Consider the following 56655-nt stretch of genomic DNA (forward strand, 5'->3'; position numbering starts at 1 on the left):
AAGCACCGATTGCGGAAGAACGACAAGTTGTAGAGGAAACACCGGTCTCAGAAGAGCAACCAATTGTACAAAAAGAAGAACCAAAACGTCAGAAAAAGCGCCATGTCCCATTTAATGTTGTTATGTTGAAACAAGACAGAACGCGATTAATGGAAAGACATGCGGCTAGAGTAAATGCAATGCAACCTTCTATGAGTGAACGAGTAGAGAATAAGCCTGTCCAACAAGTAGAAGAAACACAAGTGCCACAAGTGGAAGAAAAGCCAATGCAGCAAGTAGTAGTGGAACCACAAGTGGAAGAAAGACCGATGCAACAAGTGGCAGTAGAACCACAAGTGGAAGAGAAACCAAAGTAGTGGTGGAATCACAAGTGGAAGAGAAACCAATGCAGCAAGTAGTGGTAGAATCACGAGTGGAAGAGAAACCAATGCAGCAAGTAGTGGTAGAATTAGTGGTAGAATCACGAGTGGAAGAGAAACCAATGCAGCAAGTAGTGGTAGAATCACGAGTGGAAGAGAAACCAATGCAGCAAGTAGTGGTACAAGTGGAAGAGAAACCAATGCAGCAAGTAGTGGTGGAATCACAAGTGGAAGAACGTCCAGTGCAGCAAGTGGTGGTAGAGCAAGTACAAGAGAAAGCATATGTTGTAAATCAAAGAGAGAACGATATGCGAAATGTATTGCAAACACCACCGACATATGCAATTCCGCCATTAACACTGTTGTCAATTCCGCAGCAGGCAGCTTTAGATAATACGGAATGGTTGGATGAACAGAAAGAATTATTAGATACAACATTTAATAATTTCCACGTTGGTGCACATGTTATTAACGTATCGCAAGGTCCAGCGGTAACTCGTTTTGAAGTACAGCCAGACCCAGGTGTGAAAGTAAATAAAATTACAAACTTAAGTGATGATATTAAACTGAGTTTAGCAGCGAAAGATATTCGTATTGAAGCACCGATTCCAGGGAAGAGTGCGATTGGAATCGAAGTTCCAAATAAAGAAAGTAAGCCAGTATTCCTTCGTGAAATTTTAAGAAGTCCTGTGTTTACAAAGAGCGAATCACCGCTTACAGTTGCGCTAGGACTTGATATTTCAGGCGATCCAATTGTAACGGATATTCGAAAAATGCCACATGGACTTATTGCGGGTGCAACGGGTTCTGGTAAAAGTGTGTGCATTAACGCAATTTTAACGAGCATTTTATATAAAGCGAAACCGCATGAAGTGAAGTTAATGTTAATCGATCCGAAGATGGTTGAGCTTGCACCATACAATTCTGTTCCGCATCTTGTAGCACCTGTTATTACGGATGTAAAAGCAGCGACAGCTGCATTAAAGTGGGCGGTTGAAGAAATGGAGCGTCGTTATGAATTGTTTGCGCACGCTGGTGCTCGTGATTTAACTCGTTATAATACGATTGTAAGTGGGCGAGAAATTCCAGGAGAGACATTACCTTATATCGTTATTGTCATTGACGAGTTAGCCGATTTAATGATGGTAGCACCTGGTGATGTTGAGGAAGCGATTTGTCGTATTGCGCAAAAAGCACGTGCTTGTGGTATTCATTTATTAGTAGCAACGCAGCGTCCGTCTGTAGATGTTATTACAGGTTTAATTAAGTCAAACATTCCAACGCGTATTGCGTTTACTGTATCATCTCAAGTTGATTCGCGTACGATTATTGATATTGGGGGCGCGGAGAAATTACTTGGCCGTGGTGATATGCTATTTTTAGGAAACGGTACGTCTAAACCAGTTCGTGTACAAGGTGTATATGTATCGGATGATGAGATTGAGAAAACAGTTGATCATGTGAGAAAGCAAATGAAGCCGAATTACTTATTTAAGCAAGAGGATTTATTAGCGAAAACAGAACAAGCTGAGTCGGAAGACGAATTGTTCTTTGATGCATGTCAATTTGTTGTAGAACAAGGGGGAGCGTCCACATCTTCTGTACAGCGAAAATTCCGCATCGGTTATAATCGCGCGGCACGTCTCATTGAAGAGATGGAATCGCAAGGGATTATTTCTGAAGGAAGAGGAACGAAACCGAGAGATGTCCTTATTTCTGAGGATGAATTCGCTGCTATGCAGGAAACAAATGTATAGTAAACGGTTTTGCTGTATACTAATAGAAAATGTTGGATAGTAAAGTAGGGAGTAAAGCGACATGAAAGAAATTGAATTAAAATTAAAAGGTGAAATAAATAGACTAACAAATAGAACATTTAAATTTGACGAACGTGTTGGAGAAGGTTGGTTCTCTGCCGTTTACTTTTTAAAGACTAGAGAAATCATTGAAGAATTTCGCCCGAAAAGTGTTGTGACGATGCAATTTTTCCAAAAGGAAAATGCAGTTCTTTGCGGAACAGATGAAGTGATTGCGTTGCTACAAACATTCGCCAAAAATCCTGAGGAACTTGAAATTAACTCTTTAAAAGATGGCGATAATATTAGTCCGTTTGAAACAGTGTTAACAATTCATGGTCCTTATGAAAATTTCGGATTTTTAGAAGGTGTCATTGATGGGATTTTAGCCCGTCGTACATCAGTTGCGACAAACGTATATAACGTTGTCCAAGCTGCGCGTAGCGTAGATAAAGAAAAACCAGTTATTTTCATGGGAGATCGTGACGATCATTATACGCAACAAGCTGGTGACGGTTATGCAGCATACATCGGAGGTATGAGCGCACAAGCGACGCATGCGATGAATGAATGGTGGGGTAGAAGTGGTATGGGGACAATGCCTCACGCATTAATTCAAATGTTTAATGGTGATGTTGTGGAAGCGGCAAAAGCATATCATAAGAAATTCCCAGAAGATGAATTAGTTGTATTAATTGATTACAATAATGATGTCATTACAGATGCACTTCGCGTAGCGCGTGAATTTGGATCAACATTAAAAGGTGTACGTGTAGATACGTCGCGCACGATGATTGATCAATACTTCATTCGCCACCCAGAAGTACTTGGAACATTCGATCCACGTGGTGTAAACCCATCGCTTGTATTCGCACTTCGTAAAGCACTTGATGAAGAAGGATTCCAGCATGTAGACATCGTTGTAACTGGTGGATTTGATGAGAAGCGTATTCGTGAATTTGAAGCTCAAAACGTACCTGTTGATATATACGGAGTAGGAAGTAGCTTATTAAAAATGAATATTGGCTTTACTGGTGATAACGTAGAATTAAATGGAAAACCAGAAGCGAAAGCTGGTCGTAAATATCGTCCAAACCCACGTCTAGAGCGTGTTCAATTAGAAAAAAGAGAAGATATGTAAAAGAGAGAAAAACTGATAGGTGATTGACCCTATCAGTTTTTCTGTTATCATAGTATAGCGGCTTCTTTTTTGCTATAATGGATTTGTTATGGACATAAAAAAGAAGTACGTACGAGTTTATCCTGATAAGTGAAGGGAAAGAATAACTTCACTACATCAAAAATGTATGATGATTACCAAAATAAGAAAAGATTCATATACTGTCTTATAGATAGGCCGTTGTATTAGTTCGAAATGTTGGAGGTTCTTTAAGATGACAGTTTACCATTTTGTAGGAATTAAAGGAACAGGAATGAGTTCATTAGCTCAAATTCTTCATGACATGAAGCATACTGTTCAAGGGTCTGATTATGAAAAGCGTTTCTTTACACAAACAGCGTTGGAAAAGCGTAATATCTCGATCCTTCCTTTTGATAAAAATAATGTAAAAGAAGGACAAGTGATTATTGCAGGAAATGCATTTCCTGATACGCATGAAGAAATTGTAGCAGCAAAAGAATTAAACATCCCAGTACATCGTTACCATCACTTCTTAGGTGATCTTATGAACCAATACACAAGTGTTGCTGTAACTGGTGCGCATGGAAAAACATCAACAACTGGTTTGTTAGCCCATGTAATGCAAGGTGCACACCCTACATCTTACCTCATTGGAGATGGAACAGGGCATGGGGTAGAAAATAGTAAGTATTTTGTATTTGAAGCTTGTGAGTATCGTCGTCATTTCTTGTCTTACAATCCAGACTATGCAATTATGACAAACATTGATTTTGATCATCCAGATTATTTCTCAGATATCAATGATGTATTCAATGCATTCCAAGAGATGGCATTGCAAGTGAAAAAAGGTATTATTGCATGTGGAGATGATGAAGAACTTCAAAAAATTCAAGCGAAAGTACCTGTTATTTTCTATGGATTTGGAGAAGATAATGATTTCCAAGCACGTAACATTCAAAAGAGAACAGATGGTACTATTTTCGATGTATTCGTTCGTAATACGTACTATGACACGTTCAAAATTACAGGATACGGCAACCACAGCGTATTAAATGCATTAGCAGTAATCGCGCTTTGCCATTATGAAAACGTTGATGTAGAAGCAGTTAAGCATCAGTTAACAACTTTTGAAGGCGTAAAACGTCGCTTTAATGAAAAGCCAATGGGAGAGCAAGTTATTATCGATGACTACGCACACCATCCGACAGAAATTAATGCAACGATTGAAGCAGCTCGTCAAAAACATCCAGAGCGTGAAGTTGTCGCTGTATTCCAGCCGCATACATTCTCACGTACAGAAAAGTTCTTAGATGAGTTCGCTGAAAGCTTAAGCAAAGCTGACCAAGTATACTTATGTGATATTTTCGGATCAGCGCGCGAAAACAAAGGTGAATTAACAATCGAAGATCTGCAAAAGCGTATTGACGGTGCAGAACTAATTACAGATACAACAACGGATGTATTAAAGAAACATAAAAACGGCGTTCTAATTTTCATGGGCGCAGGAGACATCCAAAAATTCGAAGCAGCTTACGTAAAAGAAGTTCAAGTTGCAGAGAAGTAATAGAAAAGACGCATAGCTGTGGCTGTGCGTCTTTTTTTGTTGTGTTCGATATATTTTAAAAAGCGTTAATCTGTTGATATTGTTTATTCTTTTTGTATAGTTGTTTTAATAAAAAGATATATAGTGAACTAAAAAGTACATATCCGATTAAATAATAGAATGAAAACATATCGAATTGTTTTGTTATCATAATTCGAATCGCGAAGAATGCAAACGGAAGTGCAATTAAAACGCTAGTACTAAAGGAAATCATTGTTTTTAAAAATTTTAATTGCTTTGTATTCCAATGGTTTTCTCTACAGATGAACCAAATATTGCTTACGATAAAGGCTAATAAAAATGGTAAATTAGCTGAAATATTTATAAAGCCAAGTGCGATAGGTACTGATAAAGCAACGAGTGGAGCGATAGATAGGCCGGAATAATATTTAATAAATGTATTTGTAGATTGCTGTGCATCTTGAATAACGTCTGTATATTCTCCGGCAATTTCCTGTGCTAATTCTTTTGGAGGAAGAAATTCTTCAATCACTTGTGAAGGGATGCTTGCTAATGGTATCCCTTCATTTTCTTTACTTAATGCATTTTCATATAAATCGGATTTGATTTCTAGCACATGTTGTTCTCTTGCTGAGGTAGGTAAGTTCATTAAACCTTTGTCGAAATCCTGTAAGAAAGAAGCAATGAGTTCATTTGAAAAGAATTGTTCCTTGTTCATTTTTTATCCTCTCCTTTAGCTAGTAACATTAGAGCATGATACACTGCATCATAATCATGTAAGCGACTATGTAAAATTTCTCTCCCTTCGTCTGTAATGCGATAGTATTTTCTTTTTGGGCCATCACCGGACTCTTCCCAATAGGAAACAGCCCAATTGTTTTTCGTGATTCGATTTAATATAGGGTAAATCGAACCGTTCGGGATATGAAACACAGGTATATCTTGTAATGCACTTGTAATTTCGTATCCGTACATAGGTTGTTTACTTATTAAAGACAAAATAGCGAGATCAAAAACACCTTTACGTAATTGAATTATAAAATTATCATTTTTTTCCATACTTTAACTATATATGATTCATATCTAGGTATCAATCATATATAGTGGTTGTTCATATATAAAATTCAAAAGAAAGTGTGAATATTTAACAATTTACATCCGCAAGTGTTAGAATAATAAGAAAACTAAAAGGGAGCTAAAAAACATGTTCACACTTCGAGTAGACGATGAAATCGAATTACAGTTATTAGAGAAGCATCATAAAGAGGAACTATATCAATTAATAGACCAAAACCGTAATCATTTACGAAGATGGCTTCCTTGGGTAGATGGGGTAAAATCTGCTGGTGCGTATGATGAGATTTGTCCGATGTGGTTAAAGAAGTTTGCAGAGGGAGACGGTTTTGAAAGTGGCATACGTTATAAAGGAAAGCTCGTTGGGATGGTAGGCATTCATCCGGTAAGTTGGGGGAAGAAAGCGGCCAGTCTCGGATATTACCTGGCAGAAGATGCTGGCGGGAAAGGTATTATGACGCGTAGCGTGAAGGCTGTACTTCACTATGCATTTGAGAATTTAAAATTAAATAAAGTGGAAATTAGATGCGGTGTTGAAAATGTGAAAAGCCGCGCTATTCCAGAGCGTTTAGGTTTTAAGTTAGATGGTATTTTAAGAGATGATGAATGGCTATATGATCATTTTCACGATATCGCTGTATATAGTTTACTAGCTTCAGAGTGGAAGGAGATTCGATGAACGAGAAGATACGCATTATTCCGTATGAAAGTACGTTTCAAGATGAAGTAGTAGATCTTATCGTTCATATTCAGCAAAAAGAGTATAATGTCCCCATTACGAAAGAAGAGCAGCCAGACCTGCTTGAAATAGAAACATTTTATCAAAGGAATCATGGAAACTTTTGGGTAGCAACTTATGATGATAAAGTAGTTGGAACAGTAGCTTTATTAGATATTGAGAATCAGCAAGTAGCGTTAAGAAAAATGTTTGTAAAAAAAGAATTTCGCGGAAAAGAGTGGGGCGCATCATATAAGTTGCTTCAAACAGCAATTTCGTGGGCTGAGAATAAAAAACTGAAAGATATTTACTTAGGAACGACAGTGAAATTTTTAGCAGCGCATCGCTTTTATGAAAAGAATGGTTTTCAAAGTGTGGATATAGAAGATTTGCCAAAAAGTTTTCCAGTGTTACAGGTGGATAAGAAATTCTATAGATATATTGTTTAAGAAGGTCATGTAGAAATGGCCTTTTTTTATTAAATAAAATGGGAAAAGTGGTATAATTTAGGTTAGGGGGTGCGTGTATGAACATTCCGATTCAAAGAAGTAAATCGGTAGTAATTTTCGTTTGTCTCACGTTAGTTTTTATGTTCGTATATCCACTTGTCATGATTATCTCAAATAAAGAGCAGTGGATGTCAGCGTTAATTGGAATGGGTTTATGTTTCCTTGTAAATGTACCACTCGTTTGGGAAGTATTTATTAAAAAGCATAAAGTAGAAAATGGGGTATTAAAGTACGGTATTTTAAATGACGATATCGTATTGAAAGAGATACGAATCATTCGTCAAGTTGGGAAATCCCTTGAAATTACGACGAATGCATATAAAGTACATATAATTGCGATGCCACAAAATATGGAGCAGTTTTTGGAGCTTGTAGAAAAAGAGAACCCACATGTGAAAATAGAAATGGTAGGTAAAAAATGAAATATGTAAAACCTTTATTCTGTTTAGAAATTTTGTTTGTGCTTGTTGGTTGCACTAGAGTATATATGAAATGGGATCTGCCTCTATATGTACCGATATTAATAGGTACTATCGCAGTGGCGCTGTTATATTATTTTCATTTTCAGCAAACAAAAAACGAAAAAAGTAGCTCTATGTAATTAGGAGGATTAGAAATGAAAAAAGTCCTTATGTTATTTTTACTTCTGCTAACCGCATCCGTTCTTTTAATAGGGTGTGGTGCGAAGAAGGAAAAGGCTGATATGAACTTAGAAAAGGCACAAAAGGTTGAGATTGAATCACTTACGGATTCAAGTGATAAAAAAGTAATTACTGATAAGAAAGAAATTGAAAAGCTGTTTGAAGTCATGAAAATGGATAAGTGGGAAATGCAGTCGGCTCCTTTAGATACTCCGCAAGGGAAAACATTTAAAATGTACCAAGAGGATACAAAAAAATTATCGGAGTCGAGTAATGATAAAAAAGAGTTACATGAAATTGGTACGATGACAGTATATAAAGATGTCCCTTATGTCGAAGTTGAAATGAAAAATAAGAAAATGAGTTTTAAAGTGCCAGAAGATGTGGCGAAAGATTTATTAAATTATTAATAAAAAAACGCTCGGAGAACATTCCGAGCGTTTTTATTATTATTTTAAGTTCTCTGGGTTTAAAGCTTCTAGTTCAGATACAACGAAGCGTCCGTCTTTACGGATTAGTACGTCGTCGAAGTAAATTTCGCCGCCGCCGTATTCAGGGCGTTGGATGCATACTAAATCCCAGTGAATGTTCGAGTTGTTGCCGTTCCATGCATCTTCGTAAGCTTGTCCAGGTGTAAAGTGGAAGCTGCCATCGATTTTTTCATCGAATAGGATGTCTCCCATTGGATGTAAGATGTATGGGTTTACGCCGATTGCGAACTCACCAACGTAGCGTGCACCTTCGTCTGTATCGAAGATTTTGTTAATGCGCTCTGTATCGTTTGCAGTTGCTTCAACGATTTGGCCATTCTCAAACTTAAGTTGTACATTCTCAAATGTATAACCGTTGTAAGGAGATGGTGTGTTGTAAGAAACTGTACCGTTAACAGAATCGCGAACTGGTGCAGAGTATACTTCACCGTCTGGAATATTTAAATGACCTGAGCATTTAATAGCTGGAATGTCTTTAATAGAGAATGTTAAGTCAGTTCCAGGGCCAGTTAGGCGAACTTTATCTGTTTTATTCATTAATGTAACAAGGCTATCCATTGCCTTATCCATTTTACCGTAGTCTAAGTTACAAACTTCGAAGTAGAAGTCTTCGAAAGCTTCTGTGCTCATTTTAGCAAGCTGCGCCATAGAAGCATTTGGGTAGCGAAGAACAACCCAGCGTGTTTTCGGAACACGAATGTCTCTATGAACTTTCTTACCAACTGTTTGACCGTGAATTTGCATTCTTTCACTTGGTACGTCAGCTTGTTCGTTAATGTTATCGCCAGAGCGAAGACCGATATAAGCGTCCATATCTTTCATTACGCTTGCTTCATATGCAGCGATTTGTTCAAAATGTTCTTCAGTAGCACCCATTAATAAAGAGCGATCTACTTGATGATCTTTTAAAGAAACGAATGGGAAACCACCAGCTGCATATGCTTCTTTTACAAGTGCAGTTACAAGTTCTTTTTGTAAGCCAAAGTTTTCAATTAATACTTTTTCGCCTTTTTGTAAGCGAATAGAGTAGTTAATTAAATTGTATGCTAACTTTTCAATGCGTGGATCTTTCATATGTAAAGCCTCCCTACTAATTATGTATCCTCTCCTATTGTAACCTACTTAGTGGAATTTGTTGAATCATTTATGTTAAAGTTAACGAATAAGTATGAAAATTCTAATGAAAAGATAAGGATTAGAACGAAACGGAAAATGATTGTATAATAGGAGAAAGTATGAAAAAGATAAAGGAAGTGATGAAATGCAAGTTCTTTTATATGTAAGTGCGGCTATTATCGCGGTTGCTTTCGCTGTATTAGTAGTGTATGTATGCAGAACGTTGTTATCGGTTCAAAAGACGTTAGAAAACGTTGCGAGCACGTTAGAAGGTTTAGAAAAGCAAATGCAAGGGATTAGCGTAGAGACGGAGCAATTATTACATAAAACAAATGCGTTAGCTGATGACATTCAACAGAAGTCACAATCATTAAATAAAGTAGTATCAGGTGTAGATGGAATTGGAACGACAATCCATTCTTTAAATACGAAACTTCGTAATGTATCAGAGTCTGTTACAGACGAAATTGAGAACAATGCAGATAAAGTAGCGCAAGTTGTACAGTGGAGTAGCGCAGCAATTGAAGTATACAATCATTATCGTGCGACAAGACAAGAGAAAAAGGTTGAAAAAGAAGAGCGTAAATTAGAAAGACTTGAGAAAAAAGCTGAAAAGAAAGAGAAACGCTCTAGACTTCGTATGAGAGGTGAATCGTGATGAATATGACAAAAGTTGAAACAATTGAAGAGCTTGAAGTATTAGTAGAAAAAAACGAGCCTTATGTTCTTTTTAAACATAGTACGACATGCCCAATTAGTCATGGTGCATATACCGAATTTCAAGCGTATTGTAGTGAAGAAAGAGCAGTACCAGCGTATTACTTATACGTACAAGATGCGAGAGATGTTTCGAATCGTGTTGCAGAGCAGTACAGCATTAAACATGAATCTCCGCAAGTGTTATACATAAAAGATGGGATGGTAGTATGGAATACGTCTCATTGGAACATTAAAAAAGACGCTTTAGAAGAGAATATTAAGTAAAAAGAAGCAAGCTAAAGGTGCTTGCTTCTTTTTTTTGTTTTTGTTGAAATATATTTAATGGTACACTGTTAATAGTTCAAATTAAATAACTAGATTGTTGAAAGTAGGTTTTAAGTAATGAAGAAAATGGCATTATCCTTCGCGGTCGTAAGTTTATTACTAGGAGCTTGTAGTAATGATACGATTAGTAAGAAGGATGAAGTTATACAAAAGGATACGAAAGAAAAAAGCATGATTCCGAGAACTGCTGTTTCTAAAGATTATTATAGAACTGTAATTCCTTTAAAAGAACAAAAGGTTATAAATACAGCTAATATAAAAACAAATTCTAAATTAGATTTAGCAGAGTATGAGAATGGTTTAATGAATATTGCAAAAGAGCAATTTGATACAGAAAATCATGTACTACAATTAAATCAGTATATCCCTGAGAAATTAGTTGATGAACTAGTCGCGAAAGTAGAAGCGCCAGTTTTGACAAATATTATAGAACAAGACTATTTCGGGAAGCAGAATTCAAATGAATTAAGTTTATCTGGTGTTGTGATCGGATTGGCAATGTCGTCAACTGTATCGAATGAAGAAGCAATGTCTAAAGGTGCTGAAGTTGCCAAGCAACTTACTGAAGCTATTAATAAAAATGACAAGTATAATAAATCTCCAATTACGTTTGCTATCTTTAAGCAAGAAAGTACAAGTTCTTTAAAAAACGGTACGTATATTGCTAGTGCTACCGTTCAAAAGAATGATACGAACCTTGGAAATTGGAATACGATTGATGAACAAGCGTTTTCATATCCTTCTGATGAATTTACAAAAACATATGGAGAAGATAATACAAAAATAAATGCATTTGCGGATTCAATAAAAAAGTTTTCTCCAGCAGATTATATCCCAGTCAATGCTAAAGTTTCTTACAAGAAAAATCAGATGGATACATTAAATATGAATATCGTTATTAAATATAACGGTAAAACAGAATTAATGGCTCTTACCCAAATGGCTGCTCAAAGTATGCTAGAAAAATTACCTAAAGATGCAAAAGTTCAATTGCAGATCAAGTCCGAGAGTAAAATCGAGGCAATTATTATAAAAGAGAAAAACAGCGATAAACCGTTTGTTTCCTTCTTGTAAAAAAGACAGTGTTTAAACTGTCTTTTTTTATTGTAAGTGAAAAGGTCCGATGGGAAGGAACGACGCGTAATACGCTTCATGTTTCCGCTGTGCCGATTTTAAAGAAAGAAGCATATATTTACCTGTCGTTGTCGATATAACGCATTCTACAGGGTGATGTGACCTTCTATTGCCAGCCCAGATCCAGCGCGCATCAAATGAATATCATTGTTGGTTTCTGTCGGTAAGTCGATATATATAAATCGCCGATATAAATTTCATTTACTAACGTACGGCTTAATATACAGTTTGTACTCATGGGATATCTATTTTTTTACAAAAAATGCCCTTTTTTTCATAAAAAATACGAAAATACGAGAAAAGAAGCGAATTTTTTCGAAACTTTTGCGGGAAAATATTGTATGAGCCTGCGTTTTTATCGTATCATTAGTAAAAGGAAGAACTCGGGACGATTGGTGGCATCTGCAAATAGAGTTGATGTCTTTTTTTCATTCAAGTAACCGATACATAAAAATAGATAACAAAAATAGAAGGAGTGTGCGATGAGATGAACGTAACAATTTATGATGTAGCGCGTGAAGCAAACGTTTCAATGGCTACCGTATCTCGTGTAGTGAACGGTAATCCAAATGTAAAGCCTACAACAAGAAAGAAAGTATTAGAAGCAATTGATCGTTTAGGGTACCGCCCAAATGCGGTAGCACGTGGACTAGCAAGTAAGAAGACAACTACAGTAGGTGTTATTATTCCTGATATCTCAAATACGTTTTATGCAGAACTTGCTCGTGGAATTGAAGATATCGCAACAATGTACAAATATAACATCATTTTAAGTAACTCTGACCAAAACAAAGAGAAAGAGTTCCATTTATTAAATACGATGCTTGGAAAACAAGTGGACGGAATTGTTTTCATGGGTGAAGATATTACAGACATTCACATTGAAGAATTCAAAAAGTCTCCAGTACCAATCGTATTAGCAGCGTCATTTGATGAGCAAAATGAAACGCCATCAGTAAATATTGATTATACGCAAGCAGCTTACGACGCAATGAAGCACTTTATTGAGCAAGGGCATACGCGTATCGGTTTCGTCTCTGGTCCTTTCATTAATAAAGCGGGAAGCGCGAAGAAGTTACAAGGTTATAAAAAAGCTTTAGAAGAAGCAGGTATTTCATATGATGAAAATCTTATAATCGATGGAGATTACACATATGATTCAGGTATCGAAGCATTCGAAAAGCTTTGGAGCAGTGATGAAAAGCCAACAGCAATCTTCGTATCTTCTGACGAAATGGCACTAGGTGTAATCCATGCAGCACAAGACGCTGGATTAAACGTACCAACTGATGTAGAAGTACTTGGTTTTGATAATACACGCCTTGCATTAATGGTTCGTCCGCAACTTTCAACAGTTGTACAACCAATGTATGATATCGGTGCAGTAGCAATGCGTCTATTAACAAAGTATATGAACAAAGAAAAAGTGGAAGATCACACTGTTATCTTACCTCACCGTATCCAATTTAGAGATTCAACGAAATAAGTATAAAAAAGCTCACAGCAATTGCTGTGAGCTTTTATTCGTATTCAGGGTAGTAGGTTTTAATTATTGTATCTACCGTTTCATTTTTCTTAACGTGTAAAAATCTTGCGTATAACTCTGTTCCTGTTTCAAATGAAGTATCATTTAATTCAAATACATGTAGCACTTTTCGAAACTTCCATGTGACTTGTTCACCGTACACATTATCGTACGATTCTTCAGAGTGTATAGCTATCTTTTTGCCTAATTCGTGAGCTTCCTCTAGGTCGTTTGCTTTAACGAGGATAATACTTTCTTCAAAAAGTGTATTGTGACTTTCTTCATAATGTTCATCCACTTTAGTAGGGTCAGGCTCACCAGAATGAACAGATTCAAATAATAATTTTACAGCGTACATATTATGCTGCATGTTTCACCTTATAAATAATACTTGCGACAAGCGAAGCAGGTATTGTAAATACGTTGCTTTGATAATGATAGTGTATTTGGGATTCTTCATAAGACATGTTGTCATATAGTTCGTTTTGTGACACGTTCATTTTTTTCTGTTTTTTCTTTAATATCTTAATATAGTTATACTGTATTGGAACGAGAATGATGAAATAGGCTAATACGATTAGTGAAATCCAAACCATTATGAACACTCCCTTGTAAAGGATATTTATATATAGTAATTATATCGATTTATATGAAAAATATCCATTTTTCTGGTGGTCAATTTTCTTTCCAAAATGCAAAAAGTTCTTCAGGACTTCGTAAATTATGTTCCAGGCATGTTTGTGTGCAGTGCGTTTAAAACTTTGTATTAATTGTTCTAACCTAGAAGGATTATATTGTTTTACATTGCCAGCAATAATAATTTCATCTTTGTCTAAGTTAAGTGATAATTTTAGTAAAGTTATATTTGTTTCTAATTGTACAACTTAGGCATAAAAAAACTTTTTGTCTAAGTCGATTGTAATATAATCGAATCGCTCTACCTGTTTAAAATATCCTACAATATCATCTTCCAATTGAAATCCTCCCGAGTATATGGCCTATTGGTGACTTCGCTACAAAATGGTATTGTTCCTTGTTATATGTCACATAAGTGCAAATTTAACTATTATAGGGCAATGTCATGTATAATAGAAAGAAAAGGCTTGTGAGGGGGGAGAAGAGATGATCGTTCTTTGGATAATTACGCTTTGTATGACTGCTATTTTTGCATATATGACGTTAAAACAAAATGGCTTAAAGCGATTTGTTCCAGGAAGTATTCTTGCAGGAATTGCCCTTATCACGTATGTAATTTCTATTTTTATTGAAAGTGTATCAGTGGACATGAGCACAAGTTTAATGTTCATGGGTATTACACTATTTGCAGGTAGTATTATGGTACTTATGGTTGCAGGTATTATTTTATTTATTCATATGAATTCGGAAACGTTATAGCATATAGAAAAGGCATGTCCTGAGGGGCATGCCTTTTTATCCGTTCAATTATGCTCTATCTTTAGAAGAATTTTGTTGTTTTAATAAGTCGCGAATTTCGCTAAGAAGAACTTCTTCTTTTGTTGGTTCTGGAATTTCTTCTGTCTTTTCTTCTTCTTCTCTTTTAGATGTTAGTTTGTTGAACACTTTAACGAACATAAAGATAGAAGCTGCAATAATTAAGAAATCAAAAATAGTTTGGATGAAGTTACCATACATAACAGCAGATTTACCATATCCAAAATGTAAATCTGTAAAGTTAACGCCACCTAATACCATACCAAGTAATGGTGTGATAATATCTTTTACTAAAGAACTAACGATTTTACCAAATGCAGCACCGATTACAACCCCGACAGCTAAATCGATTACATTCCCTTTGAATGCGAATTTTTTAAACTCGTTCCACATGTGTTAATCCCATCCTTTCCACGATTCAATATGAAATTTATAATTCCTATCAACATATTCTATAGAAATTTGTGAGAGAAATAAAGGGGAAATGGGAATGAAAGTAAATTCTGAAAAATGTATCCGTTTTAATTTTTGTTTACATTCTCTAGTAGAGATTGCAGCAGTTGCTGCGTTTTTAATCCTTCTAATCCATCTACAACAGGCTTTGTATCTCCTTGTACACATTCAATAAAATGATGAACAGCATCTTCAAAACCACGTTGTTTTAACGTCGTATCCCATGATGGTGAACCAATCTGAGAAACTGCATTTTCCTGCTCAACTTCAAATGTGTTCATATTTTTTACGCGAATGATTTTACCTGTCGTTACAAGTTCAATTTGTTCTAAATTTGTACCGGCGTGGCGATGCATTGCGGTAGAAAGTAACAGTCCACTTGGCGTTGTATATGTGTGATGTCCGTAAAGAAGTTCATTCTTTTCATTTATTTGCATCATATTATGAACGACGTTAAGATCATCATTAGCTAACCAGCGAGCAGTATCTACAATATGTAAGTAATCATCTAACATAGTAAAGTCGTACGTATATGGCCCCACTTTATTTGTGCGGTGTTTTTCAATTCGAACCCATGAAATATTATGAGCTTGCTCTTTTGCAGCAACATACATAGGAACGAATCGGCGATTAAATCCGACCATTAACTTTCTGTTATGCTTTTCGCTCAACTCGACTAGTTGCTCAGCTTGTTCCACTGTAGCTGCTAGCGGCTTATCAACATAAACGTCAATTCCTTTTTTCAGAAGTTCAGAAACGATTTCATAATGTGTAGCAGTTGAACTATGGACGAAGATTGCATCACATTCTGAAGCTAACGTTTCAATAGAATGAAAGTCTTGAATGCGGTATTGTTGGCAAACTTGTTTCCTTTTCTCCGCGTTAGGTGTAAACGCCCCTACAAAATTCCAATCTGTTTCTTTTGTAAGTGTTGGAAGATAGGCCTTTTGCGCAATACTTCCAAGTCCAATCATCCCAATTTTAGGTTTATTCATGTTTATTCCCACCCTATTAATATTGATGTAACAGGCTAAATGTAGCATAGGGTGGGGGAGGAAGGCAAAAAATAGCTTTTTACTTATTCCCTTCTAACAAAATCTTCTCTATCTCTTCAAAGTTATGAGCACGAGCATGCTCTAGCGGGGTAACACCATCGTTGTCTGGAATATTTACATCAGCACCGTGTAGCGCTGTCTCCATGTTTGTCATCTCCTTTTTAACTTCTTGTTCTTGTGAGCAACCTTGTAAAAAAATTACGCAACATATCATGCTTAATGTTTTTTTGAACATGGAATTTCAACCTCCTCATTTCAACTGTAAAAGAAGAACATTAAATTTTTATAAACTGACGCTAAAATTACTATAAAATCGCTTGAGTATTTGAACATATATTTTTATGCTTATGAATAACATGGTTTGTTAAAGTGAGGATGTAACATATGTCTATTAAAACAAGATTTTTATTCTCTTATATCGCTGTTATTCTCGTTTCCATCACGCTCATATTAGTCGCGGGATTTTTAATTGTTTTTTCTATAACAGGAGACTTGGAATCAGTGAAAAATTTCTATAAAAGTTCCTATATTCAAAAGCCGCTTACACCAGAAGAAGAGAATACGTATATTGAATTGAAATTAGCGGCAAAGAAAAATCAATCACAACTATTAGATGAATCGTTCGTTTCATCACTTGAAAAAGAAGGTGTGAAAATAGTTGTAAGAAAGGGAGAAACCATTTCTTATGCTACAAAAATATTTGAAGGTGTATCTTTAAAAGAAGCCATTCCGAAATTTGAATCAGCAAATATTAATAGTCGCGGTACAACAGAACTAGGCGATACATTTTATCGATATGTAAAATTTGATTTTTATTTTCCCGAAGATGAAGAAGGGAGTATATTTGTACTAAAAAGGCAAAGTTCATTTGTAGATCTTACACAAAAATTATTTCCAATTTTATTCGTAGCACTTTTACTGTTAGCGATATTACTCATTGGATTAGTAAGTTATTTCGTCTCAAGAAGTGTGATAAAACCAATTTTTGTGTTGAAAGATGCGACTGGGAGAATTAAAGAAGGGAATTTAGATTTTCAAATTCCAGTTACATCCCATGATGAAATCGGGCAATTAAATCAAGGGTTTGAGGAAATGAGAAAGAAATTAAAAGAGTCGATAGAGATGCAAACGCAGTATGAAGAAAATCGAAAAGAGCTCATTTCCAATATATCTCATGATTTAAAAACACCGATCACATCTATTATCGGATATGTAGAAGGCATAAAAGATGGAGTCGCAAATACGCCAGAAAAAATGGATAAGTATTTAACGACCATTCATACGAAGGCGAAGCATATGGATACACTCATTGATGAGCTCTTTTTGTTTTCGAAGCTTGATTTGAATCGAGTTCCTTTTCAGTTTGAAACGATAGAGTTAAACGTGTTTATGCAAGAATTATTAGAAGAGATGCAGATGGATTTAAGTGAGGAAGGTATAGAAGTTTATTTACAATTACATTCATCACCACTATATGTAACGGCCGATTGTGAAAAGATAAATAGAGTGATATCAAATCTAATTCATAATAGTGTGAAATACATGGATAAAGAAGAGAAGAAAATTACTGTAACAGTATTAAGTGATAACAATACAGTCATTGTAAAAGTGATGGACAATGGATTAGGTATAGAAGCTGATACGCTGCCGTATATATTTGAGCGGTTTTATCGTGCAGAGCAATCGCGAAATTCTAGCACAGGTGGAAGTGGACTTGGCTTAGCGATAGCGAAACAAATTGTTGAAGAACATGGCGGAGAAATTTGGGCGGAAAGTAAGCTTGGGGAAGGTACAAGTATTTTCTTCTCATTGAAAAAAGTACAGGAATGTGGTGAGTAGAATGAAGAGAATTTTACTAGTAGAAGATGAAATAAGTATTGCAGAATTACAGAGAGATTATTTAGAAATTAGTGATTTTCAAGTCGATGTAGAACATTCAGGAGAAGTAGGTCTACAAATGGCTCTTCAGGAAGATTATGATCTAATTATTTTAGATATTATGCTTCCGAAAATGAACGGTTTTGAAATTTGTAAACAAATACGTGCTATAAAAGACATTCCGATTTTACTTGTTTCAGCAAAGAAGGAAGATATAGATAAAATTCGCGGACTCGGTTTAGGAGCGGATGATTATATAACGAAACCGTTTAGCCCGAGTGAATTAGTCGCAAGGGTAAAAGCTCATATTTCTCGTTATGAAAGATTATCAGGAAATGTGAGTAAGCAACGTGATACGTTATACATTCACGGAATTTCTATTGATCAGCGAGCGAGAAAAGTTTTTATAAACAATGAAGAAATTGCGTTTACAACGAAAGAATTTGATTTATTAACATTCTTTGTAACGCATCCAAACCAAGTATTAAATAAAGAACAGTTATTTGAACGTATTTGGGGACTAGACTCAGCTGGTGATTTAGCCACTGTCGTTGTTCACATTAGAAAACTACGCGAAAAAATTGAAAGAGATCCCGCCCACCCGCAATATATTGAAACAGTATGGGGAGCTGGTTATCGCTTTAACGTGTAATGCACCTGCCGAGTAATTGGCAGGTTTTTTATGTTATTTGAACGAAAAGGGAATAATAGGTAATTTATGTTGAAATATAAAGAGAGATAAAACATAGGGGAGTATGAGAGGGCGTGCGACATTTTGAGAGATACATTAAAAGATAATAAATTAAACAAGGCTTTAAAGATTGGAACTAATATCATACTTATCTTATTAATTATCGGTGCAATACAAATGTTTTATGATGGAGATTCTACGAATGATCATTTCGGTTGGTTATTTATGATGGTCTTTTTTGGAATTAAAATAATTTCTAGTTTTATGATAAGTTTAAAAGAAGGAGATAAAAAGGCAGTATTATTTGATGTAGGTTTAATGATTTTTTTGTTCTTCTTGTTGTTTCTAGTGTGAAATATTTCTTTTGAAAAAGCTCATAGTCTTATAGAGACTGTGAGCTTTCCTTAATAATAGCGGTACTAGTGTAACGATTTATAAAATGTTTGAGTAGTAGAAGTAAACTGAGCAGCTTCTTCTAAAAAAGGATAATGGTTACTCTCCTCAAATATCACAAAGATAGAATTACGTATGCCATCATGCATCTCAATAGAATACTGAATTGGGCACTGTACATCATGTCTTCCGCATATAATAAGTGGCTTTGTTTGGATGGAAGGTAAATGCTCTCTTAAATCAAATGAAGGATATTCATTGGCGAAAGCATTCATCCGGCTAGCGGACATTGTTTTTTGGATTGGTTTACTAAAATAAGAGTTGTAGTTTTCTGGTTTATACAATGATAATTTTGTTCTATTAGTAGATAGTTTTTTTCTTTCTGCATTTGTAAGGTGAGGGGTTTTTAAGTTTTCGATGAGCTTTTGCATATAATGAAACTGTGGATGTGTCGGGTGATAAATACAAAATGGTGTTTCGGTATAATTACTTGCTGCAGCTCCGGCCACGACTAATGATTGTAAGGAATTTGGATATGTAATTGCATATAAAAGTCCAAGCATACCGCCTGTTGAGTGGCCAGCGAAATGCCATGTTGGGAGTTGTAAAGCTTCCCGTATTGCTTCTAAGTCGTGAACTGTTTCAATTATACTTAATTCGTTTTCTACCTTGGCTTTTGCAGAGTTACCAGCATCTCGTAAATTAATGAGGAATACACGATGCGTAGCAGTGAAAACATTGGCAAAGTAATCACCAGTTTCATTAAATTGTGAATAGTGATGTGTAATGCAAAGCGGTTCGCCATTTCCTTTTGTAAAGATTTCAAATGTGCCACGTTTCGTGTTGATTATTTGTTGTGTCCACATAATATCACGACCTTTTCTCATAAAAGTTGGACCGGCTAATTCTTAAATAAAATATATCAGCGAATCTCAAAATATATCGACTTACCGACAGAAAACGACAATAATAGCTAGCTATAAATAAAAGGAGGCTGTTCAAAAGCGAGCCTCCTCTCTGTTTAATATAAAGATTTTGTCATATTATTCCGAATAATTTCAAGAGATTTCGCTACAGTTAATGCATTTTTTTCTTCGATTTCTGGTTTTCTAGGGATAGGTTGATACATGTTGTCTGGATCTTCCCATGTAAGGGGAAGGTCGGTTTCTGCTTGTCCTTTCCAAGCGTCAATCCATTCTGGAGGGAGATAACCTGAGATGTTTTGGATGTTGTTCATTTCGAGCCAAATGAGTGCCCAAGCTCTTGGTACGACGCGCCAGTGATCATAGCCACCACCGCCGACAGCAATCCAGCGACCGTCGCAATATTCATTAGCGATTTCGCGAGCGAGCTTCGGTATTTCACGGTAAATATTCATCGTTGCGCAAAGATGTGTAAGTGGGTCGTAATAATGTGCGTCAGCGCCGTTTTGCGTTAAAATAATATCCGGTTTAAAGTATGCGGCAACTTCTTTTACGACAGTGCGATATGAATTTAAAAACGATTCGTCTTCTGTAAAGGCATCGAGTGGAACGTTAAAAGAATAACTATAGCCATTACCTTGTCCGCGTTCATTTACAGCACCAGTTCCAGGGAATAAATAACGCCCAGTTTCATGTAGTGAAATGGTGCATACGTTAGGATCGTCGTAAAAAGACCACTGTACACCATCACCGTGATGAGCATCTGTATCAATATATAAAACACGTAAACCGTATTTTTTCTGTATATATTTCATTGCGATGGAACTATCGTTATAAATACAAAAGCCAGATGCCTTGCCACGGAAGCCATGATGTAAGCCACCGCCTAAATTAAGTGCGTGTTTTACTTTCCCGGAAAGAACAGCGTCGACAGCAGTTAACGTACCGCCAACGAGTAATGCGCTTGCTTCGTGCATATTTGGAAACATCGGTGTATCTTCTGTTCCGAGTCCATATGTCATCGCAATTGATTTTTCTAACTTACCTTCTCCAGCACGTTTTACCGCATTTATGTACTCCTCTGTATGAACGTAGGCGATCTCTTCATCTGTAGCCATCCGTGGTGAGATGATTTGGGAGGGAGAGATAAAACCGCCCTTTTGTAATAAATCATACGTAAGTGTGACGCGTAGTTGGTTAAAAGGATGATCAGGGCTAAACGAATAGCCCCGAAAGTCATCCGAATAAATAAACGCGCTACTCATGCTTGCATCCCCATGATGTTCGGCCATAATACGCGGTAGCCTTCTGCTTCAAGTGCATCAATCACTTTTAGCGGATTCATCGTTTGAATGCGGAAAACGAGTACTTTATCATTCTCATCTTTTGCTGGATAGACGAGAACGCTCACGATATTTATTTGCAAATCACTAAAAATAGCAACGACTTTTCCAAGAATACCAGGTTCGTTTTTTACTTGAATTTCAATTTGTGAACTTGGTTGATGTGCTCCTGTTAATTTCACTAACGTGTGCAGTACAGTAGATTCAGAAATGATTCCAACTAGCTTGCCAGCCTTTGTAACAGGGAGACAGCCAATTTTATTTTCAAAAAATAAAGTAGCAATTTCTTCAACGAAATCGAGAGGATGGCAAGTCATTACAGGATGTTTCATAATAAGTTCAAGTGGTTGCTTCAGCATATCGAGTGAAACTTGTTCATCTAAAATAGACGGACTTGCATCTCTTACATCCCGATCAGAAATAATGCCTACGACATGATTATTTTGATCGACAATTGGAATGTGCCGAATGCCTTTCGTGCGTATCGTTCGGATTGCTGTTTCGATTGTATCGTTTGGATGTAGTGTCACCACATCTTGATTCATAATTTCTTCTACAATCATTCCAGTTGCCCCCTTTATTAATACATAAAACGATTGTGAAAACGTAGACGATCAAATGCTTGAATAGAATCAGTATCAACGCGTTTTCCGATGCGGACCATTAAACAGTTAGCAGGATGTGAACAAATTTCAGGATCATCTGTAGCCATCCATTGTAAGCCACCAGCATTCATCATCTTTTCCATTACTTTTCGGTACTCCCAAACATTTAAGCCTGTTTGTTTTAAATCCCAGTGCCAATAATATTCAGTCGTCAATATAATGTAATCTTCCATATAATCGTCCATCATTGAAACTTCTAATAAGTTCTTTCCGACAGCGCAACCGCGGAAGGCGGGGACAACTTCAATTGCCCCGAGTTCAATTAAGTTTTCAATCTTTCCTTCTGACCATCGTTCGAGCGGATCAGGATATAAGTATGTAACATATCCAACAATCGTTTGGTCATGTCTTGCAATAATGAGACGAGCTTCTGGTAATTTAGAAATTTCGACAATTGCTTTATATTGCTGCTCGGCAGGACGAAACGCAACTAAATCCGGATGAAATTCATACATTTCTAAGTTATGTGTAGAGACAGGACCTTCAATAATTAAAGTGCCTTTCGCTGTTTTTAAGTTTCTAGCATTATATATTTTTTTATGAATCAATGTATTACTCACCACCTTGAGGGTTTGTGAATCTATTAATATCGTACTTTATAATATATGCGATGTGAATCGAAATTTGTCATTAAAAATTTGTCTAAAAATCAACAAATATACTGAAAATTTTAAATAATATCATTATAATAGATAATAGAATACATAGGAGGGGGATGTAAAGTATGAAAGTAGAAACGCTTCCTGTCATTAAAGGAGAAAATAATTTGCCGAATTATGATGAGGCATACGCGAATTTTAACTGGGAAGAGGTTAATAAAAACTTTACTTGGAATGAAACAGGCCGAGTAAATATGGCGTATGAGGCAATTGATAAGCATGCGAAATCCGATCGTAAAAATAAAGTAGCCCTTTATTATCAAGATGGATCGCGAAAAGAGAAATATACATTTAAGGAAATGAAGGATTTTTCTAATAAAGCAGGAAACGTCCTGAAAAATTATGGCGATGTAGAAAAAGGCGATCGCGTTTTTATTTTTATGCCGCGTTCTCCAGAATTATATTTTGCACTTTTAGGTGCAGTGAAATTAGGAGCAATCGTTGGTCCGCTATTTGAAGCATTTATGGAAGGCGCAGTTCGCGATCGTTTAGAAGATAGCGAAGCGAAGGTGTTAATTACAACTCCTGAATTGTTAGAGCGCGTACCATTAAATGATTTACCTGCTTTAAAAACAGTCTTCCTTGTTGGAGATAATGTAGAAGAAGGCGGTAAAACGGTAGCGTTTAATCCTTTATTTGAACAAGCTTCAAAAGAATTACATATCGAATGGTTAGGCCGTGAAGACGGTTTGATTCTACATTACACATCTGGTTCTACTGGTAAACCAAAAGGTGTTCTTCATGCGCAGAACGCAATGGTTCAGCACTATCAAACGGCGAAATGGGTATTAGATTTAAAAGAAGATGATGTATATTGGTGTACAGCTGACCCAGGCTGGGTAACTGGAACGGCTTACGGTATTTTCGCACCGTGGTTAGTTGGAGCATCCAATGTTATTTTAGGTGGACGCTTTAGCCCAGAAGCGTGGTATGAAGCACTGCAAGATTACGGTGTAACAGTTTGGTATAGTGCACCAACAGCATTCCGTATGTTAATGGGAGCTGGACAAGACGCAATTAAAAAATATGATTTATCACAAGTTCGTCACGTATTAAGCGTTGGTGAACCGTTAAATCCAGAAGTAATTCGCTGGGGTATGAACGCATTTGGACTTCGTATTCATGATACGTGGTGGATGACAGAAACAGGTGGGCAAGTTATTTGTAACTACCCTTGTATGGAAATCCGTCCAGGTTCAATGGGTAAACCAATTCCAGGTGTGAAAGCAGCGATTGTTGATAATGAAGGAAATGAAGTTCCTCCATACACAATGGGTAACTTAGCAATTGGTAAAGGTTGGCCAGCGATGATGCGTGGAATCTGGAATAACCAGCAAAAGTATGAATCTTACTTTATGCCGGGAGATTGGTACGTATCAGGTGACTCTGCTTATATGGATGAAGATGGATACTTCTGGTTCCAAGGGCGTATTGATGATGTAATTATGACGTCAGGTGAGCGAGTTGGTCCGTTTGAAGTAGAAAGCAAATTAATCGAGCATGCTGCTGTTGCAGAGGCTGGTGTAATTGGTATTCCTGATCCAGTGCGCGGAGAAATCATTAAAGCATTTATCGCGCTTCGAGCAGGATACGAACCATCTGATGAATTAAAAGAAGAGATTCGTCAATTTGTAAAGAAAGGCCTAGCAGCTCATGCAGCGCCAAGACAAATTGAATTTAGAGATAAATTACCGAAAACGAGAAGTGGTAAAATTATGCGCCGCGTATTAAAAGCGTGGGAATTAAACTTACCAACAGGTGACTTATCAACGATGGAAGATTAAGAGAGGAAGGTCTGAACGAAATAACGTTCAGACCTTTTTTTATGTTATTATAAACTTATATATATAAGTTAAAGGGGTAATAAAATGAAAACAGAAAAAGAAAAGATGATACTAGGAGAAATGTACATACCAGCTGATCCAGTTTTAGTTCAAGAGAGGGAGCAAGCTCGTATATTAACGAGAAAATTAAATGAAACGCCAGAAGTACAATTAAAAGAGCGTAGCGAAATCGTAAAAGAACTATTCGGAACGACTGGAGATAACATTCATCTTGAATCTTCTTTTAGATGTGATTATGGCTATAACATTCACGTTGGCGAAAATTTTTACGCGAACTTTGACTGTACCATTTTAGACGTATGCCCGGTGACAATCGGAGTGAACTGTATGTTAGCTCCAGGAGTTCACATTTATACAGCAACACACCCGCTTGATCCAGTAGAGCGCATAAGCGGATCAGAATACGGAAAACCAGTTACAATTGGTGATAACGTATGGATTGGCGGAAGAGCGATTATTAATCCTGGTGTAACAATTGGAGATAATGCGGTGATTGCATCTGGCGCTGTTGTAACGAAAGATGTGCCGGACAATGTAGTAGTTGGCGGAAATCCTGCGAAGATTATTAAAAAAATAAAATAATATTTGAACGAAGTGCCTTCCTCGTCTGTATACATTTATGAAAGAATAGATGAGGGAGGCTTTTTTATGTCTAATAAATTACTTCTTGCTTTTGCTTTAATTGGAATTATAGTCGTATTTTCTTGTGGGTTGCTATTACCAATGCCAATCGGATTTAAAGTATCAATGATTACCGCTGGGGTCATGATGATTATTATGTTTTCCATCATTATTCCGTTTGATAGAAAACATATAGTACGGAAAAATGGATATAAAATTGATTTTACAAAAACAAAAGTTTATTTTCGCTGGAATGTATTTGATACGATTTCGGCTTGTCTTGCAGTGTATGCATGCATATGTGTGCAAGCATTAAATATTTTAGTTTCAACCGGTCATACAATACAAAACCCGTATGTTCAATTTTTTACAAATCAATCACAAGTATGGATTATTGTTGCAAGTGCATATTTAATTTCCCGTATTTCATTAACGTTAAAAGGAATAAAGGAGATCAAAAATCATGGCGCAGATTGGGATTGAGGAGGAGCTCATGCTTGCGTATCAAAGTGGAGATAAGCAGGCTGGGGAAAAACTATATGTTTTAATCAAACCAGCGCTATACACATTTTTGTATCGATTTAATCGAGATGAACAATTAAGTATCGATCTTGTGCAAGATACGTTTTTGACGTTAGAGCGTAAGAAACATATGTATGAACTTGAAAAAGGCAAAATAAAAACGTATTTATTTCAAATTGGTTATCGTCTTATGATTAATAAATTAAATAGAAGAAAAAAGTGGCGTACGCTTTTGCCGTTTTTAGTGCCGATCCAGGAAAAAGAATTTTCTCATGAAGATCGGCTCACAGTAAGAGAAGCGATTTTGAAAGTTCCTGAAGAACAGCGAGCTGTCCTTATTCTTTCTTATTATCATGATATGCAGCAAAAAGAGATTGCGGAGATATTAAACATTCCGATTGGAACAGTGAAATCGAGACTCCATAACGGGATAAAGAAATTGAAACAATTGCTGGAGGTGGATGAAATTGAGCGAAAATCCCTTTAAAAGTGAATATAAATTAAAGCAGCATTTAGATAGTGATTATGTAGAAATACCAGATTTTCCAAAAACGGTAAGTCGCTTCGATCGATTAATCGGATTTCTTGGTTCTCCAGCGAAAGATCCTGTGGAGGCGACGATTGGGAATGATTTATCTGTTGTGTTTCATGTATCGTTATTAGTTGGAGTTCCAATTCTTTCTCTTATTACGATACTCTTTGCGACGTTGTAAAGGATTAGCAAGAAGAGAAACTCGACCTCTATTTGACACGCCTATATAAATGATGGTATAAAGAAAAGTATATGAATAATTGAGCGTGGAAAGGGAGAAGTAGTGATCATTTCCCTGTTTTAGAGAGCTGATGGCCGGTGAAAATCAGCACATAGATGATCGCGAATTACGCCCCTAGAGCATCTTTTTTCGATTGAATTGTATTCAAAAGGGAAAAGACGGTGCTAAGCCGTTATGTAAATAAGGTGGTAGGCTTTTTTTTGCCTGCAACTAGGGTGGTAACGCGATAATCAAAATCGTCCCTTATTTGAAGGGGCGATTTTTTTATGTTTTCAACCTTCACGCCAGTAATGAACTTAAAGGAGAGTATGTAGGATATGGGTATTTTACAAGATCTTGAATTTCGCGGTCTAATTAATCAGCAAACAGACGCTGAGGGACTTGAGCAATTATTAGAAAAAGAAAGCGTTAAATTATACTGTGGTTTCGATCCGACAGCGGATAGCTTACACATCGGTCATATGTTACCAGTATTAATGTTACGTCGCTTCCAATTAGCTGGTCACCAACCAATCGCACTTGTTGGCGGTGGTACTGGTATGATCGGTGACCCAAGTGGTAAAAAAGCAGAACGTACATTAAATACGAAAGATACAGTTGCTTACTACACAGAAAGCATTAAAAACCAACTTTCAAACTTCTTAGAGTTTGAAAACGTGGACAACCCAGCAACAATGGCTAACAACTATGACTGGCTTGGTAACTTAGATGTAATTTCATTCTTACGCGATATCGGTAAAAACTTCGGTTTAAACTATATGTTAGCAAAAGATACAGTAGCATCTCGTTTAGATACTGGTATTTCATTCACTGAGTTTAGTTATATGATTTTACAATCATACGACTTCTTAAACTTATACCAAAACCATAATTGCCGCTTGCAAATCGGTGGTAGTGACCAATGGGGTAACATTACAGCTGGTCTTGAATTAATCCGTAAATCAGAAGAAGATGCGAAAGCGTTCGGTTTAACAATTCCACTTGTTACAAAATCTGACGGTACGAAGTTTGGTAAAACAGAAGGCGGCGCAATTTGGTTAGACCCAGAGAAAACAACTCCTTACGAGTTCTACCAATTCTGGATTAACACAGATGACCGCGACGTTGTTAAATACTTAAAATACTTCACATTCTTATCTCATGAAGAAATTCTTGAGCTTGAAAAGCAAGTAGCTGAAGCACCAGAAAAACGTGCAGCACAAAAAGCATTAGGTGCTGAAATGACAAAACTTGTTCACGGCGAAGAAGCATTAGAGCAAGCGATTAAAATTTCAGCTGCATTATTCAGCGGTTCTGTAGCAGAATTGACTGCAAGCGAAATCGAGCAAGGATTCAAAGACGTACCATCTGTAGAACGTACTGCAGAAGATACAGTATTAATCGACTTACTTGTAGAAAGCAAAATCTCTCCATCAAAACGTCAAGCACGTGAAGATGTAACGAACGGCGCAATCTACGTAAACGGTGAACGTACACAAGCATTAGACTACGTTGTAACAGAAAACGACCGCATCGAAGGTAAATTCACAATCATTCGCCGCGGTAAAAAGAAATATTTCTTAATTCGTTACTAATCAGAAACGAATATAAAACAAATAGTACCCCGAATTGTAGGCTGAAAAGTTTATGATTCGGGGTTTTTATGTATAAATTTAGATTACCTCACGAGTTCTTGTAAATAGAATATGAAGAATTAATACGATCATATAAAGTAAGCTAATGAGCATAACAATAAATGCTGTTGGATAAAATTTTGCTGCATATATAAAGAAATCGATTTGAAAAATATCTTCGTAACTTGAAACGGTGCCTTTAAAGTAATTTGTAAACTTAGCGCTATATTTCCATTCATCAGGATCATCTATTAAATTACTTCCCTGATACCAATTAATAAGTGCGGAAGTAATAAACAGCATACATGCACTACCTAATTGAACCATTTGATTTATTGTCAAAATGAATCAACCCCCTATTTTATGGTTATTATAGCGTGCATTCGTATTCCTGTAACCTTTTTGTTGTAATCTCCTTTTCGAGTTCATACGGAAATCACATGTAAGCGGTATGATAAATGTATAACAACTAGAAAGGAGTGGTAAAACAAAATGTCACTAGAAGCGCTCATTATTTTTTCTTTGCTAAACGCGGGTCAGCTTGCAGAGAATTCGAAGGTGGATGTACATAAAGAGCAGAAAGATGCTTATGTATACGTTCAACAAGAGGAAAATAAATAATTTTATTTTATATATAAACGAAAAAAGCCAATCCAGAGGATTGGCTTTTTGTCATTAACGAGAGTAGAACTCTACGATTAATGCTTCGTTGATTTCAGCTGCTAACTCAGAACGCTCAGCGTGACGAGTGTAAGTAGCTTCTAATTTATCAGCATCGAAAGTTAAGTATTCTGGTACGAAGTTGTTAACTTCGATCGCTTCTTTAACAACAACAAGGCTGTTAGATTTTTCGCGAACGCTGATTGTTTGACCAGGTTTTACACGGTAAGATGGGATATCTACGCGAGATCCATCAACTGTGATGTGGCCGTGGTTTACTAATTGGCGAGCTGCACGACGAGTGCGAGCTAAGCCCATACGGTAAACTAGGTTGTCAAGACGAGCTTCAAGAAGGATCATGAAGTTTTCGCCGTGCTTACCAGGCATTTTACCTGCTTGGTCAAATGTGCGACGGAATTGACGCTCAGTCATGCCGTACATGTGACGAAGTTTTTGTTTCTCTTGTAATTGTAAACCGTATTCTGAAAGTTTCTTACGTTGGTTAGGACCGTGAGGACCTGGTGCGTAAGGGCGTTTTTCTAATTCTTTTCCTGTGCCGCTTAGAGAGATTCCAAGACGACGAGACAGTTTCCAAGCTGGACCTGTATAACGAGCCATAGTTGACTCCTCCTTTAAAAATGTTTTTATTTACGTAAAATAAAAACAGACGTAATCGATATTTACGGGCATTTTGTTTTCATGTACCTTCGCTCCAGCAGCAGGGAGTTACGAGATACACCTCCGTAGAGGAACAAAATACAAACGATAAACTCACATTACAAGGCTGCCTTTTTATTTTACACAAACGCTATTATATCTTTTACTCAGAGTTTCGTCAAGCAAGTACGTTTTTGTTTTATGCATATAAATTTTGGAAATGAACAAGAAGGAATTTAAAACGATATAAAAGAAGTGATAGAAACACAAATGAAACGCTTACATAAAATATAGTAAAAAATGTTCATTAATTTTTTGTTGATGAATATGCGGGAATAAAAACATAAAAGGGGATGTTTTTATGAAAAAGAAGCATATGGAGACAGCGTTAATTCATCACGGGTATACATCTGAGGAACATAAAGGAAGTTTAACACCACCGTTATTTCAAACGTCTACATTTACATTTGAGACTGCGCAGCAAGGAGAGGCGAGTTTTGCGGGAGTGGATCCGTCTTATATTTACTCAAGACTTGGAAATCCAACTGTAAAATTATTTGAAGAACGTATGGCGGTGTTAGAAGGAGGAGAAGAAGCACTTGCTTTCGGATCAGGAATGGCAGCTATTTCAGCAACGTTAATTGGCTTTTTAAAAGCTGGAGATCATATTATTTGTTCAAATGGATTATACGGGTGCACGTACGGTCTTTTAGAAGTGTTAGAAGAGAAATTTATGATTACGCATTCGTTTTGTGATATGGAGACAGAGGATGATGTCGAAAATAAAATCCGTCCAAATACAAAGGTTATTTTCGTTGAAACACCGATTAATCCAACGATGAAATTAATCGATTTAAAACAAGTTATTCGGGTTGCGAAGCGAAATGGCTTACTTGTTGTTGTCGATAATACGTTTTGTTCACCGTATTTACAAAGACCGCTTGAGCTTGGTTGTGATGCGGTTGTTCATAGTGCGACAAAATATATTGGTGGTCATGGCGATGTTGTGGCGGGTGTAACGATTTGTAAAACGAAAGCATTAGCTGAAAAAATTCGCCCGATGCGTAAAGATATCGGCGGCATTATGGCGCCGTTTGATGCGTGGTTATTGTTACGTGGATTAAAGACGTTAGCGGTAAGGATGGACCGTCATTGTGATAATGCAGAAAAAATTGTATCGTTTCTGAAAAATCATGATGCGGTAGAAGGTGTTTGGTATCCAGAAGGGGAGTTAGCATCTCGCCAAATGAAACGGGGAGGTGGTGTGATTTCTTTTTCAATTAAAGGCGGAAAAGAAGAGACGCAAGCGTTTATCAATGACCTTCACTTTATTACAATTGCCGTAAGTTTAGGGGATACAGAAACGTTAATTCAGCACCCAGCAACGATGACACACGCTGCGATTCCAGCTGAGCTAAGACAAGAAATGGGTATTTACGATAATTTAATACGTTTATCTGTCGGTTTAGAATCATGGGAAGATATCGTTTCTGATTTAGAACAGGCACTAAAGAAAGTATCTACTGTTAGTAATCAATAAAAAAGAGTGAGCTATCGGTTTCGTACGTGATGTACGCAATCGATAACTCACTCTTTTCTTTTTTAAATATGTTTTAGGAGTGTTTCCACAAACTTTTCTAAATAGCGCTGATCTACTTCATCAAAACGATTTTTTTCAGGGCTATCAATATCAAGTACACCGATGATAGTTCCTTCTTTCACGATCGGTACGACGATTTCTGAATTAGAAGCACTGTCGCAAGCGATATGTCCTGGGAATTGGTGAACGTCTGCTACAAGCTGCGTCGTTTTTGTTTCAGCTACAACGCCGCAAACGCCTCGTCCAAATGGAATGCGCACGCAAGCAGGCATTCCTTGGAAAGGTCCAAGAACAAGCTGATTTCCGTCTGTTACATAAAAGCCAACCCAATTCACACGATCTAAAAATTGATTTAATAATGCGGACGCATTTGATAAGTTTGCGACTACGTTCGGTTCGCCAGTTAATAATGCATCCAGTTGTTTAATTACTGTCTCGTATTGCTCTTCACGAGAACCTGCATAACTTTCTTTTGTAAACATGGAAACAACTCCCTTTTTATCGAGATGTGTAAAATATTAGCAAAATACGATGTATTTCACATGACTTTGTCGATAGAAAATTAAAGGAATTTGTCTTAAAAGTCAAGAAATTTAAACTATAGCTGTTCAGTGAGAGGAAGTGAGCGCATGAAACAGACGAAACAAAAAGTAATTGATGCGGCAATATCGTTGTTTAACACGAAAGGTTATGATGGAACGTCGGTGCGAGAAATTGCAAAGCGAGCGGATGTGAATGTAGCGAATATTTCATATTATTTTGCTGGAAAGCAAGGTTTATTAGAACAGCTTATTACTGACTTTTTAGAAGGATATATTCATGTGATTGAAATGTCGTTCGAACAGAGAGAATATTTGTCGGCTAAAGATGTGATGGTGCAAATGGTGCGCGAGATTTTACGATATCAATTTGAAAATAGGGAACTGACACGTTTCTTCTACCGAGAGCTTTCACTTGATACGACATTAATTCGCGAAGTGATGACCATTTACTTTTCTAAAGAAAGATATTATATAGAGCAAATGATTAGACAGGGACAAATGAAGCAAGAGTTTAAAAAGGTATCTTTTACAATGTTTATGACGCAATTAAAAGGCATGATGAATATGCCGTTTTTATATCCACAATATATATCAGAAGTGCTGCATTCATTTCCGTCTGAGACATTTTTCATAGAAATGTACACGAAAGAAATTGAACAATGGATGGAGCAAACATTATGTATAACGAATATGTACTATGAATTGCCAAGAGCTGTTCATATGTGAAAAATCCCCACCTAACGAACTGAGGTGGGGATTTTTGTGCTTTCTTTCCTTTGCCATGCATTGTTGCATAATAGCGCAATAATTGTTAATGAGGCTCCGGAAATTTCAATTTTGTCGACTGTATAACCTCGAAAGATGGAACCGATAAGTGCAAGTACAGGAACTAAATTCATAAATAATATGCCGTTAATAGATGAAATATAGCGATTTCCTGTGTTCCAGCAAAATACAGCGATAACACCTGCAACAATCGACATATACAAGAGTTCAAAACGAACGCTCATAATGGTACGAAGTGACGGCATAGTAACGATGTTTGTGTACGTGAAGAAAGTGACGATAACGATGAGTGAAATGGAGCCGAATAAACAAGTTAACGTCGTATATCGAAGTGGTGACCAAGATTGAAAACGAGCACCACCGTTCGTGTAAATGACCCAGCAAGTAACGCCGCATAGCATAAGTATATTTGTTGAGAGGTGACTGGCAGCTCCAAATAATAAGTGAATATTTCCTTTTGAAATGACGAGCATAACACCGAGCAATGCAACGAACATACAAAGGAATGTGTAGTTTTGTGGGCGTTTGTTTTTTGTTATCCACTGCAATAATAAAGCGATGAGTGGCATAAGAGACTGAATCATCGCAGCATGAATGGCCCCAGAAGGCCCGGCAAGTTGTTGGCCGTAAAAAATGAGAAAACCATATCCAGCGAAACCGACTGTTCCGTAAAAGAATAACGAAAGTGTTCTTTTCTCTAAGCGGAGTGAAGTTTTTCCTTCAGTAATGAATAGCAAAATAAGAAAAATAATAGCTGCTGATCCGTATCGGATAGTTGTGAAGAAGAACGGATCAATAAACTGCAGGGCATTTGCCATGACAGGAAACATAAATCCCCAAGCCGTTACGGCAAGTAAGCATAGGAGGGATCCGAGTAGCATTTGTTTTTTGTCCAAGAGTATCTTTCCCCTTTACATTTCGTTATAGTAAGTTGATGAAATAAGTATAAAGAGTAATTGTTTATGGAAGGAAATATCGATTTTTTATGACAGTTATAACTTTTTGTTAGAGGTGTGTACGATGGATTTGGAGGCAGTACGATCGTTTCTTGAAGTAAAGAATACGCGAAGTTTATCGAAGGCGAGTAAGCTTCTACATATTTCTCAACCCGCGCTTAGTAAGCAAATTCAAAGATTAGAAGCGGATTTAGAGGTTACTTTACTGAAGCGTTCCGCGCAAGGAGTGGAATTAACAGAAGCTGGAGAGTTATTTATAACAAGAATGTTACCGATTTTGAAACACATATATGAAGTGAAAACCGAAATGAAGACTTTTCAAGAGAAGCGGAAAATTTCTATAGGTATATTGCCAAGTTTAGCAGCTCATTACATATCAAAATGTAAAGATGTATTAGGTGAAGAACTCGAAGTAGAATGGAAAATTGAGCATACGAAAGTACTAATGGGACTCTTTAAAGAACGGAAGATTGAAGCGATGTTCGTCGATTCAGTAGTAGAAGGCGCTACGTGTATAAAAGAAATGCGAGAAGAAAAAATTGTTTGTGTCGTTTCAAATGATCATCTTTATAAAGAGAAAACAGTTATCCGAATGGAAGATTTGCAAAATGAAAAGTTAATCGTATACCCAGAAATCTGTGATGTAAGGAAAATGATTACGAATATGTTTCAGGGGATAGGTGCGAAACCAATCATTGCATTTGAAACTTCTTATGCAGAACCGATGCTTGCGATGGTCGGAGCTGGACTTGGTATTACGTTACTTCCAGAAATGTCAGTAAAGCAAGCGGTAAAGCAAGGGAATGTGCATGCGATTTCTATTGAACCACCACTTGCACGCAAAATTTATTTCGTATCCCATATGGAAGAGAACCCGTTATTGCAATCATTTGATGATGGAAGCTAATCCAAACAGAAGATTGAGAAAGATTACAATTGCATTGAAAGAAACATGAAATTTTAAAAAAAACTAGGTCAAAAACAAGCCATTACATGGTATGATTAGTACATTGTTAGTTGTTAAATATAGGGGATTCCCTTTTTATACATAATGCCTTCCATTTCATAAACGGAACGGACAAAAAAAGAGATATAACTAGGAGGCTTTTTTGCATGGATTCTATCCTGACGATCGTTATCATTGTAGTAAGCTCTATTCTAGTGCTGCTCATGATAGAGCTTGTGATAAGAAATCGTTCATATAAAGATATTGAAGCACTGGAGCAGTGGAAACAAGAGATAAAAGATAAACCTGTGGCAGATGAACTAAAACGGGTGAAAGATTTAAACATGACGGGTCAAACAGAAGAACTGTTTGGTAAATGGCGTGAAGAATGGGATGAGATTGTATCAACAACCCTTCCGAAAGCAGACAAAGATTTAGCGCAAGCGCGAAAATTCGCCTCGCAATTCTCCTTCCGAAAAGCAAAGCATGCGATGAATGAATCCATAAGTGGTTTAGATGACGCTGATAATCGTATTACAGATATTTTAAATGAATTACAGCAATTGTTAGAAAGCCATGAAAAAAATAGCTCGGAAATTGAAGAGTTACGTGATACATATCGTAGTATGAAGAAGAGTGTTCTTGCTCATAGACATATGTATGGAGCAGCAGAGCAGAAAATCGAAGAGATGCTAGATGCTGAATCTAATAAGTTTAAAAGCTTTGAAGAGGCAACAGATAATGGTGACTATTTAAAAGCGAGAGAAATTGTTATTAGTTTAGAAGAAGGTTTGGCAAGCTTAGAAATCATTATTCATCAAATTCCGGATTTATTGGTAGAGTGTCAAGCGACGTTACCAGTTCAGCTGGAAGATTTATTACAAGGACATAATGATATGGTAAGACAAGGTTATGTATTAGAGTATTTGGAAGTCCCTAAAGAAGTTCGTGATATGACGACACAACTACACACATGTTTAATGGATATACAGGAGCTTCATATAACAGAAGCCGCTGAAAAAGTAGAAAACTTAAAAACGCGTTTAGATGGCTTCTATGATCAACTGGAACAAGAAGTACATGCGAGACATTATGTGGAGCAAAAAACACTTTCTGTTTATGAAGACTTAGAAGAAATTCGTACTGAAACGATTGAAACAAAAGCAGAAACACAACTTGTGAAACAAAGTTATCAGCTACAAGATAAGGACATTGAGTCTCAAAAAGTAATTGAAAAGCAAATGCATATTTTAACGAAACGTTTTGAAATGCTGCGATTACGAGTTGCGGAACAAGATATAGCCTTCTCTATTATTCGTGAGGAACTAGAAGAGGTTTATGAGCAATGTGAAACGTTAAAAGTACTTCATGCAGAATATAAAGAAATGCTGCAAACGATGCGTAAAGAAGAATTTGAAGCACGTGAGAAGTTACAAGAAATGCGAAATATCATTTTTGAAACGAAACGTTTTATGCAAAAGTCGAATTTGCCAGGTCTTCCAGAAAGCATTATGGAAGATTTACAAAGAGGACAAATGGCAATGCAAGCTGTATATGAACAGTTAGAAGTGAAACCGTTAAATATGAATGCTGTAAATAGCAGTTTAGAAGAAGCGTACACAACTGTTAATGGTGTAGCTGAAATGACAGAAGAGTTAATTGGACAAGCGTATTTAGTTGAAAAATTAATTCAATACGGTAATCGTTACCGCAGTCATGATGAGAACCTTGCAGAGAGCTTAAATTATGCGGAGAAATTATTCCGTGAATATCAATACGATGCAGCTTTAGAACAAGCGGCTTCTGTACTAGAGCAACTTGAACCTGGCGTTGTTCAAAAAATAGCTGAATATGTAGACAATGAACAAACCCTTTCATAAGGGTTTGTTTTTTTGTGTAATTTTGGGGACGATGTTGCTATAATGAATAGCGGAATACAGTAAGGTTATTCGTTTTAAAATATAGTGAAACTGTAGTCAGTAGGGTCATCCTCGCTAATTATCGGCCTTCACAATCGGGATAAAATGGAACCTTTGAGTAGTCTTAGCGTAATTACACGTATTTGTGATATGATTATATGATGTGATAGCGCTGAAAGGGGAAGAACGATGATCTATTTTGATAATAGTGCGACGACGAAGCCATATCCAGAAGCCCTTCAATCGTACGTAACGGTTGCTGGAAAATATTTTGGAAACCCTTCTTCTATTCATTCGCTTGGAGGAGAGGCAGAGCGTCTATTAACACAATCAAGAACGATTGCAGCGCAGCTTCTTCACGTTAAACCTTCTGAGATTATTTTCACATCAGGTGGAACGGAAGGGAATAACCTTGCGATTAAAGGAATAGCGATGAGGAATCGTTCGCGCGGTAAACATATTATTACAACAAATATTGAACACGCGTCTGTGTTTGAAGCATATAAACAATTAGAAGATCTCGGTTTTGATGTAACATATTTACCGGTTAATGAGCATGGTGTTGTATCGGTAGAGGATGTAAAACGAGCACTTCGTGAAGATACGATTCTTGTGTCAATTATTCACGTGAACAACGAGACTGGAGCAATTCAGCCTGTTGCTGAAATTGGAACGTTATTATCGAACTATCCGAAAATAAGATTCCATGTGGACCATGTACAAGGGATAGGAAAAGTACCGCTTGATTTATATGCTTCTCATATTGATCTTTGCTCAATATCTGGACATAAATTCCACAGTGTAAAAGGAACGGGTCTTCTTTATGTACGTGATGGCGTAAGATTAGATCCAATTTTATCAGGTGGTCAACAAGAGCTTAAGTATCGCTCTGGTACAGAAAACTTACCTGGCATTGTAGCGATGGTGAAAGCACTTCGCATGACAATGGAACAAGTGAAAGAAAAGATAGCTCATTTGCAAAATTTACAAACAGAGCTTGTCCGTTTCTTGAAAGAGATGGAAGATGTAACGATTAATACGTCGCTTGCATATGCAGCACCGCACATTTTAAATGTGTCATTTGTTGGTTTAAAACCAGAAGTGGTCGTTCATGCTTTAGAAGAGCACGGTGTATATGTATCGACGAAGTCTGCTTGTTCTTCAAAAGCAAATGAAGTGAGCAGAGTGTTAGTGTCAATGGGAGTACCCCATGCCGCTGCTGCAAGTGCTATTCGTATTAGTTTGGCACCAGAAAACACGATGGAAGAAGTAAAACAATTTGAAGGTATTGTGAAAGAGACGATGCCAAAATTATATGAAGTGATGAGGTAAAGGAACATGATGACATATGAATATATTTTAGTTCGTTATGGAGAGATGACGACTAAAGGTAAGAACCGCTCTAAATTTGTAAGCACATTGAAAGATAACGTAAAGTTCAAGCTGAAAAAGTTCCCAAATATTAAAATCGATGCAACGCATGACCGTATGTACATTCAATTAAATGGCGAAGACCATGAAGCAATTTCTGAAAGATTGAAAGATGTATTCGGTATTCATAAGTTTAACTTAGCGATGAAAGTACCATCAGAATTAGAAGATATTAAAAAGGGTGCATTAGCAGCTTTCTTACAAGTAAAAGATGATGTGAAAACTTTTAAAATTACAGTGCACCGTTCTGATAAGCGCTTCCCAATGAAGACGATGGAGTTACTTCCAGAAATCGGTGGACACATTTTAGAAAATACAGAGGATATCACAGTAGATGTTCATAATCCAGATGTGAATGTACGTATAGAAATTCGCAGTGGTTACAGCTATATTATGTGTGGTGAGCATATGGGAGCTGGTGGTTTACCAGTTGGTGTTGGCGGAAAAGTAATGGTACTTCTTTCTGGTGGTATCGATAGCCCAGTAGCAACGTACTTAACGATGAAACGCGGCGTGTCTGTGGAAGCAGTTCATTTCCATAGCCCACCTTTCACAAGCGAGCGTGCAAAACAAAAAGTAATCGATTTAGCACAAGAGTTAACGAAGTACTGTAAACGTGTAACGCTTCACCTTGTTCCATTTACAGAAGTGCAAAAAACGATTAATAAAGAAATTCCATCTAGCTATTCAATGACAGTTATGCGCCGTATGATGATGCGTATTACAGAGCGTATCGCAGAGGAGCGTAATGCACTTGCAATTACGACTGGTGAAAGTCTTGGACAAGTAGCAAGCCAAACGTTAGATAGTATGCATACAATCAACGAGGTAACAAACTATCCGGTTATTCGTCCACTTATTACGATGGATAAATTAGAAATTATTAAAATCGCTGAAGAAATCGGCACATATGATATTTCAATTCGTCCGTACGAAGATTGCTGTACAGTATTCACACCAGCAAGCCCATCGACGAAGCCAAAGCGTGAAAAAGCGAATCGTTTTGAAGCGAAATACGATTTCACACCATTAATCGATGAAGCTGTAGCGAACAAAGAAACAATGGTATTACAAACGGTAGAAGTAGTGGCGGAAGAAGACAAATTCGAAGAACTTTTCTAAAACCATAAATTACCATATCTAAAACGTGTATGAAGTCATGTTATTTATCACACTCTATACTCACAAGGAGGTGATATAACATGTCACGTAGCACAAATAAATTAGCGGTTCCTGGTGCTGAATCAGCATTAGACCAAATGAAATACGAAATCGCTCAAGAGTTTGGTGTTCAACTTGGAGCAGATGCAACAGCTCGCGCTAACGGTTCTGTTGGTGGTGAAATCACTAAACGTCTAGTTTCACTAGCTGAGCAACAATTAGGTGGTTACCAAAAATAATCCCATATAAGATGGCTTAGAAAGAGCGGGTTTTCCCGCTCTTTCTTTTTGTTGTTTGCATCGGTATACATTCATTTCGACATAGACATAAAAAATTTGTCAAAAGAAGAGGGTTCAAAATTAACTGAAAATTCTTTATTATATAAGGGAGGCATAGAAATGGAGGAGGATATTGTATGAAGAGAGAGGAATTGTTGGCGCCACCGTCTTATAATTTAGTTTCTGAAATAGAGAAATATACAGGTGATAAAGATAAGCTTGCCTTAATTTGGCAAGATGATAAAGGGAATAGACGAGAAGTTACATACGCTGAGCTTATGAAAGGTGCGAATAAAATTGGAAACGCTTTTATAAAGAGTGGTCTGCAAAAAGGGGACAAGCTCCTCATTATGATGCCGCGCTTAATTGAAGCGTACATGACGTATATCGCTGCGATTAAAGCAGGATTTGTCGTAATTCCGAGTTCGGAAATGTTGCGCAAAAAGGATATAGAATATCGCATTGGGCACGGGGAAGTAAAAGCAATCGTAAGTTATGAGCCGTACATTGGGCAGTTTGATGATATAGAAGCGATGGAATCTCTTCAAAAATTCGTTCTGAGCGAGCAGTCAGTAGATGGATGGATTAATTTAAAAACAGCGTTAGAAACAGAAAGTGACATGTTAGAAATGGCGAAGACTGATAAAGAAGATATGGTCTTTTTATCTTACACGTCAGGAACGACAGGAAACCCAAAAGGTGTTGTTCATACGCATGCGTGGGCATACGCTCATTTGCGCACGAGCGCTCCAAATTGGCTCGGAATTGAAGAGGATGATGTTGTATGGGCGACGGCTAGTCCAGGTTGGCAAAAGTGGATTTGGAGCCCGTTTTTAGCAACTCTCGGATCAGGAGCGACAGGATTTGTATACAACGGTAAATTTGAACCAAAAACGTATTTAAACTTATTAGGTGATAATAAGGTGAATGTGCTTTGTTGTACGCCGACTGAGTATAGATTAATGGCAAAAGTAGAAGACTTAAGTGAGTACAATTTAGAAGCGTTACATAGCGCTGTATCCGCAGGTGAGCCATTAAATAGAGAAGTCATTGAAACGTTCCAAAAGCACTTTAATATTACAGTAAGAGACGGCTACGGGCAAACGGAAAATACATTGCTTGTTGGTGTAATGAAAGGGATGGATATTAGACCGGGATCAATGGGAAAACCAACGCCAGGCAACCACGTTGATATTGTAGATGAAGAAGGTATTCCGGTACAGGTAGGAGAAGTTGGTGATATCGCAGTTCACATTGAAACGCCAGCCCTCTTTAAACAATATTATAAAGACGATGAGCGCACAGCGATGCAATTCCGCGGTGATTATTATATTACCGGTGATAAAGCGAAGAAAGATGAAGACGGCTATTTCTGGTTTGAAGGGCGCGGTGATGATATTATTATTAGCTCTGGTTATACAATTGGGCCGTTTGAAGTAGAAGATGCGCTTGTAAAACACCCTTACGTAAGAGAGTGTGCGGTTGTCGCAAGCCCTGATGAAATTCGCGGAAGTGTCGTGAAGGCATTTATCGTATTAAGAGAGAATATAGACAAGAATGAAGAAACATTAATTCCAGTACTCCAACAACACGTCAAAGAACTCACTGCACCATATAAATACCCTCGCAAAATTGAATTTGTAGATGAACTACCGAAAACGATTTCCGGAAAAATTCGCCGTATTGAACTTAGAAAACAAGAGATGGAGATTCCGTCAAAATAATTTTGAAAACAGTGAAGGAAATAGTTGAATGAAATGCCAAACAATGATAATATAAAAAACGAACACAAGTTCGATTTTTATAAACTTAAAAAAGAGGTGTCCGTATGATTTTAGGTATTAATCCGTACTTAGTTTTAGATGGTAGTGGGCAAGAGGCTGTACAGTTTTATAAAGAGGCGTTAGACGCAAAAGTAGAAATCATGCAAACTTTTGGTGACATGCCTGAAAATCCAGAATACCCGATTCCAGCTGAAGCAAAAGAGCGCGTTTTACATGCTACTTTAAAAGTTGGTAATACGGACCTTATGATTTCTGATACATTCCCAGGTCAAGGGCATGCAATCGGATCTCAAGTAACAATTGCAATTCAAATTAGTAATGCAGAAAAAGCGAAAGAAGTATTCGAAAAGTTACAAGAGGGTGGAGAAGTTATTATGCCACTTCAAGAAACGTTCTGGAGCCCAGCATACGGACAACTTAAAGATAAATTTAGCATTGAATGGCAAATCACAACGAACCCTACTGAACAAAAGTAATTTTTAGAAAAGCACCATTTTTAATCGAAATGGTGCTTTTTTTATACGCTCTAATTTCGTAGACTAAAGGGAAAAGGGGGATGAGCATATGGGAGAAATTTGGTATGGCGGCACCACTTACACGATGCGAGAAGAGAATGAAAAAGTAGAAGCTATTTATGTTGAAAAGGGCATGATTGTTGATGCTGGGAGTAAGGAAGAGCTAGAAAGTCGATATTCAGACGTGAAGTTGTATGACTTAAAAGGCAAAACGATGATCCCAGGTCTCGTTGATAGTCATATGCATCTTATTGGGCACGGGGAGAGGTTACTCCGTCTAGACTTATCAAATTGTACATCTTATAGCGAAGTGTTGACTCTTGTTCAGAAGCGAGTAGAAGAAGCGCCAAAAGGTTCTTGGGTTATTGGAGAAGGCTGGAATGAAAATAATTTTACAGATACAAAACAAGTTCATGTACGTGATTTAGATGAAATCTCTAAAGAACACCCCATTTTATTAAAGCGCGTTTGTCGCCACGTTACATGGGTGAATTCATACATATTGCAAGAAGCGAACATAACAGAGACGACGCAAGACCCGAAAGGAGGAAAAGTCGGCCGGGACGCATTGAATAATTTAACAGGGCTTTTATATGAACAAGGACAAGAACTAATAAAACATGTTCAGCCTGAAATTGATGAAGCCTACTTACAAAGAGCTCTGCAAACAGCGATTAAAGATTGCTGGCAATACGGACTCGTCGGTGGGCATACGGAAGATTTAAATTATTACGGTGGTTTTAGAAAAACGCATAATGCGTTTTCTCATGTTATAAAAGAAATGCCCTTTAAAGCGCATTTGCTCGTTCACCATGAAGTGGCACATGAGCGAAAAGAATATGAAAATGAGCATTATATTGAATTTGGAGCGATGAAAATTTTTTCTGATGGCTCTTTTGGCGGAAGAACAGCTTTATTAAGTGAACCGTATGAAGATGCGCAGGAAACAAATGGAGTTGCAATCTTCTCACGTGAAGAGCTTGCGGAGTTAGTGAAAAAAGCACGGGATTTACATATGCCAGTTGCGATTCATACAATAGGTGATTTATCGCTTGAATATGTCATTGATGCACTTGAATTATATCCACCAGCAGAAGGTTTTCGCGATCGTATTATTCATTGTCAGTTAGCTCGTGAAGAATTGATTGAGAGAATGCAACACTTGCCGGCTATTATCGATATTCAGCCCGTCTTTGTGTCATCGGACTTCCCATCAGTCATTGAAAAACTAGGCGAGCATCGTCTTCGATATGCATATGCTTGGAAGACGTTACTAGAAGCGGGATTACACTGCAACGGTGGGTCTGACGCGCCAATTGAACAAGTGAATCCGTTTTTAGGCATATATAGTGCTGTTACACGTAGAAGTTTTATTGACGGCGTATGCTATATGCCAGAGGAAAGATTAACGGTATATGAAGCTATCTCTTTATTTACAACAGGAAGTGCCTATGCAATCGGAAAAGAAGCGAAGCGAGGGAAAATCGCAAAGGGATATGAAGCGGACTTTACGATAGTAGATCGAAATATATTTGAGGTAGAGGCAGAAGAAATAAAAGAAGTACAAGCAGAAATGACGGTAATTGATGGGAAGATTGTGTATAGGAAAGACGTGTGAAAATATATCGACTTACCGATAAAAAATGACAAGAATAGTGGTCGGTAGCGAGAGAAATAAATAACCGCCGAATTATGGGATCCCATAATTCGGCGGTTATTTTAATGCTATAAAAATGTTCTCTGTACTTTTTCCCAGAAGGAATTGTTTTTTAATTTAACTGTTTTAATTTGTTTATCGCTTAAGCGTACAACAGCTTTTTCCACTTGTTTAATGCTAAGCGCTTCATTATCCATACCGATAACTGGATAATCGTTACCGTCTGGTCGTAGTTTTAAAGTTAGTGTACGCTCGTGATTTAAAATGAATGGTGAACCGAGCGTACGGTATGTGTTGTTATTTAAAGATGCTAATTCGCTTACTTGGAAGCATGGGATAAGCGGATCAACAACCGCACCATGTAATGATTTATTGTAAGCTGTACTTCCTGTTGGGGTAGAAACAACTAAACCGTCCCCTCTAAATGTTTCGAAATATAGATCATCAACGTGAACATCTACAACGAATGTTTTAATAATGCTAGAGCGTAATGAGAACTCATTTAAACAATGGAAAGATGTACCGTGATCTACATCTACCTGAATTGTTGGATATTTTCGCACTTCAATTTCATTTTTTGTAATTTCTTGAAGGGCTGTATCGACGTGATCAATATGGAAATCGCAGTAGAAAGAAGTTTCATCTTTCGTAGAAATCCCTGCGTATAAACAATCTTCTCTAAAACCAGTTTGACGAACGGCTTGTAAGAAAGTTGCATCATCTCCAACACTGACGATAGCGTTTGCATTTTTTGAATGATCTAATATGGTAAAACCATTCTCTTCTAAAATACGATAGATTGGTTTCATTTTTTCAACGAGCGTTGCTTTGTCATCACCATAAAAGAAAAATAAATTGCGACGATCTGCCATTATGTATCCCTCCACTGCAGTTAAATTTTCTGTTCTTCGTGCTACATATCATCCAAATATGTTCCCCGACGATATGTTCAAATAATATATTTCGATATAAAATGTCAAAATCCCTTTTTATTTTTAGAAAAATTTTTATATTCAATTTTAAAGGATTCTGTTTAATGATGAATAAACTTGTCGATAATGGGTACGGAGTGAAAGGATGATACGTATGAAGTGGCTCGTGATTGGAATAATAATTCTTCTCCTTTTTATTTTGCTTATACTATTGTCGAAAATAAAGCTTAAAGTGACATTTTTATATTCAGAAATGGAAAAGCAATGTTTGTTTCAAGTGAAAATATGGATGATTCGATATACGTTTGACGTATTGGAAAGAATTGAAAAACAGCAGAAAAAGACAGGAGAGAAAATCGAAAAAGCTGAAGAAGAAGGCGGAATTGATAATAAAATTATGGCACAACTTGATAGTATAGGGGAACTGATAAAAAAGCTGCAAGAAGTTCATACTATCGTTAAAGATTTTCTCAAACGAGTAAAAATCAATGGTTGGAAATGGCACACCCAAATTGGAGCAGGTGATGCAGCTAGTACTGGAATTGTCACTGGATATGCATGGGGGACAAAAGGAATGGCTGCTGGAGTTGTAGGACAATATATGCATATTGTTGACGTACCAGAATTTGAAATCACCCCTGTTTTTCAAGGGAAAGGATTTGCATCAAGATGTGAGTTAACAGCATCTTTTCGTATATTTCGTGCTATAAAAACGGGTATCAAATTACTCACGTTTATGAGAAGACAAAGATCTGGTACGAATGAAAAATCAGTTCAAGCATAGGGGGGATATAAAGTGGACCATCCAATTCAAGGTTTAATGACAACCGCAATGCAGCATTTAAAACAAATGACTGATGTAAATACAATTGTTGGTGATCCGATTAAAGCGGCAGATGGAAGTGTAATTCTTACCGTTTCAAAAGTTAGTTTCGGATTCGCTGCTGGTGGAAGTGAATTTGGTAAAGTAGAACATTCAGGCCGTCATCCATTTGGCGGGGGAAGTGGTGGAGGAGTTTCTATTAATCCTGTTGCTTTTCTTGTAATAAATGGAGAAGGTGTAAAAGTGTTGCATTTAGATAAGCAAACACACGTCATCGATAAAATAATTGAATTAGCACCACAAGCTGTTGATAAAGTGAAAGAAATGATGGATAAACGAAAAGAAGACGATCCTGAATTTCAAATTTAACGAATAAAGAAGCTAATCAATGGATTAGCTTCTTTAATTTTTTTGTAAATAAAGCGATTTTATTTGCATTATCGATAGGGACAAACTATCATTTACATTGTACATATTTTGTTTAAATAAGGGAGGATTTTCAAGTGGCAAACGTAACTTTTAAAGGTAACCCAATGACTTTAGTTGGAACAGAAGTTAAAGTTGGCGATCAAGCGCCAGAATTCCAAGTATTAGCAAATGACTTATCTCCAGTAAGTTTAGAAACATACAAAGGCGAAGTAAAATTAATTAGTGTTGTACCTTCAATCGATACAGGTGTGTGTGATGCACAAACACGTCGTTTTAACCAAGATGCAGCAAGTATTGAAAACGCGAAAGTGTTAACAATTAGCGCTGACTTACCATTCGCTCAAAAACGCTGGTGTGCAGCAAACGGTTTAGAAAATGTTGTTACACTTTCTGACCACCGCGATCTTTCATTCGGTGAAGCTTACGGCTTAGTAATGAAAGAGCTTCGTTTACTTGCTCGTGCAGTATTCGTAGTAGATAGCAACGACAAAGTAGTTTACGCAGAATACGTAAGCGAAGGTACAAGCCATCCAAACTATGAAGCGGCATTAGAAGCAGCTAAAGCGGCAAAATAATGTGAAGAAATGACCTCTTATAAAGAGGTCGTTTTTTCTCATGTATTGCTGCGTAATGGTACCAATATATGAGAAAAAACGTTATATCATATATAACTTAAAGGGGAGCTCTTTGCAGGAGGTCGCTTTTTCTTTTTGGAAAAAAACACTTTGTGGTATGATATAAGTTATGTGTAAAAGAGAGAAGGAGGAATGTACGTGAGTCAGACAGTAGAAACATTATTTTCTATTTTTGATTCTTCTGCGGTAGTTTTACGTAAAGAATTAGATGTAACATATTTAGAGGCGCTTGTAGAAACAGGTGATAACTTGTTTGAAGGAGCAATTTTACAAGAGGAATTATCCGAATCAGCAATTGAAAGGCTGAATCGTGAATATAGTACGTTTAATGAAGAAACATATAAAGGTGAAGAAATTCGTAAAGCATTTCAGTTAGCCATTTTAAAAGGAATGAAAGAAGGCGTACAAGCGAATCACGAAATGACGCCTGATGCAGTTGGAATGTTCATGAGCTACTTATTCCATAAATTTATGCAAGGGCAAAACGAAATTACTGTTTTAGATCCTGCAATTGGAACAGGTAACTTAATGACTACAGTATTTAATAGCGCCAAAGAAGGACTAGCAATGAGTGGATTTGGTGTAGAAGTGGATGAAGTGTTAATTAAACTTGCTTTAGTAAATGCGAATTTACAAAAGCATGCAATCGAATTCTTCCATCAAGATGGACTAGCGCCACTTTATATCGATCCGGTTGATGCAGTCGTTTCAGACTTACCGATTGGTTACTATCCAAATGAAATCGGTGCAAGTGAATATAAGTTAAAAGCAGATCAAGGAATGTCGTATGCCCATCACCTATTTATTGAACAAAGTGTGAAACATACGAAAGAAGGCGGGTACTTATTCTTCCTAGTACCAAACTTCATTTTTGAAAGTGATCAAGCACCAAAATTACATGCATTTATTAAAGAAACATGTTTTATTCAAGGGCTATTACAGCTACCTGTTTCCATGTTTAAAAACGAGAAAAATGCAAAAAGTATATTTGTTCTCCAAAAGAAAGGTCCTAGTGTAACAATGCCAAAACAGGCGTTATTAGTGGAGTTACCTAAATTCTCCAACATGAAGGCGATGGAGAACATTATGGATCAATTAAATACTTGGTTTGCAACCCACAAATAAGGCAAGGTATATGTAACAGGATTAGTAATTCATGTAGTACAGTTTTATAGGATATGTCATATTTTTAAATATATACTAGATTAAACTGAATTTTTTTGAAATCTGTAATATATATTTTTTCTTGGTGTTACAATTTTTTCACTTGAAATATATGTCGGACGATGTTTAAATTAAAATCGTGAGTATAAAATTCACTAATGATGAAACGTTTTCATATTTAGTGAATTTGATCAGATAAAATCGAGCGGTTTGTGGACATATCCACACAACTACCAAGAGAAAAAGGGGCGAAAGACTAGATGTCAAAAATCATCGCGATTAACGCAGGAAGCTCTTCCTTAAAATTCCAATTATTTGAAATGCCAAGTGAAACAGTATTAACAAAAGGTTTAGTAGAACGTATCGGTTTAGAAGATAGTATCTTCACTATTACTGTAGATGGCGAAAAACAAAAAGAAATTACAAATATTCCAGATCATGCAGTAGCAGTAAATATGCTTCTTAAAAAATTAACTGAAAACGGAATCGTTAAGTCTCTAGATGAGATTGGCGGTATCGGTCACCGTGTTGTTCACGGCGGCGAAAAATTTGCTGACTCTGTTTTAATTACTGATGAAGTATTAGCTGATATCGAAGAGTTAAGCGATTTAGCACCACTTCATAACCCAGCAAACCTTGTTGGTATTAAAGCATTCCAAGAAGTATTACCAAACGTACCAGCAGTAGCAGTATTCGATACAGCATTCCACCAAACAATGCCGGAATCTGCATTCTTATACAGCCTACCATATGAGTACTATGAAAAATTCGGTATCCGTAAATACGGTTTCCACGGAACTTCTCATAAATACGTAACTGAGCGTGCGGCTGAATTATTAGGTCGTCCACTTGAAAGCTTAAGCTTACTTTCTTGTCACTTAGGTAATGGTGCAAGTATCGCAGCAGTAGAAGGCGGTAAATCTATCGATACTTCTATGGGCTTCACTCCACTTGCTGGTGTAACAATGGGTACACGTTCTGGTAACATTGACCCTGCTTTAATTCCATACATCATGGAAAAAACAGGCCAAACAGTAGAAGAAGTAGTTAGCGTATTAAACAAGAAGAGTGGTATGTTAGGTCTTACTGGTTACTCTAGTGACCTACGTGACATCATTGCGAAAGAAGAAGAAGGCGACCACCGTGCGAAAGTAGCACTTGATGTATTCGTAAGCCGTATCCACAAATACATCGGTTCTTACACAGCTCGTATGAAAGGCGTTGACGCTATCATCTTTACAGCTGGTGTAGGTGAAAACAGTGCGATTATTCGTGAGCGTGTATTAGAAGGCCTTGAGTACATGGGCGTATACTTCGACGTAAAACGTAATAACGTATTTGGTGAAGAAGCATTCATCAGCTTCCCACACTCTCCAGTAAAAATTATCGTAATTCCAACTGACGAAGAAGTTATGATCGCTCGTGACGTACTACGTCTTGGAGATATTGGTTAATATACTATATGAAAAAAAGACGAGATCCTATAGGGTTTCGTCTTTTTTCTATTGGATATATTTCAAGATTCCATCTGGATATAGTGCTTTCTCTTTTTGAATGAATGCAGTGAGGGAAATCCATTTTGCATATGACAGTGTTTGTTCATCTTGTATATTCAGTATTTCCATTTCATATAGTGACATGTCTAATAAGCGTAAAGAATATAGCTGAATGATTTCATGACCAATTTCTCCATCTAGATGAAAGATATTTTCTAAGCAGCCTAAATAATTGGTGATTTCCACTTCTGTGTGAAGCTCTTCTTGAAATTCGCGAATAACGGTATGTGCTGATTTTTCACCAAGTTCAATTGAACCGCCAAGAGGTCGGTAATATGTTTCATCGCCTGTATGATATTCTTGTACGAGAAGTCTACCGTGATGTATAGCAATGCCAAAAGCTTTTGCACGTGGATACATATATAATCACTCCTTATTTCTTTTGTATAAGGATGATTATAATGTGTTTTGTAATAAAAAGTATCGTGTATTTAGGACTGCGGTCTAATCGTGAGTCCATCAAATAGGTCACTCCAAAATGCTTCATTGTACTGGTATACATCCATAATAGGGCATTTTATAACGCAAATATTTTGTAATCCCCAATCTTCTTGGGCAACATTTGGTACATCTGCAGGAAGTAGTAATAGGACAGAGAATTTATGTTTAACTATTTGAGATAAAATGTGTTCCAAAGAATGCGCTTCTTCGTATGTTCCTCCAGTTCGAATAAACAATATGGATTCTGCCGTTTCAATTGTAGTTAGAAAACGATGAATTCGATGCTCATAGTTTAACTTAACTTCTGTATAAGAAGGCCAAGAAATTGGTGTGTTTACATCTGTTTTAAAGTCGTGGCAGGAGTCGATTTCATATAGGTTGTCACGGAGTCTTAATTTCGCACCATCATCCCAAAATGAGATGAAAGATAAGTTTTCGAACTGTAGAAAACGGTCAAATCGATTTTGTAATAATACATTCACTTTTTCTAATGAAGGGCTTAGCATAAAATCGATAACACCAAAAAAGGGTGATAATTCGAATTGGTATAACGCCCAAGCAGGCCAGCAGTTTTGTCCTAAGCTGAATACTGCATTATATTCTTTTTTTATATTGGATAGATTCATGTGATTTATCTCATCCTTTTTGCTAATATTTTATGTCACTAAAAAATGGAATGTGAATAAAGATAGACAAGCATATTTGCAAAGAATAAGCAGAAATATGTTACAATAGAAAAAAATCGAACGAGGTGGTTGTTACGATGCGATCGAAGCGAGAACAAGCCATTTTAGACAATATAAAAGAATGGGAATCGCAATTAGTTGAGCAAGAAGCGACTGATTTTCAAAAAATTTTTGATAAATGGGTACATACGACAATTGCGAAATTACCTGAGAAAAAACGAAAAGATTTCTTTACGAAAGCAGATGGATGGCTCTTTCATTTGCATGCATTGATTCAAAGTTCACAATCACAGTTAGACGCGCGTAATCGTATTTTAGGAACGTCGAGATTATTTGATGAATCAATTGAGCAACTAGAAGATTTGAAAGCATTATCTATTGATCAGTTAACATACATAGCAGAGCAGCAAACAGCGCGACATCGCCTATATTCATTCGTACAAGGCGGAGCAACGGGTGCTGGAGGTTTATTATTATTAACGGCTGATTTTCCGGTTATGATTGCATTAAATGTGAAGGCTGTCCAACTTATTGCAACATCATTTGGACATGATGTGAACAAGCCTTATGAAATGATGCTTGCGTTAAAGGTGTTTCATGCGTCATTACTACCAGGAAGGCTTCAGCAATACGCATGGTACAATTTACTGCAAGAGCTAGAGCAAGAAGATTCGTTCTTCTATGAAGGAGACGAAGCGGTATTACAACCAGCTTCTACTGAGGTTGTGTTAAAACAAATTTTGAAAACATTTTCGATTTATGCTCTTCGTCGTAAATTATTCCAAGGTATTCCGGTAATTGGAATGGCAATCGGGTCTACAGTGAACTATCGTTTAACAAGAAATGTTACTGAATTTGCAAATAGATTTTATCAAGTGCGCCACATAGTCGAGAAGGAAAAAAGAGCGTAAAAAAAGCGAGAGGCCGAAGCCTTTCGCTTTTTTTAATTTGTTGCATGCTTTTTGGACATTGGAATAGATACTGGTTGCTTTTCTGCTTTTTTCTCTGCTTTTGGATAATAAATTAAATCCAATGTTTTTGCCTGTACAGCAATTGAAAGAATAGTAAAAGCAATTTCTGTCCAATTTAAATAATATAATGAAAGCGCAAGAACAATCGCGTCAAAGACGAAGAAAATTTGCCCAATTGTAAAACGAGTTCGTTTACTTAATACAATTGTTAAAATGTCGTCTCCGCCGGTTGCACCGCCAAATCGCAATATAAAACCGAGTCCAATACCAGCTAACGCACCGCCAACTACTGCAGCTATAAATAAATTATTTGATAAATCGACCGTAAATGGAGAATAATTTTCCATAAGAGAATAAAATACTCCGAATGAAATCGAACCTAGGAATGAATAACCAACCATTTTTTTACCTAAAAATGAAGCACATAATAAAATAATTGGGATATCCATAATTACAGTTGAAATAGATGGTGAAATATCATAAAAATTTTGGATAAATAGTGCAATTCCTACAAATCCACCTTCTGTTAAGTGGTTTTGGAAGTGAATGTGATATAGCGCTGCTGCTAAAATAAATGAACCGATTAAAACCATAAAAATTTCTTTAATAATTTGTCGACTTTGGATGTTCCTCATCGTTATTCCTTCTTTCCGTAGTTAGTAGTCCTTTTTGTGTTGTAAACTAACTACGAGCTCACATGTAGCTTCAGTTAGTTTACGAAAAAAACTAACTACGCTATATGTCGCTGAAGAAATAACGAATAATCCTCTCGTCCATCAATTCTCCCTACCTTCGTTTTAGTTTAAGTCTTAAAACGACTAAACAAAACGTGGAGTAGGATTCTTCATTTAGCAATCCTGCTCTTCTTTGTTTTGTTTAGCTAGTAACAATTAAGTCCTAAACAAAACGCTACGTGTAAGAAGAGTCTTTTTTTTGCCAAATTATCCTTCGGGCAATCATAATTTCCCCACTCTCGTATTTTTTTCGCTAGACTAAAGTATCTGAGCTGAAAAATACGCTACGTGTATGATTCGTCAATACGATGCCACATGCTCCTTCGAGCGATCATGATATCAAAATCCCTTCCTTCAAGATTTATATTATTATATCATACTTTCAAAAAATGTATGCGGATGGAAACCGACAATAAGCGGAGGAAATCTACAAAAATTGTTATGTTTAAATATTTTTGTAGAAAAGCCTAAGTTATTTTGCAGAATTGGACAGTGTTTTAAAGTTTGTCCAATAAGTAAGAAAGAGATGGCGTTTATTCAGTTGTATCTTTCTGGTCACCTTTATCTTTAAAAAACGCATCCCAGCTAATCACACTTAAAAAAGTTAAAGCGATAATAATGAAAGCTCGCATAAAATTGAGACCTCCTTTTGTACATAGTATATGAATAATTCGCTTCAGAATGTGTCATTTTTTTACAAGTCTTAATTGTTATGAGATTATATCAATATAGATAGATGAAAGGGAGAGAGAAGATATGCTAAAAGACATGTTCAAAAGAAAAGAATTAGTATGCGTTTCATGTCAGAAAAAGATTCAATATGAAGAAGAGCTCGTTGCTTTTGTAAAGTTGCCAAAGGAAAGAAGTATATTAGTTGGACCGTTCGATGTGTGTTTAGCGAAAACAGCACAAGAAATATATTGTAAATCGTGTTACGACAAAAAAGCATGACCCAAAGTAATTGAGGGACATGCTTTTTTCATTGGTGTGCTTTTCCCTCAGATACATTTTGAGTGAGTCGATACCAAAGCCAAAGGTCATTAATGATGGAAGCGAGATCGGCAATTTCTGAATTAAGTTTGCAAGAAATTTCGAAGTTTTCTTCGTTATTTAAATGATGCTGTTTTGCATTAATAGAGTGCTCGAGTTCTTTTATACGATCAGGAATCTTTCCTCGAACTTGTTCCCACTTTAATAAAATAGCATGCTGTATTTTTTCGGGGATATCTTCCCAATCTTCTTGTAAATACGGAATTTCAATTCCTAGATGATCATCGTATAAGAAATATTTTTCCATAAGTTCCCCCCCGTTTTCCTGCTTATATTGTACATGAAAACAGAAAGAAGCTCGACGGAATTGTTTGAAAAAATTTGAAAATGACTCTTGATACATTTTGTGAAAGGTGTTAAAGTGTGTATTATTATAAAAGAAAATGAATATTTATTCTTTAGGGGGATGCAAAATGGAGAAGAAAAAAGTGGTATTAGCATATTCTGGAGGTCTTGATACTTCCGTTGCAATTAAATGGTTAAAAGAGAAGAATTATGATATTATCGCGCTTTGTTTAGATTTAGGGGAAGGTAAAGACTTAGCATTCGTAAAAGAAAAGGCACTTTCAGTAGGTGCAATTAAATCATATATGATTGATGTTCAAGAGGAATTTGCAAATGAATATGCATTGATGGCGATGCAAGCGCACACGTTATACGAAGGGAAATACCCTCTCGTTTCTGCATTATCTCGTCCACTTATCGCTAAGAAATTAGTAGAAATTGCAGAACAAGAAGGGGCGACTGCAGTTGCACACGGATGTACAGGGAAAGGGAATGATCAAGTTCGTTTTGAAGTTTCTATTCAAGCGTTAAATCCTTACTTAGAAGTGATTGCGCCTGTACGTGAATGGAAATGGTCACGTGAAGAAGAAATTGCATATGCAAAAGAAAACGATGTACCCATTCCGATTAATTTAGACAGCCCGTTTTCAATCGATCAAAACTTATGGGGACGCAGTAACGAATGTGGTATTTTAGAAGATCCATGGGCAGCGCCGCCAGAAGATGCGTATGAGATGACATTGGCATTAGAAGATACACCGAATAAACCAGAGTTTGTAGAAATCGGCTTTGAAGCAGGTGTACCGACTACTTTAAATGGCACTGCATATTCACTTTCAGAATTAATTAAAACGTTAAATGCGCTTGCTGGAAAACATGGCGTTGGACGTATCGATCACGTAGAAAATCGCCTCGTTGGTATTAAATCGCGTGAAGTATACGAATGTCCAGCGGCAATGACGTTAATCACAGCACATAAAGAGCTGGAAGATTTAACGCACGTAAAAGAAGTAGCACATTTTAAACCGGTGATTGAGCAGAAAATAACAGAACTTATTTATAACGGTTTATGGTTCTCTCCTTTAAAACAAGCGCTTCATGCCTTCTTACAAGAAACGCAAAAAAATGTAACAGGTACAGTGCGTGTGAAATTATTTAAAGGCCATGCGATTGTAGAAGGACGTAAATCTGAGTACTCTTTATATGACGAAAAATTAGCAACATATACTGCTCAGGACGAATTTAATCATGATGCAGCAGTTGGATTCATTTCATTATTCGGTTTACCGACGAAAGTATACAGCCAAGTGAATCAAAAGAAGGTGGAAGCGTGAGCAAACTTTGGGGCGGACGTTTTACAGAAGAAGCGGAAGCGTGGGTTGAAGAGTTTGGAGCATCCATCCCCTTCGATCAACAATTAGTAAATCAAGATATAAAGGGAAGTATTGCGCACGTAACGATGCTAGCAAAGCAAGGTATCGTTACGAAAGAAGAAGCAGAGAAAATAAAGATAGGGCTTCAGTATTTATTAAAAGAAGCAAAAGAGAATAAGCTTCAATTCTCAGTAGAAGCAGAAGATATTCATTTAAACATTGAAAAAATGTTAATTGAACAAATCGGTGAAGTAGGAGGGAAACTTCATACAGGACGAAGCCGTAATGATCAAGTAGCGACTGATATGCATTTATATTTGAAAGAAAAAGTAGAACATATTATAAAAGCTACAAAACAATTGCAAACTGTTCTTGTTCATCAAGCAGAAAATAATATTGAAACCATTATGCCTGGTTATACGCATTTGCAGCGTGCGCAGCCAATTTCATTTGCTCATCATATTCTCGCTTACTTTTGGATGTTAGAGCGTGATGTGAATCGTTATGAAGATTCATTAAAGCGCATTAACATTTCACCATTAGGAGCAGGAGCGTTAGCTGGGACAACATTCCCGATTGACCGAGAATATAGTGCGGAGCTTCTTGGATTTAATGGACTCTATGAAAATAGTTTAGATGCAGTAAGCGATCGTGATTTCATACTGGAGTTCCTAAGTAACTCATCTATGCTCATGATGCACTTATCACGCTTCTGCGAAGAACTTATTTTATGGAGTAGCCAAGAGTTTCAATTTATTGAAATGAGCGATCAATACGCAACGGGAAGCAGCATTATGCCACAAAAGAAAAATCCGGATATGGCGGAACTTATTCGTGGTAAAACAGGCAGAGTATATGGTAATTTATTTAGTTTACTTACGGTCATGAAAGGATTACCGCTCGCTTACAATAAAGACTTGCAAGAAGATAAAGAAGGAATGTTTGATACAGTAAAAACAGTAGAAGGCTGCCTTCATATTATGGCAGGCATGCTAGAGACGATGACTGTAAACAAAGAAAAAATGGGGCAAGCTGTGACGCAAGATTTCTCTAACGCAACAGAAATTGCTGACTACTTGGCCAGCAAAGGACTCCCATTCCGTCAAGCTCATGAAATTGTTGGGAAGCTAGTGCTACACTGCACACAAAAAGGAATTTATTTAGTAGATGTACCACTTGCAACATATAAAGAAATGAGCTCATTATTTGAAGAAGATTTGTATGAAGTTCTTTCACCATATGCAGCTGTAAAGCGTCGTAACAGTGCTGGCGGGACAGGATTTGAGCAAATTGAGAAAGCTTTGGAGAAGGCGAAGGGATTAGTTGGAGAGTTTGTTGGAAGTTGATTGATTTATAGGGCAGAAGGTACGCGAATCTTAGTAGAGAGAAGCGTACCTTTTTTGTGATTTTTATTGCTTAAAGTTAATCATACTTATGTCGATCTTCCGTAATTCGAATATACTCAATATCCATCAAATCTCTAAGTAATGCACCATTACTTAGTTCCACACCATGTTTTTCTTTAAAATGTGTACGGATTGTATCTAACATTTCGAGCTCTTTCCCGTTCACATCTAAAATAATACGTTCAGAATCATTCATATAGCATCCTCCTTTTTTAACATATATATTTTGTCCGTCTGTTTCTAAAAAATGTATGTTAACCTAAAGTTAGGAAATAAGAAAGGAATGGAAAATGAGACGTATTTATTTTATAGGGATAATTTTGTACACGCTAATTGTATTACATGTTGCATTCCCAAATATCTTTTCATTTGAGGATGTAGAAACAGTACACGTTGGGATATTTATCTTTATTCTATTTGTAGTAGATTGCTGTATTTCGATATGGCTTTCGAAAAGAAAATATGTACAAGATAAAAAAGAAATGGAACGGAAAAAGAGAAAACGTTCATTTTGGATGACGACGTATTGTTTTTCTTTAGTGATTGCTGCTGTTTTTTTTAGTGAGCATATTCCGTTAGAAAGATTAAATATTGGATTTGGAGCGTTCGTATTTGCATACTATTTTTTCGTGCACTTTCTTCCTTATATGAAAGAAAAGCGAGGAGAAGAGGAAAATCCGCTTGTAGAAGAAGCGAGAGAGCAAGAGCATAAGAGAATAGAAGAAGATATACAGAAGCTCGGGGAACAAAAATGGTATTTGAAATCTAAAATTATATATGTTCTTTGCTTTATTACGCCGCCAATCGGTTATTTGTATGTATTCTTGCTTCGTAAAAAAATGACAGAAGATGCACGACAATCGTATTTAATGGTTGCGACTATCATGATGGCATTATGGTCTTTGAAGTTCTTACCGCCATATGTGTTGGCAGTAGCTGTTGTAGTGGTTGTTTGTTTTGTATTTATAGTGAAGTATGTGAAATGAAGAAAAACAAGAGCCTGTGTTATTAAGCTAATAGATAGATTAAAGCAAGAAATGTTATACTATAATTTGCTTATTCAGTAATAATAGGAGGGATAATAATGGTTCAATCAATAGTTCATATCACATTAGTAGTAAAAGACTACGATGAGGCAATAGAGTTCTATACAAAGAAACTAAATTTCACACTAGTCCAAGATATATATCAGCCAGAGCAAAACAAAAGATGGGTAGTGGTATCTCCTCCTGGTTCAGTCGGCACCACAATATTACTGGCTAGAGCATCTAAACCTGAGCA

The 56655-nt window shown here is 36.7% G+C and carries 64 protein-coding genes, 3 pseudogenes and 1 other annotated feature (1 of these 68 only partly in view); of the genes and pseudogenes, 44 read left to right on the plus strand and 23 right to left on the minus strand.

The features are described 5' to 3' along the window. The 3 genes and pseudogenes from DT250_RS32350 to murC form a co-directional block, all read left to right on the plus strand. Window positions 1-2116 (plus strand): annotated as a pseudogene (locus DT250_RS32350) (DNA translocase FtsK); the annotation flags it as partial. A gap of 61 nt (window positions 2117-2177) precedes the next feature. Continuing rightward, window positions 2178-3296, plus strand: a complete 1119-nt coding sequence (locus DT250_RS22730) for a nicotinate phosphoribosyltransferase (protein WP_000658380.1) — start codon at window positions 2178-2180, stop codon at window positions 3294-3296. Between the two features lie 253 nt (window positions 3297-3549). Then, window positions 3550-4860 (plus strand): UDP-N-acetylmuramate--L-alanine ligase, encoded by a 1311-nt coding sequence (gene murC / locus DT250_RS22735; RefSeq protein ID WP_000219461.1) that lies wholly within the window; start codon window positions 3550-3552, stop codon window positions 4858-4860. A 55-nt stretch (window positions 4861-4915) separates the two neighbouring features. Here the strand turns inward: murC and DT250_RS22740 are convergent, their stop codons facing one another. Next, window positions 4916-5578, minus strand: a complete 663-nt coding sequence (locus tag DT250_RS22740; protein ID WP_149213737.1) for an HAAS signaling domain-containing protein — start codon at window positions 5576-5578, stop codon at window positions 4916-4918. Further along, entirely contained in the window at window positions 5575-5919 is a 345-nt protein-coding gene (locus DT250_RS22745; protein WP_087932429.1) for a PadR family transcriptional regulator, read from the minus strand. The genes DT250_RS22740 and DT250_RS22745 overlap by 4 nt, the downstream gene beginning before the upstream one ends. A gap of 145 nt (window positions 5920-6064) precedes the next feature. Between DT250_RS22745 and DT250_RS22750 the strand changes: the two genes are divergently transcribed. The 5 genes from DT250_RS22750 (at window position 6065) to DT250_RS22770 (ending at window position 8212) form a co-directional block, all read left to right on the plus strand. After that, on the plus strand, window positions 6065-6613 hold the full coding sequence (locus DT250_RS22750) for a GNAT family N-acetyltransferase (RefSeq protein ID WP_098856916.1): 549 nt from the start codon (window positions 6065-6067) through the stop codon (window positions 6611-6613). Next, complete coding sequence (locus DT250_RS22755; protein WP_097856820.1) at window positions 6610-7101, plus strand: GNAT family N-acetyltransferase; 492 nt, start codon at window positions 6610-6612, stop codon at window positions 7099-7101. Before DT250_RS22750 ends, DT250_RS22755 begins: the two co-directional genes overlap by 4 nt. Before the next feature lie 77 nt (window positions 7102-7178). Continuing rightward, complete coding sequence (locus DT250_RS22760) at window positions 7179-7583, plus strand: PH domain-containing protein (RefSeq protein ID WP_149213738.1); 405 nt, start codon at window positions 7179-7181, stop codon at window positions 7581-7583. After that, a complete protein-coding gene (locus DT250_RS22765; protein ID WP_088123539.1) occupies window positions 7580-7762 on the plus strand; it encodes a hypothetical protein in 183 nt (60 codons plus the stop codon). The genes DT250_RS22760 and DT250_RS22765 overlap by 4 nt, the downstream gene beginning before the upstream one ends. Before the next feature lie 15 nt (window positions 7763-7777). Continuing rightward, complete coding sequence (locus DT250_RS22770) at window positions 7778-8212, plus strand: hypothetical protein (RefSeq protein WP_098856913.1); 435 nt, start codon at window positions 7778-7780, stop codon at window positions 8210-8212. Between the two features lie 39 nt (window positions 8213-8251). Here DT250_RS22770 and DT250_RS22775 read toward each other — a convergent pair whose 3' ends face one another. Then, window positions 8252-9367 carry an aminopeptidase gene (locus DT250_RS22775; RefSeq protein WP_098856912.1) on the minus strand — a complete coding sequence of 372 codons (1116 nt, stop codon included), beginning with the start codon at window positions 9365-9367 and terminating at the stop codon, window positions 8252-8254. 187 nt (window positions 9368-9554) lie between these two features. Between DT250_RS22775 and DT250_RS22780 the strand changes: the two genes are divergently transcribed. The 4 genes from DT250_RS22780 (at window position 9555) to ccpA (ending at window position 13073) form a co-directional block, all read left to right on the plus strand. Continuing rightward, the gene (locus DT250_RS22780) at window positions 9555-10067 is read left to right on the plus strand and encodes a DUF948 domain-containing protein (RefSeq protein WP_001197726.1); all 513 of its coding nucleotides are present in this window, start codon (window positions 9555-9557) and stop codon (window positions 10065-10067) included. Further along, window positions 10067-10393, plus strand: coding sequence for a bacillithiol system redox-active protein YtxJ (gene ytxJ / locus DT250_RS22785; protein WP_001057490.1), 327 nt, complete (start codon window positions 10067-10069; stop codon window positions 10391-10393). Before DT250_RS22780 ends, ytxJ begins: the two co-directional genes overlap by 1 nt. A 117-nt stretch (window positions 10394-10510) precedes the next feature. Then, window positions 10511-11527 (plus strand): CamS family sex pheromone protein, encoded by a 1017-nt coding sequence (locus DT250_RS22790; protein WP_097908422.1) that lies wholly within the window; start codon window positions 10511-10513, stop codon window positions 11525-11527. A gap of 547 nt (window positions 11528-12074) precedes the next feature. Further along, entirely contained in the window at window positions 12075-13073 is a 999-nt protein-coding gene (gene ccpA, locus DT250_RS22800; RefSeq protein ID WP_001103309.1) for a catabolite control protein A, read from the plus strand. Window positions 13074-13107: 34 nt separating this feature from the next. Here the strand turns inward: ccpA and DT250_RS22805 are convergent, their stop codons facing one another. From DT250_RS22805 to dhp61, 3 genes and pseudogenes are all read right to left on the minus strand, one after another. Then, complete coding sequence (locus tag DT250_RS22805; protein ID WP_141555558.1) at window positions 13108-13470, minus strand: DUF4288 domain-containing protein; 363 nt, start codon at window positions 13468-13470, stop codon at window positions 13108-13110. 1 nt (window position 13471) lies between these two features. Further along, window positions 13472-13708: a DUF3949 domain-containing protein gene (locus DT250_RS22810; RefSeq protein WP_060486593.1), complete on the minus strand. Its 237-nt coding sequence runs from the start codon at window positions 13706-13708 to the stop codon at window positions 13472-13474. A 79-nt stretch (window positions 13709-13787) separates the two neighbouring features. Beyond that, a pseudogene (gene dhp61 / locus DT250_RS22815) lies at window positions 13788-14086 on the minus strand (protein Dhp61). 148 nt (window positions 14087-14234) lie between these two features. On the opposite strand from dhp61, the gene DT250_RS22820 reads away from it, so the two are divergent. Next, window positions 14235-14507: a DUF3917 domain-containing protein gene (locus tag DT250_RS22820; protein WP_000636592.1), complete on the plus strand. Its 273-nt coding sequence runs from the start codon at window positions 14235-14237 to the stop codon at window positions 14505-14507. Window positions 14508-14555: 48 nt separating this feature from the next. Here DT250_RS22820 and mscL read toward each other — a convergent pair whose 3' ends face one another. From mscL to DT250_RS22835, 3 genes and pseudogenes are all read right to left on the minus strand, one after another. Further along, window positions 14556-14957 carry a large conductance mechanosensitive channel protein MscL gene (mscL, locus tag DT250_RS22825; RefSeq protein ID WP_000267007.1) on the minus strand — a complete coding sequence of 134 codons (402 nt, stop codon included), beginning with the start codon at window positions 14955-14957 and terminating at the stop codon, window positions 14556-14558. Between the two features lie 128 nt (window positions 14958-15085). Further along, window positions 15086-16012 carry a Gfo/Idh/MocA family protein gene (locus tag DT250_RS22830; RefSeq protein WP_088082246.1) on the minus strand — a complete coding sequence of 309 codons (927 nt, stop codon included), beginning with the start codon at window positions 16010-16012 and terminating at the stop codon, window positions 15086-15088. Window positions 16013-16103: 91 nt separating this feature from the next. Continuing rightward, window positions 16104-16307 (minus strand): annotated as a pseudogene (locus tag DT250_RS22835) (ankyrin repeat domain-containing protein); the annotation flags it as partial. Window positions 16308-16456: 149 nt separating this feature from the next. On the opposite strand from DT250_RS22835, the gene DT250_RS22840 reads away from it, so the two are divergent. The 3 genes from DT250_RS22840 to DT250_RS22850 all read left to right on the plus strand — a co-directional run bounded on the left by DT250_RS22840 (window position 16457) and on the right by DT250_RS22850 (window position 18995). Further along, complete coding sequence (locus DT250_RS22840) at window positions 16457-17911, plus strand: sensor histidine kinase (protein WP_098856910.1); 1455 nt, start codon at window positions 16457-16459, stop codon at window positions 17909-17911. A 1-nt stretch (window position 17912) separates the two neighbouring features. Continuing rightward, window positions 17913-18602: a response regulator transcription factor gene (locus DT250_RS22845; protein ID WP_000821767.1), complete on the plus strand. Its 690-nt coding sequence runs from the start codon at window positions 17913-17915 to the stop codon at window positions 18600-18602. A 123-nt stretch (window positions 18603-18725) separates the two neighbouring features. Next, window positions 18726-18995, plus strand: a complete 270-nt coding sequence (locus DT250_RS22850) for a hypothetical protein (RefSeq protein WP_097908099.1) — start codon at window positions 18726-18728, stop codon at window positions 18993-18995. Window positions 18996-19060: 65 nt separating this feature from the next. Here DT250_RS22850 and DT250_RS22855 read toward each other — a convergent pair whose 3' ends face one another. From DT250_RS22855 to acuA, 4 genes are all read right to left on the minus strand, one after another. After that, window positions 19061-19921 (minus strand): alpha/beta fold hydrolase, encoded by an 861-nt coding sequence (locus DT250_RS22855; protein WP_149213739.1) that lies wholly within the window; start codon window positions 19919-19921, stop codon window positions 19061-19063. Window positions 19922-20055: 134 nt separating this feature from the next. After that, on the minus strand, window positions 20056-21222 hold the full coding sequence (gene acuC, locus DT250_RS22860) for an acetoin utilization protein AcuC (RefSeq protein ID WP_149213740.1): 1167 nt from the start codon (window positions 21220-21222) through the stop codon (window positions 20056-20058). Next, window positions 21219-21863 (minus strand): acetoin utilization AcuB family protein, encoded by a 645-nt coding sequence (locus tag DT250_RS22865; RefSeq protein ID WP_000634566.1) that lies wholly within the window; start codon window positions 21861-21863, stop codon window positions 21219-21221. The genes acuC and DT250_RS22865 overlap by 4 nt, the downstream gene beginning before the upstream one ends. 17 nt (window positions 21864-21880) lie before the next feature. Beyond that, the gene (gene acuA / locus DT250_RS22870; protein ID WP_063222474.1) at window positions 21881-22513 is read right to left on the minus strand and encodes an acetoin utilization protein acetyltransferase AcuA; all 633 of its coding nucleotides are present in this window, start codon (window positions 22511-22513) and stop codon (window positions 21881-21883) included. 176 nt (window positions 22514-22689) lie between these two features. On the opposite strand from acuA, the gene acsA reads away from it, so the two are divergent. The 6 genes from acsA to tyrS all read left to right on the plus strand — a co-directional run bounded on the left by acsA (window position 22690) and on the right by tyrS (window position 27958). Further along, window positions 22690-24408, plus strand: coding sequence for an acetate--CoA ligase (acsA, locus tag DT250_RS22875; RefSeq protein WP_046956190.1), 1719 nt, complete (start codon window positions 22690-22692; stop codon window positions 24406-24408). An 84-nt stretch (window positions 24409-24492) separates the two neighbouring features. Continuing rightward, complete coding sequence (locus DT250_RS22880; RefSeq protein WP_000845594.1) at window positions 24493-25050, plus strand: maltose acetyltransferase domain-containing protein; 558 nt, start codon at window positions 24493-24495, stop codon at window positions 25048-25050. Window positions 25051-25116: 66 nt separating this feature from the next. After that, window positions 25117-25572 carry a hypothetical protein gene (locus DT250_RS22885; protein ID WP_087985420.1) on the plus strand — a complete coding sequence of 152 codons (456 nt, stop codon included), beginning with the start codon at window positions 25117-25119 and terminating at the stop codon, window positions 25570-25572. Next, a complete protein-coding gene (locus DT250_RS22890) occupies window positions 25553-26098 on the plus strand; it encodes an RNA polymerase sigma factor (RefSeq protein ID WP_000057187.1) in 546 nt (181 codons plus the stop codon). Before DT250_RS22885 ends, DT250_RS22890 begins: the two co-directional genes overlap by 20 nt. After that, the gene (locus DT250_RS22895) at window positions 26079-26324 is read left to right on the plus strand and encodes a hypothetical protein (RefSeq protein ID WP_088064575.1); all 246 of its coding nucleotides are present in this window, start codon (window positions 26079-26081) and stop codon (window positions 26322-26324) included. Before DT250_RS22890 ends, DT250_RS22895 begins: the two co-directional genes overlap by 20 nt. Before the next feature lie 77 nt (window positions 26325-26401). Next, window positions 26402-26631: a binding site (T-box leader), on the plus strand. A gap of 70 nt (window positions 26632-26701) precedes the next feature. Further along, entirely contained in the window at window positions 26702-27958 is a 1257-nt protein-coding gene (tyrS, locus tag DT250_RS22900; RefSeq protein WP_046956195.1) for a tyrosine--tRNA ligase, read from the plus strand. Between the two features lie 78 nt (window positions 27959-28036). Here tyrS and DT250_RS22905 read toward each other — a convergent pair whose 3' ends face one another. Continuing rightward, window positions 28037-28339, minus strand: a complete 303-nt coding sequence (locus DT250_RS22905) for a YjdJ family protein (protein ID WP_149213741.1) — start codon at window positions 28337-28339, stop codon at window positions 28037-28039. Window positions 28340-28489: 150 nt separating this feature from the next. Between DT250_RS22905 and DT250_RS22910 the strand changes: the two genes are divergently transcribed. Next, window positions 28490-28618 (plus strand): transporter, encoded by a 129-nt coding sequence (locus DT250_RS22910; protein ID WP_087985417.1) that lies wholly within the window; start codon window positions 28490-28492, stop codon window positions 28616-28618. Window positions 28619-28672: 54 nt separating this feature from the next. On the opposite strand, the gene rpsD is transcribed toward DT250_RS22910, so the two are convergent. Further along, window positions 28673-29275, minus strand: a complete 603-nt coding sequence (gene rpsD, locus DT250_RS22915; RefSeq protein WP_000135322.1) for a 30S ribosomal protein S4 — start codon at window positions 29273-29275, stop codon at window positions 28673-28675. Between the two features lie 400 nt (window positions 29276-29675). On the opposite strand from rpsD, the gene megL reads away from it, so the two are divergent. After that, entirely contained in the window at window positions 29676-30854 is a 1179-nt protein-coding gene (gene megL, locus DT250_RS22920; protein WP_149213742.1) for a methionine gamma-lyase, read from the plus strand. Window positions 30855-30916: 62 nt separating this feature from the next. Here the strand turns inward: megL and DT250_RS22925 are convergent, their stop codons facing one another. Beyond that, a complete protein-coding gene (locus tag DT250_RS22925; protein ID WP_149213743.1) occupies window positions 30917-31396 on the minus strand; it encodes a GAF domain-containing protein in 480 nt (159 codons plus the stop codon). 147 nt (window positions 31397-31543) lie between these two features. Between DT250_RS22925 and refZ the strand changes: the two genes are divergently transcribed. Further along, on the plus strand, window positions 31544-32182 hold the full coding sequence (gene refZ, locus DT250_RS22930; RefSeq protein ID WP_087985414.1) for a forespore capture DNA-binding protein RefZ: 639 nt from the start codon (window positions 31544-31546) through the stop codon (window positions 32180-32182). Window positions 32183-32193: 11 nt separating this feature from the next. Here the strand turns inward: refZ and DT250_RS22935 are convergent, their stop codons facing one another. After that, complete coding sequence (locus DT250_RS22935; RefSeq protein WP_088064572.1) at window positions 32194-33138, minus strand: DMT family transporter; 945 nt, start codon at window positions 33136-33138, stop codon at window positions 32194-32196. Window positions 33139-33262: 124 nt separating this feature from the next. Between DT250_RS22935 and DT250_RS22940 the strand changes: the two genes are divergently transcribed. From DT250_RS22940 to DT250_RS22975, 8 genes are all read left to right on the plus strand, one after another. Next, the gene (locus DT250_RS22940; protein WP_097908107.1) at window positions 33263-34105 is read left to right on the plus strand and encodes a LysR family transcriptional regulator; all 843 of its coding nucleotides are present in this window, start codon (window positions 33263-33265) and stop codon (window positions 34103-34105) included. 206 nt (window positions 34106-34311) lie between these two features. Beyond that, the gene (ezrA, locus tag DT250_RS22945) at window positions 34312-36024 is read left to right on the plus strand and encodes a septation ring formation regulator EzrA (RefSeq protein ID WP_060486568.1); all 1713 of its coding nucleotides are present in this window, start codon (window positions 34312-34314) and stop codon (window positions 36022-36024) included. 228 nt (window positions 36025-36252) lie between these two features. Then, window positions 36253-37395 carry a cysteine desulfurase family protein gene (locus DT250_RS22950; protein ID WP_064460176.1) on the plus strand — a complete coding sequence of 381 codons (1143 nt, stop codon included), beginning with the start codon at window positions 36253-36255 and terminating at the stop codon, window positions 37393-37395. A gap of 6 nt (window positions 37396-37401) precedes the next feature. Further along, complete coding sequence (thiI, locus tag DT250_RS22955; protein ID WP_060486566.1) at window positions 37402-38616, plus strand: tRNA uracil 4-sulfurtransferase ThiI; 1215 nt, start codon at window positions 37402-37404, stop codon at window positions 38614-38616. Window positions 38617-38696: 80 nt separating this feature from the next. Further along, window positions 38697-38894, plus strand: a complete 198-nt coding sequence (locus DT250_RS22960; protein ID WP_000091640.1) for an alpha/beta-type small acid-soluble spore protein — start codon at window positions 38697-38699, stop codon at window positions 38892-38894. Between the two features lie 176 nt (window positions 38895-39070). Beyond that, entirely contained in the window at window positions 39071-40657 is a 1587-nt protein-coding gene (mbcS, locus tag DT250_RS22965) for an acyl-CoA synthetase MbcS (RefSeq protein ID WP_087985410.1), read from the plus strand. Window positions 40658-40761: 104 nt separating this feature from the next. Continuing rightward, a complete protein-coding gene (locus DT250_RS22970; protein WP_048544430.1) occupies window positions 40762-41193 on the plus strand; it encodes a VOC family protein in 432 nt (143 codons plus the stop codon). 88 nt (window positions 41194-41281) lie between these two features. Further along, window positions 41282-42850 carry an amidohydrolase gene (locus tag DT250_RS22975; protein ID WP_149213744.1) on the plus strand — a complete coding sequence of 523 codons (1569 nt, stop codon included), beginning with the start codon at window positions 41282-41284 and terminating at the stop codon, window positions 42848-42850. A gap of 107 nt (window positions 42851-42957) precedes the next feature. On the opposite strand, the gene DT250_RS22980 is transcribed toward DT250_RS22975, so the two are convergent. Beyond that, window positions 42958-43761, minus strand: coding sequence for an NAD kinase (locus tag DT250_RS22980; protein WP_048544426.1), 804 nt, complete (start codon window positions 43759-43761; stop codon window positions 42958-42960). A gap of 205 nt (window positions 43762-43966) precedes the next feature. Between DT250_RS22980 and DT250_RS22985 the strand changes: the two genes are divergently transcribed. The 5 genes from DT250_RS22985 (at window position 43967) to ackA (ending at window position 48326) form a co-directional block, all read left to right on the plus strand. Then, window positions 43967-44605, plus strand: a complete 639-nt coding sequence (locus tag DT250_RS22985) for a DUF2953 domain-containing protein (protein WP_088064566.1) — start codon at window positions 43967-43969, stop codon at window positions 44603-44605. A gap of 12 nt (window positions 44606-44617) precedes the next feature. After that, the gene (ytfJ, locus tag DT250_RS22990) at window positions 44618-45013 is read left to right on the plus strand and encodes a GerW family sporulation protein (protein ID WP_000350005.1); all 396 of its coding nucleotides are present in this window, start codon (window positions 44618-44620) and stop codon (window positions 45011-45013) included. 134 nt (window positions 45014-45147) lie between these two features. Next, complete coding sequence (tpx, locus tag DT250_RS22995; RefSeq protein ID WP_088609301.1) at window positions 45148-45648, plus strand: thiol peroxidase; 501 nt, start codon at window positions 45148-45150, stop codon at window positions 45646-45648. A gap of 198 nt (window positions 45649-45846) precedes the next feature. After that, window positions 45847-46833: a class I SAM-dependent methyltransferase gene (locus tag DT250_RS23000; protein ID WP_141542729.1), complete on the plus strand. Its 987-nt coding sequence runs from the start codon at window positions 45847-45849 to the stop codon at window positions 46831-46833. A gap of 299 nt (window positions 46834-47132) precedes the next feature. Then, the gene (ackA, locus tag DT250_RS23005) at window positions 47133-48326 is read left to right on the plus strand and encodes an acetate kinase (protein WP_000034571.1); all 1194 of its coding nucleotides are present in this window, start codon (window positions 47133-47135) and stop codon (window positions 48324-48326) included. Window positions 48327-48374: 48 nt separating this feature from the next. Here ackA and DT250_RS23010 read toward each other — a convergent pair whose 3' ends face one another. After that, window positions 48375-48788, minus strand: a complete 414-nt coding sequence (locus DT250_RS23010; protein ID WP_087985406.1) for an NUDIX hydrolase — start codon at window positions 48786-48788, stop codon at window positions 48375-48377. Window positions 48789-48859: 71 nt separating this feature from the next. Continuing rightward, window positions 48860-49495 carry a DUF1796 family putative cysteine peptidase gene (locus tag DT250_RS23015; RefSeq protein WP_149213745.1) on the minus strand — a complete coding sequence of 212 codons (636 nt, stop codon included), beginning with the start codon at window positions 49493-49495 and terminating at the stop codon, window positions 48860-48862. 137 nt (window positions 49496-49632) lie between these two features. Between DT250_RS23015 and DT250_RS23020 the strand changes: the two genes are divergently transcribed. Then, the gene (locus DT250_RS23020) at window positions 49633-50466 is read left to right on the plus strand and encodes an EcsC family protein (protein ID WP_001256865.1); all 834 of its coding nucleotides are present in this window, start codon (window positions 49633-49635) and stop codon (window positions 50464-50466) included. Window positions 50467-50498: 32 nt separating this feature from the next. On the opposite strand, the gene DT250_RS23025 is transcribed toward DT250_RS23020, so the two are convergent. After that, the gene (locus DT250_RS23025; protein ID WP_048544413.1) at window positions 50499-51161 is read right to left on the minus strand and encodes a YitT family protein; all 663 of its coding nucleotides are present in this window, start codon (window positions 51159-51161) and stop codon (window positions 50499-50501) included. A gap of 855 nt (window positions 51162-52016) precedes the next feature. On the opposite strand from DT250_RS23025, the gene DT250_RS23035 reads away from it, so the two are divergent. Beyond that, window positions 52017-52211, plus strand: coding sequence for a hypothetical protein (locus DT250_RS23035; RefSeq protein WP_000910293.1), 195 nt, complete (start codon window positions 52017-52019; stop codon window positions 52209-52211). Window positions 52212-52239: 28 nt separating this feature from the next. Here the strand turns inward: DT250_RS23035 and DT250_RS23040 are convergent, their stop codons facing one another. Next, the gene (locus DT250_RS23040) at window positions 52240-52557 is read right to left on the minus strand and encodes a radical SAM protein (protein WP_088064564.1); all 318 of its coding nucleotides are present in this window, start codon (window positions 52555-52557) and stop codon (window positions 52240-52242) included. A 166-nt stretch (window positions 52558-52723) separates the two neighbouring features. On the opposite strand from DT250_RS23040, the gene DT250_RS23045 reads away from it, so the two are divergent. Beyond that, window positions 52724-53929 (plus strand): argininosuccinate synthase, encoded by a 1206-nt coding sequence (locus tag DT250_RS23045; RefSeq protein ID WP_149213746.1) that lies wholly within the window; start codon window positions 52724-52726, stop codon window positions 53927-53929. Beyond that, complete coding sequence (gene argH / locus DT250_RS23050) at window positions 53926-55314, plus strand: argininosuccinate lyase (RefSeq protein WP_149213747.1); 1389 nt, start codon at window positions 53926-53928, stop codon at window positions 55312-55314. Before DT250_RS23045 ends, argH begins: the two co-directional genes overlap by 4 nt. 76 nt (window positions 55315-55390) lie before the next feature. Here argH and DT250_RS23055 read toward each other — a convergent pair whose 3' ends face one another. After that, a complete protein-coding gene (locus DT250_RS23055; protein ID WP_046956214.1) occupies window positions 55391-55570 on the minus strand; it encodes a hypothetical protein in 180 nt (59 codons plus the stop codon). A 94-nt stretch (window positions 55571-55664) separates the two neighbouring features. Between DT250_RS23055 and DT250_RS23060 the strand changes: the two genes are divergently transcribed. Next, entirely contained in the window at window positions 55665-56360 is a 696-nt protein-coding gene (locus DT250_RS23060; protein ID WP_149213748.1) for a hypothetical protein, read from the plus strand. A 98-nt stretch (window positions 56361-56458) separates the two neighbouring features. After that, a protein-coding gene (locus tag DT250_RS23065) for a VOC family protein (protein WP_149213749.1) crosses the window boundary here: on the plus strand, window positions 56459-56655 show its 5' portion. 226 nt of this gene lie beyond the right edge of the window; 197 of the gene's 423 nt are visible here — the first part of the coding sequence; its start codon is at window positions 56459-56461; the stop codon falls past the right edge of the window.

It is taken from the genome of Bacillus sp. AR2-1, assembly GCF_008368755.1.
In the GTDB taxonomy this organism is placed as follows: Bacteria; Bacillota; Bacilli; order Bacillales; family Bacillaceae_G; genus Bacillus_A; species Bacillus_A wiedmannii.

Excerpts from the sequence above, each read along its gene's own strand:
- DT250_RS22730 (WP_000658380.1), top strand. The coding sequence starts at position 2,178 with ATGAAAGAAATTGAATTAAAATTAAAAGGTGAAATAAATAGACTAACA.
- murC (WP_000219461.1), top strand. The coding sequence starts at position 3,550 with ATGACAGTTTACCATTTTGTAGGAATTAAAGGAACAGGAATGAGTTCA.
- DT250_RS22740 (WP_149213737.1), bottom strand. The coding sequence starts at position 5,578 with ATGAACAAGGAACAATTCTTTTCAAATGAACTCATTGCTTCTTTCTTA.
- DT250_RS22745 (WP_087932429.1), bottom strand. The coding sequence starts at position 5,919 with ATGGAAAAAAATGATAATTTTATAATTCAATTACGTAAAGGTGTTTTT.
- DT250_RS22750 (WP_098856916.1), top strand. The coding sequence starts at position 6,065 with ATGTTCACACTTCGAGTAGACGATGAAATCGAATTACAGTTATTAGAG.
- DT250_RS22755 (WP_097856820.1), top strand. The coding sequence starts at position 6,610 with ATGAACGAGAAGATACGCATTATTCCGTATGAAAGTACGTTTCAAGAT.
- DT250_RS22760 (WP_149213738.1), top strand. The coding sequence starts at position 7,179 with ATGAACATTCCGATTCAAAGAAGTAAATCGGTAGTAATTTTCGTTTGT.
- DT250_RS22765 (WP_088123539.1), top strand. The coding sequence starts at position 7,580 with ATGAAATATGTAAAACCTTTATTCTGTTTAGAAATTTTGTTTGTGCTT.
- DT250_RS22770 (WP_098856913.1), top strand. The coding sequence starts at position 7,778 with ATGAAAAAAGTCCTTATGTTATTTTTACTTCTGCTAACCGCATCCGTT.
- DT250_RS22775 (WP_098856912.1), bottom strand. The coding sequence starts at position 9,367 with ATGAAAGATCCACGCATTGAAAAGTTAGCATACAATTTAATTAACTAC.
- DT250_RS22780 (WP_001197726.1), top strand. The coding sequence starts at position 9,555 with ATGCAAGTTCTTTTATATGTAAGTGCGGCTATTATCGCGGTTGCTTTC.
- ytxJ (WP_001057490.1), top strand. The coding sequence starts at position 10,067 with ATGAATATGACAAAAGTTGAAACAATTGAAGAGCTTGAAGTATTAGTA.
- DT250_RS22790 (WP_097908422.1), top strand. The coding sequence starts at position 10,511 with ATGAAGAAAATGGCATTATCCTTCGCGGTCGTAAGTTTATTACTAGGA.
- ccpA (WP_001103309.1), top strand. The coding sequence starts at position 12,075 with ATGAACGTAACAATTTATGATGTAGCGCGTGAAGCAAACGTTTCAATG.
- DT250_RS22805 (WP_141555558.1), bottom strand. The coding sequence starts at position 13,470 with ATGTACGCTGTAAAATTATTATTTGAATCTGTTCATTCTGGTGAGCCT.
- DT250_RS22810 (WP_060486593.1), bottom strand. The coding sequence starts at position 13,708 with ATGGTTTGGATTTCACTAATCGTATTAGCCTATTTCATCATTCTCGTT.
- DT250_RS22820 (WP_000636592.1), top strand. The coding sequence starts at position 14,235 with ATGATCGTTCTTTGGATAATTACGCTTTGTATGACTGCTATTTTTGCA.
- mscL (WP_000267007.1), bottom strand. The coding sequence starts at position 14,957 with ATGTGGAACGAGTTTAAAAAATTCGCATTCAAAGGGAATGTAATCGAT.
- DT250_RS22830 (WP_088082246.1), bottom strand. The coding sequence starts at position 16,012 with ATGAATAAACCTAAAATTGGGATGATTGGACTTGGAAGTATTGCGCAA.
- DT250_RS22840 (WP_098856910.1), top strand. The coding sequence starts at position 16,457 with ATGTCTATTAAAACAAGATTTTTATTCTCTTATATCGCTGTTATTCTC.
- DT250_RS22845 (WP_000821767.1), top strand. The coding sequence starts at position 17,913 with ATGAAGAGAATTTTACTAGTAGAAGATGAAATAAGTATTGCAGAATTA.
- DT250_RS22855 (WP_149213739.1), bottom strand. The coding sequence starts at position 19,921 with ATGAGAAAAGGTCGTGATATTATGTGGACACAACAAATAATCAACACG.
- acuC (WP_149213740.1), bottom strand. The coding sequence starts at position 21,222 with ATGAGTAGCGCGTTTATTTATTCGGATGACTTTCGGGGCTATTCGTTT.
- DT250_RS22865 (WP_000634566.1), bottom strand. The coding sequence starts at position 21,863 with ATGATTGTAGAAGAAATTATGAATCAAGATGTGGTGACACTACATCCA.
- acsA (WP_046956190.1), top strand. The coding sequence starts at position 22,690 with ATGAAAGTAGAAACGCTTCCTGTCATTAAAGGAGAAAATAATTTGCCG.
- DT250_RS22880 (WP_000845594.1), top strand. The coding sequence starts at position 24,493 with ATGAAAACAGAAAAAGAAAAGATGATACTAGGAGAAATGTACATACCA.
- DT250_RS22885 (WP_087985420.1), top strand. The coding sequence starts at position 25,117 with ATGTCTAATAAATTACTTCTTGCTTTTGCTTTAATTGGAATTATAGTC.
- DT250_RS22890 (WP_000057187.1), top strand. The coding sequence starts at position 25,553 with ATGGCGCAGATTGGGATTGAGGAGGAGCTCATGCTTGCGTATCAAAGT.
- tyrS (WP_046956195.1), top strand. The coding sequence starts at position 26,702 with ATGGGTATTTTACAAGATCTTGAATTTCGCGGTCTAATTAATCAGCAA.
- DT250_RS22910 (WP_087985417.1), top strand. The coding sequence starts at position 28,490 with ATGTCACTAGAAGCGCTCATTATTTTTTCTTTGCTAAACGCGGGTCAG.
- rpsD (WP_000135322.1), bottom strand. The coding sequence starts at position 29,275 with ATGGCTCGTTATACAGGTCCAGCTTGGAAACTGTCTCGTCGTCTTGGA.
- megL (WP_149213742.1), top strand. The coding sequence starts at position 29,676 with ATGAAAAAGAAGCATATGGAGACAGCGTTAATTCATCACGGGTATACA.
- DT250_RS22925 (WP_149213743.1), bottom strand. The coding sequence starts at position 31,396 with ATGTTTACAAAAGAAAGTTATGCAGGTTCTCGTGAAGAGCAATACGAG.
- refZ (WP_087985414.1), top strand. The coding sequence starts at position 31,544 with ATGAAACAGACGAAACAAAAAGTAATTGATGCGGCAATATCGTTGTTT.
- DT250_RS22940 (WP_097908107.1), top strand. The coding sequence starts at position 33,263 with ATGGATTTGGAGGCAGTACGATCGTTTCTTGAAGTAAAGAATACGCGA.
- ezrA (WP_060486568.1), top strand. The coding sequence starts at position 34,312 with ATGGATTCTATCCTGACGATCGTTATCATTGTAGTAAGCTCTATTCTA.
- DT250_RS22950 (WP_064460176.1), top strand. The coding sequence starts at position 36,253 with ATGATCTATTTTGATAATAGTGCGACGACGAAGCCATATCCAGAAGCC.
- thiI (WP_060486566.1), top strand. The coding sequence starts at position 37,402 with ATGATGACATATGAATATATTTTAGTTCGTTATGGAGAGATGACGACT.
- DT250_RS22960 (WP_000091640.1), top strand. The coding sequence starts at position 38,697 with ATGTCACGTAGCACAAATAAATTAGCGGTTCCTGGTGCTGAATCAGCA.
- mbcS (WP_087985410.1), top strand. The coding sequence starts at position 39,071 with ATGAAGAGAGAGGAATTGTTGGCGCCACCGTCTTATAATTTAGTTTCT.
- DT250_RS22970 (WP_048544430.1), top strand. The coding sequence starts at position 40,762 with ATGATTTTAGGTATTAATCCGTACTTAGTTTTAGATGGTAGTGGGCAA.
- DT250_RS22975 (WP_149213744.1), top strand. The coding sequence starts at position 41,282 with ATGGGAGAAATTTGGTATGGCGGCACCACTTACACGATGCGAGAAGAG.
- DT250_RS22980 (WP_048544426.1), bottom strand. The coding sequence starts at position 43,761 with ATGGCAGATCGTCGCAATTTATTTTTCTTTTATGGTGATGACAAAGCA.
- DT250_RS22985 (WP_088064566.1), top strand. The coding sequence starts at position 43,967 with ATGATACGTATGAAGTGGCTCGTGATTGGAATAATAATTCTTCTCCTT.
- ackA (WP_000034571.1), top strand. The coding sequence starts at position 47,133 with ATGTCAAAAATCATCGCGATTAACGCAGGAAGCTCTTCCTTAAAATTC.
- DT250_RS23010 (WP_087985406.1), bottom strand. The coding sequence starts at position 48,788 with ATGTATCCACGTGCAAAAGCTTTTGGCATTGCTATACATCACGGTAGA.
- DT250_RS23015 (WP_149213745.1), bottom strand. The coding sequence starts at position 49,495 with ATGAATCTATCCAATATAAAAAAAGAATATAATGCAGTATTCAGCTTA.
- DT250_RS23020 (WP_001256865.1), top strand. The coding sequence starts at position 49,633 with ATGCGATCGAAGCGAGAACAAGCCATTTTAGACAATATAAAAGAATGG.
- DT250_RS23025 (WP_048544413.1), bottom strand. The coding sequence starts at position 51,161 with ATGAGGAACATCCAAAGTCGACAAATTATTAAAGAAATTTTTATGGTT.
- DT250_RS23035 (WP_000910293.1), top strand. The coding sequence starts at position 52,017 with ATGCTAAAAGACATGTTCAAAAGAAAAGAATTAGTATGCGTTTCATGT.
- DT250_RS23040 (WP_088064564.1), bottom strand. The coding sequence starts at position 52,557 with ATGGAAAAATATTTCTTATACGATGATCATCTAGGAATTGAAATTCCG.
- DT250_RS23045 (WP_149213746.1), top strand. The coding sequence starts at position 52,724 with ATGGAGAAGAAAAAAGTGGTATTAGCATATTCTGGAGGTCTTGATACT.
- DT250_RS23055 (WP_046956214.1), bottom strand. The coding sequence starts at position 55,570 with ATGAATGATTCTGAACGTATTATTTTAGATGTGAACGGGAAAGAGCTC.
- DT250_RS23060 (WP_149213748.1), top strand. The coding sequence starts at position 55,665 with ATGAGACGTATTTATTTTATAGGGATAATTTTGTACACGCTAATTGTA.